48 protein-coding genes, 4 tRNA genes, 3 rRNA genes, 2 pseudogenes and 1 riboswitch (1 of these 58 only partly in view) are annotated in these 57,671 nt (G+C 43.8%); of the genes and pseudogenes, 29 read left to right on the forward strand and 28 right to left on the reverse strand.

What is annotated here, in order from left to right; translation table 11 throughout:
- From OCU56_RS12640 to OCU56_RS12650, 3 genes are all read left to right on the forward strand, one after another.
- A protein-coding gene (locus tag OCU56_RS12640; RefSeq protein WP_261873513.1) for a LysE family translocator crosses the window boundary here: on the forward strand, positions 1-464 show its 3' portion. 184 nt of this gene lie to the left of the window's left edge; only the last 464 of its 648 coding nucleotides appear in the window; its start codon lies beyond the left edge, outside the window; it ends in the stop codon at positions 462-464.
- 92 nt (positions 465-556) lie between these two features.
- Entirely contained in the window at positions 557-2,320 is a 1,764-nt protein-coding gene (ggt, locus tag OCU56_RS12645) for a gamma-glutamyltransferase (RefSeq protein ID WP_261873514.1), read from the forward strand.
- A 701-nt stretch (positions 2,321-3,021) separates the two neighbouring features.
- Positions 3,022-3,648, forward strand: coding sequence for a MarC family protein (locus OCU56_RS12650; protein ID WP_261873515.1), 627 nt, complete (start codon positions 3,022-3,024; stop codon positions 3,646-3,648).
- Positions 3,649-3,692: 44 nt separating this feature from the next.
- On the opposite strand, the gene uvrD is transcribed toward OCU56_RS12650, so the two are convergent.
- Positions 3,693-5,864 (reverse strand): DNA helicase II, encoded by a 2,172-nt coding sequence (gene uvrD, locus OCU56_RS12655; RefSeq protein ID WP_261873516.1) that lies wholly within the window; start codon positions 5,862-5,864, stop codon positions 3,693-3,695.
- Positions 5,865-6,143: 279 nt separating this feature from the next.
- Here uvrD and OCU56_RS12660 point away from each other — a divergent pair, with 279 nt between their 5' ends.
- From OCU56_RS12660 to OCU56_RS12675, 4 genes are all read left to right on the forward strand, one after another.
- Entirely contained in the window at positions 6,144-6,404 is a 261-nt protein-coding gene (locus OCU56_RS12660) for a BufA1 family periplasmic bufferin-type metallophore (RefSeq protein WP_261873517.1), read from the forward strand.
- Positions 6,405-6,482: 78 nt separating this feature from the next.
- On the forward strand, positions 6,483-7,337 hold the full coding sequence (gene bufB / locus OCU56_RS12665) for an MNIO family bufferin maturase (RefSeq protein ID WP_261873518.1): 855 nt from the start codon (positions 6,483-6,485) through the stop codon (positions 7,335-7,337).
- Entirely contained in the window at positions 7,337-8,089 is a 753-nt protein-coding gene (locus OCU56_RS12670) for an HvfC/BufC N-terminal domain-containing protein (RefSeq protein WP_261873519.1), read from the forward strand. Before bufB ends, OCU56_RS12670 begins: the two co-directional genes overlap by 1 nt.
- A 36-nt stretch (positions 8,090-8,125) precedes the next feature.
- Entirely contained in the window at positions 8,126-8,578 is a 453-nt protein-coding gene (locus OCU56_RS12675) for a DoxX family protein (protein ID WP_261873520.1), read from the forward strand.
- A gap of 30 nt (positions 8,579-8,608) precedes the next feature.
- Here OCU56_RS12675 and tsrA read toward each other — a convergent pair whose 3' ends face one another.
- The gene (gene tsrA / locus OCU56_RS12680) at positions 8,609-8,890 is read right to left on the reverse strand and encodes an H-NS-like global regulator TsrA (protein ID WP_261873521.1); all 282 of its coding nucleotides are present in this window, start codon (positions 8,888-8,890) and stop codon (positions 8,609-8,611) included.
- Between the two features lie 226 nt (positions 8,891-9,116).
- Between tsrA and OCU56_RS12685 the strand changes: the two genes are divergently transcribed.
- Positions 9,117-10,898 carry an aminopeptidase P family protein gene (locus OCU56_RS12685; RefSeq protein WP_261873522.1) on the forward strand — a complete coding sequence of 594 codons (1,782 nt, stop codon included), beginning with the start codon at positions 9,117-9,119 and terminating at the stop codon, positions 10,896-10,898.
- Between the two features lie 74 nt (positions 10,899-10,972).
- Here the strand turns inward: OCU56_RS12685 and thiH are convergent, their stop codons facing one another.
- From thiH to OCU56_RS12755, 14 genes are all read right to left on the reverse strand, one after another.
- Positions 10,973-12,085 carry a 2-iminoacetate synthase ThiH gene (gene thiH / locus OCU56_RS12690; protein WP_261873523.1) on the reverse strand — a complete coding sequence of 371 codons (1,113 nt, stop codon included), beginning with the start codon at positions 12,083-12,085 and terminating at the stop codon, positions 10,973-10,975.
- On the reverse strand, positions 12,082-12,864 hold the full coding sequence (locus OCU56_RS12695; protein WP_261873524.1) for a thiazole synthase: 783 nt from the start codon (positions 12,862-12,864) through the stop codon (positions 12,082-12,084). Before OCU56_RS12695 ends, thiH begins: the two co-directional genes overlap by 4 nt.
- 2 nt (positions 12,865-12,866) lie before the next feature.
- The gene (gene thiS, locus OCU56_RS12700; protein ID WP_261873525.1) at positions 12,867-13,076 is read right to left on the reverse strand and encodes a sulfur carrier protein ThiS; all 210 of its coding nucleotides are present in this window, start codon (positions 13,074-13,076) and stop codon (positions 12,867-12,869) included.
- A complete protein-coding gene (locus OCU56_RS12705; RefSeq protein ID WP_261873526.1) occupies positions 13,073-13,831 on the reverse strand; it encodes a HesA/MoeB/ThiF family protein in 759 nt (252 codons plus the stop codon). The genes thiS and OCU56_RS12705 overlap by 4 nt, the downstream gene beginning before the upstream one ends.
- Positions 13,818-14,987, reverse strand: a complete 1,170-nt coding sequence (thiE, locus tag OCU56_RS12710) for a thiamine phosphate synthase (RefSeq protein WP_261873527.1) — start codon at positions 14,985-14,987, stop codon at positions 13,818-13,820. The genes OCU56_RS12705 and thiE overlap by 14 nt, the downstream gene beginning before the upstream one ends.
- A gap of 81 nt (positions 14,988-15,068) precedes the next feature.
- Positions 15,069-15,182, reverse strand: a riboswitch (TPP riboswitch).
- A gap of 40 nt (positions 15,183-15,222) precedes the next feature.
- Positions 15,223-15,606 (reverse strand): fluoride efflux transporter CrcB, encoded by a 384-nt coding sequence (gene crcB, locus OCU56_RS12715; protein WP_261873528.1) that lies wholly within the window; start codon positions 15,604-15,606, stop codon positions 15,223-15,225.
- A gap of 622 nt (positions 15,607-16,228) precedes the next feature.
- A protein-coding gene (locus OCU56_RS12720) for an IS630 family transposase (RefSeq protein ID WP_261873529.1) occupies positions 16,229-17,264 on the reverse strand; the annotation gives its coding sequence in 2 pieces (ribosomal slippage) (positions 16,229-16,804 and positions 16,806-17,264; 1,035 coding nt in all).
- A 545-nt stretch (positions 17,265-17,809) separates the two neighbouring features.
- Positions 17,810-17,900: transfer RNA gene (locus tag OCU56_RS12725), tRNA-Ser, on the reverse strand.
- 81 nt (positions 17,901-17,981) lie between these two features.
- Positions 17,982-18,097, reverse strand: a 5S ribosomal RNA gene (rrf, locus tag OCU56_RS12730).
- A gap of 230 nt (positions 18,098-18,327) precedes the next feature.
- A 23S ribosomal RNA gene (locus tag OCU56_RS12735) occupies positions 18,328-21,217 on the reverse strand.
- 373 nt (positions 21,218-21,590) lie between these two features.
- A tRNA-Val gene (locus OCU56_RS12740) sits at positions 21,591-21,666 on the reverse strand.
- Between the two features lie 44 nt (positions 21,667-21,710).
- A tRNA-Lys gene (locus OCU56_RS12745) sits at positions 21,711-21,786 on the reverse strand.
- 2 nt (positions 21,787-21,788) lie between these two features.
- Positions 21,789-21,864: transfer RNA gene (locus OCU56_RS12750), tRNA-Glu, on the reverse strand.
- 126 nt (positions 21,865-21,990) lie between these two features.
- Positions 21,991-23,545 (reverse strand): 16S ribosomal RNA (locus OCU56_RS12755).
- The 16S, 23S and 5S rRNA genes sit together here with 4 tRNA genes alongside, the layout of an rRNA operon.
- A 586-nt stretch (positions 23,546-24,131) precedes the next feature.
- On the opposite strand from OCU56_RS12755, the gene OCU56_RS12760 reads away from it, so the two are divergent.
- Positions 24,132-24,680: a gamma carbonic anhydrase family protein gene (locus OCU56_RS12760; protein ID WP_261873530.1), complete on the forward strand. Its 549-nt coding sequence runs from the start codon at positions 24,132-24,134 to the stop codon at positions 24,678-24,680.
- On the opposite strand, the gene OCU56_RS12765 is transcribed toward OCU56_RS12760, so the two are convergent.
- From OCU56_RS12765 to OCU56_RS12780, 4 genes are all read right to left on the reverse strand, one after another.
- Entirely contained in the window at positions 24,673-24,936 is a 264-nt protein-coding gene (locus tag OCU56_RS12765) for a DUF1488 family protein (RefSeq protein WP_261873531.1), read from the reverse strand. The genes OCU56_RS12760 and OCU56_RS12765 overlap by 8 nt on opposite strands.
- On the reverse strand, positions 24,936-25,769 hold the full coding sequence (gene aroE / locus OCU56_RS12770) for a shikimate dehydrogenase (protein WP_261873532.1): 834 nt from the start codon (positions 25,767-25,769) through the stop codon (positions 24,936-24,938). Before aroE ends, OCU56_RS12765 begins: the two co-directional genes overlap by 1 nt.
- 63 nt (positions 25,770-25,832) lie before the next feature.
- On the reverse strand, positions 25,833-26,738 hold the full coding sequence (hemF, locus tag OCU56_RS12775; RefSeq protein ID WP_261873533.1) for an oxygen-dependent coproporphyrinogen oxidase: 906 nt from the start codon (positions 26,736-26,738) through the stop codon (positions 25,833-25,835).
- 3 nt (positions 26,739-26,741) lie between these two features.
- Entirely contained in the window at positions 26,742-27,299 is a 558-nt protein-coding gene (locus OCU56_RS12780) for an L-threonylcarbamoyladenylate synthase (protein WP_261874821.1), read from the reverse strand.
- Positions 27,300-27,483: 184 nt separating this feature from the next.
- Between OCU56_RS12780 and purE the strand changes: the two genes are divergently transcribed.
- Both purE and OCU56_RS12790 read left to right on the forward strand, forming a co-directional pair.
- On the forward strand, positions 27,484-27,969 hold the full coding sequence (gene purE, locus OCU56_RS12785; protein WP_261873534.1) for a 5-(carboxyamino)imidazole ribonucleotide mutase: 486 nt from the start codon (positions 27,484-27,486) through the stop codon (positions 27,967-27,969).
- Between the two features lie 4 nt (positions 27,970-27,973).
- The gene (locus OCU56_RS12790; protein ID WP_261873535.1) at positions 27,974-29,086 is read left to right on the forward strand and encodes a 5-(carboxyamino)imidazole ribonucleotide synthase; all 1,113 of its coding nucleotides are present in this window, start codon (positions 27,974-27,976) and stop codon (positions 29,084-29,086) included.
- A gap of 41 nt (positions 29,087-29,127) precedes the next feature.
- On the opposite strand, the gene OCU56_RS12795 is transcribed toward OCU56_RS12790, so the two are convergent.
- From OCU56_RS12795 to dprA, 3 genes are read right to left on the reverse strand one after another with little or no spacing between them, the layout of a single operon-like run.
- Complete coding sequence (locus OCU56_RS12795; RefSeq protein ID WP_261873536.1) at positions 29,128-29,679, reverse strand: DNA topoisomerase family protein; 552 nt, start codon at positions 29,677-29,679, stop codon at positions 29,128-29,130.
- Positions 29,680-29,687: 8 nt separating this feature from the next.
- Positions 29,688-30,161 (reverse strand): DUF494 family protein, encoded by a 474-nt coding sequence (locus OCU56_RS12800; RefSeq protein WP_261873537.1) that lies wholly within the window; start codon positions 30,159-30,161, stop codon positions 29,688-29,690.
- A gap of 2 nt (positions 30,162-30,163) precedes the next feature.
- A complete protein-coding gene (gene dprA, locus OCU56_RS12805) occupies positions 30,164-31,291 on the reverse strand; it encodes a DNA-processing protein DprA (protein WP_261873538.1) in 1,128 nt (375 codons plus the stop codon).
- Positions 31,292-31,400: 109 nt separating this feature from the next.
- Here dprA and def point away from each other — a divergent pair, with 109 nt between their 5' ends.
- The 5 genes from def to OCU56_RS12830 are packed head-to-tail and all read left to right on the forward strand — an operon-like array spanning position 31,401 to position 37,082.
- Positions 31,401-31,913 (forward strand): peptide deformylase, encoded by a 513-nt coding sequence (gene def, locus OCU56_RS12810; RefSeq protein ID WP_261873539.1) that lies wholly within the window; start codon positions 31,401-31,403, stop codon positions 31,911-31,913.
- 14 nt (positions 31,914-31,927) lie between these two features.
- Positions 31,928-32,875, forward strand: a complete 948-nt coding sequence (fmt, locus tag OCU56_RS12815; RefSeq protein ID WP_261873540.1) for a methionyl-tRNA formyltransferase — start codon at positions 31,928-31,930, stop codon at positions 32,873-32,875.
- A gap of 55 nt (positions 32,876-32,930) precedes the next feature.
- Positions 32,931-34,211: a 16S rRNA (cytosine(967)-C(5))-methyltransferase RsmB gene (gene rsmB, locus OCU56_RS12820; protein WP_261873541.1), complete on the forward strand. Its 1,281-nt coding sequence runs from the start codon at positions 32,931-32,933 to the stop codon at positions 34,209-34,211.
- Positions 34,212-34,248: 37 nt separating this feature from the next.
- Positions 34,249-35,625, forward strand: coding sequence for a Trk system potassium transporter TrkA (trkA, locus tag OCU56_RS12825; RefSeq protein WP_261873542.1), 1,377 nt, complete (start codon positions 34,249-34,251; stop codon positions 35,623-35,625).
- Between the two features lie 11 nt (positions 35,626-35,636).
- Positions 35,637-37,082 (forward strand): TrkH family potassium uptake protein, encoded by a 1,446-nt coding sequence (locus OCU56_RS12830; protein ID WP_261873543.1) that lies wholly within the window; start codon positions 35,637-35,639, stop codon positions 37,080-37,082.
- Here OCU56_RS12830 and OCU56_RS12835 read toward each other — a convergent pair.
- Positions 37,079-37,885, reverse strand: coding sequence for a sporulation protein (locus OCU56_RS12835; protein ID WP_261873544.1), 807 nt, complete (start codon positions 37,883-37,885; stop codon positions 37,079-37,081). The genes OCU56_RS12830 and OCU56_RS12835 overlap by 4 nt on opposite strands.
- A gap of 489 nt (positions 37,886-38,374) precedes the next feature.
- On the opposite strand from OCU56_RS12835, the gene OCU56_RS12840 reads away from it, so the two are divergent.
- From OCU56_RS12840 to OCU56_RS12855, 4 genes are all read left to right on the forward strand, one after another.
- Positions 38,375-38,641: a YihD family protein gene (locus tag OCU56_RS12840; RefSeq protein WP_261873545.1), complete on the forward strand. Its 267-nt coding sequence runs from the start codon at positions 38,375-38,377 to the stop codon at positions 38,639-38,641.
- A gap of 291 nt (positions 38,642-38,932) precedes the next feature.
- Entirely contained in the window at positions 38,933-40,351 is a 1,419-nt protein-coding gene (ccoG, locus tag OCU56_RS12845) for a cytochrome c oxidase accessory protein CcoG (protein WP_261873546.1), read from the forward strand.
- 69 nt (positions 40,352-40,420) lie between these two features.
- Positions 40,421-41,407: a serine/threonine protein kinase gene (locus tag OCU56_RS12850; protein WP_261873547.1), complete on the forward strand. Its 987-nt coding sequence runs from the start codon at positions 40,421-40,423 to the stop codon at positions 41,405-41,407.
- A gap of 33 nt (positions 41,408-41,440) precedes the next feature.
- Positions 41,441-42,043 (forward strand): thiol:disulfide interchange protein DsbA/DsbL, encoded by a 603-nt coding sequence (locus OCU56_RS12855; protein WP_261873548.1) that lies wholly within the window; start codon positions 41,441-41,443, stop codon positions 42,041-42,043.
- 70 nt (positions 42,044-42,113) lie between these two features.
- Here OCU56_RS12855 and OCU56_RS12860 read toward each other — a convergent pair.
- Positions 42,114-43,448, reverse strand: a pseudogene (locus OCU56_RS12860) (YifB family Mg chelatase-like AAA ATPase); the annotation flags it as partial.
- A 42-nt stretch (positions 43,449-43,490) separates the two neighbouring features.
- On the opposite strand from OCU56_RS12860, the gene OCU56_RS12865 reads away from it, so the two are divergent.
- The 3 genes from OCU56_RS12865 to OCU56_RS12875 all read left to right on the forward strand — a co-directional run bounded on the left by OCU56_RS12865 (position 43,491) and on the right by OCU56_RS12875 (position 48,579).
- Positions 43,491-45,338, forward strand: a complete 1,848-nt coding sequence (locus tag OCU56_RS12865) for a recombinase family protein (protein WP_261873549.1) — start codon at positions 43,491-43,493, stop codon at positions 45,336-45,338.
- A 260-nt stretch (positions 45,339-45,598) separates the two neighbouring features.
- Positions 45,599-46,537: a BT4734/BF3469 family protein gene (locus OCU56_RS12870; RefSeq protein ID WP_261873550.1), complete on the forward strand. Its 939-nt coding sequence runs from the start codon at positions 45,599-45,601 to the stop codon at positions 46,535-46,537.
- Positions 46,534-48,579 carry a DEAD/DEAH box helicase gene (locus tag OCU56_RS12875; protein WP_261873551.1) on the forward strand — a complete coding sequence of 682 codons (2,046 nt, stop codon included), beginning with the start codon at positions 46,534-46,536 and terminating at the stop codon, positions 48,577-48,579. The genes OCU56_RS12870 and OCU56_RS12875 overlap by 4 nt, the downstream gene beginning before the upstream one ends.
- Before the next feature lie 234 nt (positions 48,580-48,813).
- On the opposite strand, the gene OCU56_RS12880 is transcribed toward OCU56_RS12875, so the two are convergent.
- Both OCU56_RS12880 and OCU56_RS17525 read right to left on the reverse strand, forming a co-directional pair.
- Positions 48,814-49,104 carry a hypothetical protein gene (locus tag OCU56_RS12880; RefSeq protein ID WP_261873552.1) on the reverse strand — a complete coding sequence of 97 codons (291 nt, stop codon included), beginning with the start codon at positions 49,102-49,104 and terminating at the stop codon, positions 48,814-48,816.
- Entirely contained in the window at positions 49,040-49,264 is a 225-nt protein-coding gene (locus tag OCU56_RS17525) for a helix-turn-helix domain-containing protein (protein ID WP_390904840.1), read from the reverse strand. Before OCU56_RS17525 ends, OCU56_RS12880 begins: the two co-directional genes overlap by 65 nt.
- A gap of 806 nt (positions 49,265-50,070) precedes the next feature.
- Between OCU56_RS17525 and OCU56_RS12885 the strand changes: the two genes are divergently transcribed.
- On the forward strand, positions 50,071-50,628 hold the full coding sequence (locus tag OCU56_RS12885; RefSeq protein ID WP_261873553.1) for a recombinase family protein: 558 nt from the start codon (positions 50,071-50,073) through the stop codon (positions 50,626-50,628).
- Positions 50,629-50,730: 102 nt separating this feature from the next.
- On the opposite strand, the pseudogene OCU56_RS12890 reads toward OCU56_RS12885, so the two are convergent.
- A pseudogene (locus OCU56_RS12890) lies at positions 50,731-50,946 on the reverse strand (magnesium chelatase domain-containing protein); the annotation flags it as partial.
- A gap of 398 nt (positions 50,947-51,344) precedes the next feature.
- Here OCU56_RS12890 and ilvG point away from each other — a divergent pair.
- The 5 genes from ilvG to ilvA are packed head-to-tail and all read left to right on the forward strand — an operon-like array spanning position 51,345 to position 57,630.
- The gene (gene ilvG / locus OCU56_RS12895) at positions 51,345-52,991 is read left to right on the forward strand and encodes an acetolactate synthase 2 catalytic subunit (RefSeq protein WP_261873554.1); all 1,647 of its coding nucleotides are present in this window, start codon (positions 51,345-51,347) and stop codon (positions 52,989-52,991) included.
- Between the two features lie 10 nt (positions 52,992-53,001).
- Positions 53,002-53,286: an acetolactate synthase 2 small subunit gene (ilvM, locus tag OCU56_RS12900; protein WP_261873555.1), complete on the forward strand. Its 285-nt coding sequence runs from the start codon at positions 53,002-53,004 to the stop codon at positions 53,284-53,286.
- 11 nt (positions 53,287-53,297) lie between these two features.
- Positions 53,298-54,242, forward strand: a complete 945-nt coding sequence (gene ilvE / locus OCU56_RS12905; RefSeq protein WP_261873556.1) for a branched-chain-amino-acid transaminase — start codon at positions 53,298-53,300, stop codon at positions 54,240-54,242.
- A gap of 9 nt (positions 54,243-54,251) precedes the next feature.
- Positions 54,252-56,093 carry a dihydroxy-acid dehydratase gene (gene ilvD, locus OCU56_RS12910; RefSeq protein ID WP_261873557.1) on the forward strand — a complete coding sequence of 614 codons (1,842 nt, stop codon included), beginning with the start codon at positions 54,252-54,254 and terminating at the stop codon, positions 56,091-56,093.
- A 4-nt stretch (positions 56,094-56,097) separates the two neighbouring features.
- The gene (ilvA, locus tag OCU56_RS12915) at positions 56,098-57,630 is read left to right on the forward strand and encodes a threonine ammonia-lyase, biosynthetic (protein WP_261873558.1); all 1,533 of its coding nucleotides are present in this window, start codon (positions 56,098-56,100) and stop codon (positions 57,628-57,630) included.
- Positions 57,631-57,671: the final 41 nt, after the last annotated feature.

Consider the following 57,671-nt stretch of genomic DNA (forward strand, 5'->3'; position numbering starts at 1 on the left):
TCAGTTACTTAGTGCACTCTCATCCTGGGCTGTTTTTTGTATTGCAGTTAATGGGAGGAAGCTATTTACTTTACTTAGGCATCAGTGGTTTTAAAGGGATCATTCAGCACATCCGCTTTCCCTCTGCTAACCAAAAGTCAGGGGCAGATTTTACTATTAGCAGTAAAAAACACGCCTTTACTCGTGGTCTCACCACCAATTTGCTAAACCCTAAAGCCTTAGTATTTTTTATCAGTTTAATGTCTACGCTGGTGCCGGCAAGTATGTCCCTACAAGGTAAGTTAACCGCTTTGTTTATTCTATGGAGCTTGGCCTTATTTTGGTTTTGCTCACTCGCTTGGGCTTTATCTACTCAGAGAGTACAACGCGCCCTAACTCGCCTATCCATTTATATCGATGGGGTCTGTTGTCTATTATTTTCCATCATCGGCTTTACTATCGTTTACCAAGCCATAAGCCACTGACTGCTCTCATAACCACAAATCCATCAGTTATTTGAAAATATGAAATTAAGTGCCACGCTTTCAATACCTTATTGAATTCGTGTGGCGCTATTATGTTCTGTCGAACCCTTTGTCTATTTTCCCTTATATGCTCTACACCTTTTAGCGCTTTCGCCAACCAAGTGAGCGATCAACTCGCTCCCGAATCCGCTACTGGGTGGCAACATAAACCGGCCGTTGAGAGCCAGCAATGGATGGTAACAACCGCCAACCCTATAGCCAGTCGCTATGCCGCTCGAGTATTGGCCGATGGTGGAAATGCTATTGATGCCATGGTGGTTACACAGTTAGTACTCGGTTTAGTTGAACCTCAATCATCAGGTATTGGCGGTGGATCTTTCCTTATTTACTGGGACAACAAGAATAAGCAAGTACTTACTTTTGACGCGAGAGAAACCGCACCTTTTGCGGTAAAACCTGAACACTTTATTGGTTCAGATGGCAAACCTCTCGCCTTCTATGATGCTGTCGTTAGCGGACTTTCTGTGGGGACGCCGGGGACCGTCAAACTACTTTGGGAAACACACAAAAAGAAAGGCTCCATTAAGTGGCCACTATTGCTGGAACCCGTAATCACACTAGCAGAACAAGGATTTGAAATTAGCCCTAGACTGGCGAGCTTAATAGAAAAAGATAAGCAACATCTGGCGATGAATCGCAATGCCAAAGCCTATTTTTTACAGCCCGATGGCAGCGCCAAAAAAACAGGACAAATTCTACGTAACCCTGAATACGCTAATACATTAAAGCTTTTGGCTACCTATGGTAAAAATGCTTTCTATAAGGGCGATATTGCTAACGATATCGTTACCGCCGTTCACGCCCACCCTAGTCATCCAGGAGTCCTCTCTGCTGAGGATTTGCAGCGCTATCACGTTATCGAACGTCAGCCTATATGTGTTGATTACCTGCAATACCAAGTATGTGGAATGGGACCACCTAGCTCAGGAGGGATCGCCGTTGCTCAAATATTAAAACTATCAGAGCACTTCCCCCTACAAAAATGGGGAGCAAACGACACAAAAAGCTATAAAGTGATCGCGGATGCGACACAACTCGCCTTTGCTGATAGAGCCAAATACCTAGCCGATAGTGATTTTATTTCGGTACCTTCACTAGGGTTAGTCAACTCAAGCTACTTAAAACAACGTTCAACACTAATTACCGTAGACCAACCTTTGTCACAAGCTACGGCTGGACTGCCACCTTGGGAGGTGGCAACCCATTATGCCAATGATCAATCTTTGGAGTTGCCATCAACCACCCATTTCAACATTGTCGACTCTTCAGGAAACGTCGTCAGCCTCACCAGCAGTATAGAAAATGTATTTGGCTCTCGAATCATGGTTAGAGGGTTTTTATTAAATAATCAAATGACCGATTTTTCATTCAAACACCACCAAGATGGCCATATTATTGCCAACCACATTGCGCCGGGAAAACGACCGCGATCCTCCATGTCACCGACACTGGTATTCAAACAAGGTGTGCCCTACTTAGCCATTGGCTCCCCTGGTGGTAGTTACATTATTGGTTATGTTGCTCAAGCACTCATCGCCCACTTAAATTGGCAAATGCCCTTATCCGCCGTCATTAACATGCCTCATATATCTAATCGCTTCGGTACTGTTGAATTCGAGCAACACACTGCAGCGGAAGCACACCAGGCACAATTTAAAGCGTGGGGCTATAAAACCCACTCAAAAGCCCTCAACTCAGGGCTACATATCATCCAAATCGGTGAAACTCTCACCGGTGTTGCCGACCCTAGACGAGAAGGGCTCGCAATTGGAGAACGTCAACAAATAAGACAATAACGACATTCGCCACATTTTTGTAAGAGATCTCTCACAAGAGTGTGAGCGATCAAAGCAAAATATCACTAAAAAATACGTACATTTTCTCTAAGTTATTGTTTTTTAAGCATTTAAGTTATATGGTATTTATCTAATGGGTATTTTTATTCTTTTACCCCATTGAGCATTTTTGAGAAATGCATAATATAAAAAGGGTCGGAAGGAAACTGACACGGAAAAGGAAACCACCAAGGATTAGGTGTTCTTCAGGATGAAGATTCGGTTACTCAGGATGAATAATCGGCATGGATAGCAAAATGGACATTGAATGGACGCTTTAGTAACTAGGATGGTTACTACTAAGGAAAGACAATGGACACCTCTGGATGAGGCAAGGACTTAACATCAGGATGATGTAAGGGACACCGCTCAGGGAATAAGTGAAGTGCGCTAACGAGGATTGTTAGCAGACCAGGATAAGGTCATATGGACACCGCTAGGATGGCGAGAAAAGGAATACGCTGAAGGATAACAGCACACTATCAAGGATTTGATGCATGGAGCACACTTAGTAGCCGGATTGCTGCGAGTAAGACTATAACCCCGAAGAGCGCAAGCTCTCGGGGTTTTTCTTTGTAACAAAGTTAATATTTAAATGCTACGCCTCTCCTGACTGATATACTTGCAATGCATCGCATTTCATATACTTAGGAGACAACTTCTTGCTTAGCATCTTAGTCACTCAGTTCGTCGTTTTATGGGCGGTGATAGACCCTATTGGCTCTGTACCTGTCTACCTTTCACAAACTTGCCATTTAACCAAACAACAGCGCAGGTTGGTTGCACTCAAAGCGGTCGCCATTGCCACTGGGGTGCTTTTGTTCTTCCTGTTGGTGGGACAACTATTACTAGAAGCCATGCAGATCCCTCTCCCCGCGTTTCAAGCAGCGGGAGGTCTTGTTCTATTGTTGTTTGCTTTAACGATGATTTTTGGTGAAAGCAAACCGGATCAAGAAAGCAAAATCTCTAAAGAGATTGATCGTTCACAACTGGCCGATCTCGCTGTATACCCATTAGCCATCCCTTCTATTGCATCACCAGGAGCGATGATGGCGATAGTCATGCTCACGGACAATCATAGGCATTCGCTGATAGATCAATCTATTACCGCTGCGGTGATGCTTGCTGTACTGCTGATTACGTTACTGTTATTACTTGGCGCCACTCACATTCAAAAATGGATTGGCAATGTAGGAGCCGCTATCATCAGCCGAGTAATGGGGTTGATATTGGCAGCGGTTGCCGTTAATAACCTATTACTCGGTATCAAAGATTTCTACATCCTATGAAAAAAGCCCCAACCGGTAAGTTGGGGCTAAATAGACTGGATAGATTAGAGGGTTTCAAGCTTGGCATATTGGGTAATAAGCCACTTTATGCCTTCACCATTAAAGGCTACTTGGACTCGGCTTTGAGCCCCGCTGCCTTCAAAATTAATGATGGTGCCCTCGCCAAATTTTGGATGCTTCACTCTTTGACCTAAACTAAAGCCCGTTTCATTAAAGCTTTCCTGTTTTACCGTTTGGCTAAATCGGCCAGTATTGGTTGGGCGACTCACTTGCGCCTTCATACGAACTTCTTGAGTGCAAGCTTCAGGTAACTCCTTGATAAAACGCGAAGGTTTATGGAACTTATCCTGCCCATATAAACGACGCATCTCTGCGTAAGTGAGATAGAGCTTTTGCATCGCCCGTGTCATTCCCACATAACAAAGCCTACGTTCTTCTTCTAATCGGCCCGCTTCCTCTGAGGACATTTGACTAGGGAACATGCCCTCTTCTACGCCCACCATAAACACCAAAGGAAACTCCAGCCCCTTGGCGCTATGCAAGGTCATTAACTGAACCGCATCATCAAACTCATCCGCTTGACCGTCACCAGCCTCTAAAGCAGCATGAGTTAAAAACGCGGTAAGATCGCTCATCTCATCCGCTTCTTCTGGCTTATCAAATTGACGTGTTGCTGTAACTAATTCTTCCAAGTTTTCTATACGAGCTTGAGCTTTTTCGCCCTTTTCTTGCTGGTACATGCTAAACAAACCGGATGCCTTAATAATGTGATCGGTTTGTTTGTGCAACTCCATGCTAGCGGTGTCATCTTCTAGGGCATTAACCAACTCAACAAAACGCCCTAATGCTCCCGCCGCTCGCCCCGCAAACACTTTTTCATCTAACAGTTGCGTACTTGCCTGCCACAATGTTGCCCCACGATCTCTAGCCGCAAAACGAATGGTCTCAAGGGTTTTTTCACCTAAACCACGAGTGGGTGTATTAACGATTCGTTCGAATGCCGCATCATCATTTCTATTGGACATTAAACGTAAATAGCCAAGGGCATCTTTAATTTCCTGACGCTCGAAGAATCGCATACCACCGTAAATACGATATGGCATGCCGGCTTGAATTAATGCTTCTTCCATAACACGAGACTGAGCGTTATTTCGGTACAAGATTGCAGAGTCTTTTAACGCTCCACCCGTTTCTTGCCACTCTTTGATTTTGTTAACCGCAAAGCGGGCTTCGTCCAATTCATTGTACGCAGAGTAAACAGAGATCAACTCTCCATCACTACCATCAGTCCAAAGCTCTTTACCCATTCGCTCAACATTATTGGCAATTAAATGGTTCGCAGCTGTCAAAATGTTTTTTGTCGAACGGTAATTTTGTTCTAAACGCACCGTCGAGGCCTGTTTAAATTCATTGAGGAAACGTTGAATATTCTCAATTTTTGCACCGCGCCATCCATAAATGGATTGATCATCATCACCGACAATCATGACGTTACACTCTGAACTAGCCATCATTCTTAACCAAGCGTATTGAATGTTGTTGGTATCTTGAAACTCATCCACCAAAATATGCTTAAAACGCGCTTGATAGTGCTCACGGATATGTTTTTTATCACGAAGCAACTCATGACAACGTAGCAAAATTTCAGCAAAATCCACTAACCCTGCGCGGTCACATGCCTCTTGATAGACAGAATAAATGCGTAACCATGTTTTAGTGACGGGATCATGATAGCTATCAATATGAGATGGTCTTAGCCCCTCGTCTTTCTTACCATTAATCCACCATGCGGCCTGTTTTGCTGGCCACTGCTTTTCATCTAAATTTTGCGCCTTAATAAGACGACGCAATAAACGTTGCTGATCTTCTGAATCTAAAATCTGAAAGTCTTCAGGCAGGCGAGCATCTAAGTAATGAGCACGTAAAATACGATGGCAAATACCGTGGAATGTTCCGTTCCACATCCCCGAAGCTGTGCCTTGCATCAACTCTTCAATTCGACCACGCATTTCTGCTGCGGCCTTATTAGTGAAGGTTACGGACATAACAGAAAATGGCGATGCTTGCTCTACAGACATGAGCCAAGCAATACGATGAACCAACACCCGTGTTTTACCACTCCCCGCTCCCGCAAGGATCAATAGGTTACCAAGTGGCGCGGCTACCGCTTCCCGCTGTTTATCGTTCAGCCCATCGAGTAATAATGATGCGTCCATCGTACCTTTCCAATACATTACTGTTTATTTATACATTAACTACCAGTATACAGCGTTAGCGAGACAATCTCTAACCTCAGTCACAAGCAATTTTATTGTTCAATATTCAAATTATTAACGCTTATTTTTCAATGCCATAGAATTAATATGCGCTTTTTCTGGAATTTTATTGAAAGATTTTAGCAGGTCATCGCCTCTTATTTATCAAGCAAGCGCAACAATTAATTAACATTTACCCCGCTTGCCCACACAACTTAGGATCATATCGAGGATGAAATTATGAAAAAGTCTAATCTTGCAGTTACAGCGGCAGTTACTGGTTTATTGGCTCTGGGTGGCACTATGCTTACAGCAACTCATGCAGTGGCGGCAGATAAAGAGAAATGCTATGGCGTCGCCAAAGCGGGTAAAAATGACTGCGCAACTAAAACCAGTTCTTGTGCCGGCACTTCTAAAGAAGATCATCAAAAGGATGCCTTTGTTGTGGTCCCTAAAGGTCTTTGTGACAAATTAGCCGGTGGTAGCACCTCTTCTTCATAAGCTAGTACCGATTACGTCATCGTGGAGGGAGCCACGCCCTCCACCCTTTTCCCTCACATCGCTCTAAGGTTAATGCTCATGCACAATAAACGCATCCATAGCAGTATTGGTGTGGGTTTACGACACCCTCACTTAGATTTTTTTGCGCAAAACCCTGGACGTATTTGTTGGTTAGAGGTGCACAGTGAAAATTATTTTGCACCTAACTCTCCCGCACGCCAGCAGCTGAGAGTCATAAGGCAACAACATACGGTTTCCTGTCATGGCGTTGGACTTTCTCTGGGTTCGGTGAATAAAATTAACCCGCAACACCTGACTGCTTTGGTTAACTTAGTGCAGGAAATAGAGCCTAGCTTAGTTTCCGATCATTTAAGTTGGAGTGAAAACGGCGGGATTCATTTTAATGATTTACTGCCTCTGCCATATACCGAGGAAGCGTTAGATGTGTTTGTTGGCAATGTACAGCAAGTGCAAGATGCCCTGAAGCGCCCTTTATTAATCGAAAATCCAAGTAGCTACCTGCGCTTTAACCACTCAACTATTAGCGAATGGGAGTTCTTAAACGAGGTTCAGCGCCGTACCGAGTGTCAACTTTTACTCGACCTAAATAATATTTACGTCTCTTCGCTTAATCATGGTTTTGATGCCCTTGATTATATCAATGCGATTAATCAGCAAGCCGTGAAAGAAATTCATTTAGCTGGGTTTAGTGTTAAGGAAATTGATAAGGCAAAAATCTGGATTGATACACACAGTACGGCGGTGTGTGATGAGGTTTGGGAGTTATATCGAACTTGGTGTTTACACAATCCCAATACCGCTACTCTCATCGAGTGGGACATGGCGATCCCTGAGCCTGAAACTTTACTGCATGAGGCAGAAAAAGCCTCCGTCATTGCATCATCTACAGCTAACACAATAAAGGTTGCGTAATGATTTCACTGGCAGATCTACAACACAACTTTGCTCGAGCTCTTACCTATCAGGGAGATGTCCGCTTGTGTCATATTCACAGCGACCATTTTAGCGATCAACAACGAATGCAGATATATAGAAACAATGTCATCCATAGCTTTACCGATGTACTGCAAGCGATGTACCCCAATACACGACAGTTAGTAGGCGATGAGTGCTTTACGCAAATGGCGCGTCAGCATGTTCTAACTTCACCCTCTACCAATGGCAACGTATCTGTTTATGGACAAGGTTTTGACCGCACTATTCGCTTGTTTCCAAAAGTGATGGCAACGGCACCTTACCTTCCTGAAGTAGCAAAATATGAAGCTATGTGTGACCACTTACAAAATAACGTTCACAACCTAATTAACCTGCACTATCAACCGCTCTCTGAACTCAACACGCTAACAGAAGTTCAGCAACAAAACATACGCTTGGTAACTCAAATAGGCGCACATAGCTTTGCATCTCAGTTCGCGATTTTTGACCTCATTAGTGCAATCGCACAGCGGTCATTTGACGAGTTACACATTCATCAGGCTCAGCAGGGTTATATCAATGTCACCGAAGATCAGCACACTCACTACCACACATTAGATAACGCTAGCTTTCAACTTTTAACAGCGATTGAGGCTCAGTGTCCTCTTTCGAAAATTGCACAGCATTTACTACCCAATATTCCCATACTCGTAGAACGCGCACTTATTGCTGGCTTTACTACCCAATAAGTCACCATTCATCTAGCAATATCTTAAGGAGTGGATATGAATAAGGTTATACAGTCTCAGTATCAAGGATATGTCGATCGAGTTTCGCAATTACAGCAAGTCATCATTCCCGCACTTTTGCTTCTTTGCCGCCTCTGGGTTGCTTGGGTATTTTTTAATTCTGGCTTACTTAAAATAGGAACTTGGGACAGCACTTTGTTTCTTTTCGAATACGAATACCAAGTCCCTTTATTGCCTTGGCAAGTCGCAGCCTATGTAGGTACTGCAACAGAACTTATCGTGCCAGTGTTTATTGCTTTAGGACTATTAACTAGGCCATTTGCAGCCATTCTATTCCTATTCAATATGATGGCGGTAATCTCTTATCCTGCTCTTTGGGATGGTGGGTTTTATGATCATCAGCTGTGGGGGCTAATGATTCTCATCAATCTAATTTGGGGAGCAGGATTGATCTCAGTGGATTACATCATGCATAAAAAGCTTATATAGCGACACTATAGTAAGCTCCTATAATGGAGCTTACTTATTTAGAAACGCTTTTAGCTCTTCTACAGAGATACCCTCTTCAATTAACTCTTTTGCCAGCAAATCAACCTGCTCACCTTTTCTTGATTCGATCACTCTTTGAAACTGGTACACGATATCTTTAAGAGTGTGCAGTGGTAACTGTTTTGCTGCACTTTGAATTCTTTCTTCACTTTGGTTGCCAAGTTCAACAAGTAATTTACCGTACATTACTTTTTCTGGAGACTCTTCAAGTTGTTCTAATCGTCGAGCCAATTCGTAAGTCGTTAATGCCATTATTATTTCACTTAAATATAAGAATTTATCACATTTTGGAGAAACCAAAATTCACGGTAGGACTAAATATTGCCAGTCCATAGAATATACTCTTTTTACCTAAACTAGAACTATTTTCAATTGCTTATCTTATATACATTTCAGAACGATAAAATTGCACACCATCCGTAAAAAGGGTAGCTTAATCGCCATCAGCATAATACAAATAATAAAATAAGGAGATATTATGCCCTCTCAGATTAATAAGCGAGTTACCGACTTTCGTAACTGGCTAGAAGCAAAACAACTAGACGCCTTTATTGTACCTCACGAAGATGAATTCCTTGGCGAGTATATCCCCGAACATAACGAACGCCTGTGCTGGCTTACCGCTTTTACTGGCTCGGCTGGCGCAGCGGTAATTTCAACAAAAGACGCCGCTATTTTTATTGATGGCCGTTATACTGTGCAAGTTACCAAACAAACACCATCAGAAATTTACTCTTACCAACATCTCATCCAAAATCCACCTATCTCATGGATTCAAGATAATTTGGCCAAAGGCAGCAAAGTGGGTATCGACCCAAAAATGCACTCTGGACGTTGGTTAAATGCGGCGAAGGAAAAATTAGCTGACGATTATGAGCTAGTTTATGTGGACAATAATCCTGTAGACGAGCTTTGGACTGGTCGACCTGCTGTTGCGTTATCAAGCCTGCGCCTAATGGACAAGCAATGGGTAGGCGTTGCAAGCCAACAAAAACGTACACAAATCGCATCACTACTTAAACAACAAAAAGCCAGTAGCGCAGTACTGACTGCCCTAGACTCCATTTGCTGGCTGTTAAATGTCCGTGGTAGCGACATTTCTCGACTACCCGTCGCCCTCTCTCATGCCATTATTCACGACAATAGTGATGTTGAGTTCTTTATTGATGCAGACCGTGTTCCTGCTGCTTTCAACGAGCATGTAGGTTCTGGTGTTACCGTTTACTCTCCAGAGCAACTCAAAGATCGCTTAAGCAAACTGACTAACAAAAAAGTCATTTTGGATCCAGCCACTAGCAATGCATGGTTTGGCTTAACCCTAAACCAAGTAGGCGCAGAAGTTTTGCCTATCGCCGATCCTTGTCTACTACCTAAAGCGGTTAAAAATGATGTTGAAGCTTTAGGCATGAAGAACTGCCATATTCGTGATGGCGTCGCTATGGTGAAATTCTTATCTTGGTTTGATGAGCAAAATTCACAAGGCCAGTTTTTAAATGAAGCTCAACTCTCCGATAAGTTAGAAAGTTTCCGACGTGAAGATACCTCCCTTGCGGATCTCAGCTTCGATACTATCTCTGCCGCTGCGCATAATGCGGCTATGTGTCATTACAATCACAACAACGAACCTACACCGGGTACCGTTTCTATCAACTCTATGTACTTAGTCGATTCCGGCGGCCAATATCCAGATGGCACAACGGACATCACTCGTACTATCGCCATTGGTCACCCCACTGAGGAAATGAAAAAGCAATTTACTCTTGTGCTAAAAGGACACATCGGCCTAGCTCAAGCTCGCTTCCCTAAAGGTACCTGTGGTAATCAGCTTGATATTCTTGCCCGTCAGCATTTATGGAGTAATGGTTTCGATTACGATCATGGCACAGGTCATGGCGTAGGCCATTTTTTAAGTGTCCATGAAGGACCTCAATACATTGCCAAGTCTTATTGCAGCACAGCATTAGAAGCGGGCATGGTTATCTCAAACGAGCCGGGTTACTACCGAACCGACGAGTTTGGTATTCGCATCGAAAACCTAGAGATTGTGGTGGAAATTGAAACTGAAGGTGATTTTTCGGTTCTTGGATTTGAGTCTCTAACTCGTTGTCCAATTGATAAGCGTAATATTGAATTATCGCTATTATCTAATCAAGAAATTGAATGGCTTAATACCTATCATCAAAAAGTATGGGACGATCTTGCCCCATTGGTGGATGGCGAAACTAAGCAATGGTTACAACAAGCCACAAGCGCAATTTAAACTATAACTGTGTACCCATCTAGTAAAAAGGCCCTCAACATTTGTTGAGGGCCTTTTACGTTTCACGTGAAACACTAACCTGAGTATATGGAAGTCCAATCGCGCCATACCGGTTCTAACCCACGCTGACGAATTGCCGCTTCTACCTCTAAAGCGGAACGCTCATCGGAGATTTCAAACTGTTCAAGTTCTTCTACTTCATTTGCGTAACCACCTGGTTGGGTCTTAGAGGCAGCGGATACGGTAGTGATCCCCAAAGGTAAAATGTTATCTCGGAATGAGGCTGATTCTCTAGTGGATAATGAAATATCCACATGTTGATTGAATAAGCGATACGCGCAAATTAATTGCACCATTTGTTTATCATTAAGCACTGACTTAGGCTGAACCCCACCCTCACAAGGTCTAAGCCTTGGTAAAGAAATACTATAGCGAGACTTCCAATACGTTCTCTCTAAGTAATCCAAATGGGTCGCCACAAAGAAGCTATCCACACGCCAATTATCCAAACCAATAAGCGCGCCAATGCCAATCTTATCTACCCCAGCTCTCGCTAAACGATCGGGGGTATCAAGGCGATAATAGAAGTCTTTTTTCGATCCTTTTAAATGATGCTCAGCGTATGTGGATGGGTTATAAGTCTCTTGATAAACCATGACCGCATCCATGCCTAAGGTTTTCAGTTCCACGTATTGCTGCTCTTCTAAAGGCTGAACTTCCATCGCTAAATAATTAAACTGCTTCTTAATTTGTGGCAGAACTTGTCGAAAATAGTCCATACCCACTTTTCTTTGATGCTCCCCCGTTACCAGCAGTACGCTATCAAACTTCATGGCTTTGAGTGCATTAATCTCTAAATCAATTTCATCAGCATTTAATATCTTGCGCTTAATACGATTGTTCATGGAAAAACCACAATAAGTGCAGTCATTAGCACACAGGTTAGAGAGATACAAAGGTACATATAATCCAACAGTGGCACCAAATCGTTGTCTAGTTTTCTGATAAGACAGTTGCGCCATCGTTTCTAAATAGGCTTCAGCGGCCGGAGAAATTAAAGCTTTAAAGTCTTCAAGATCTAAATGGGTTTTACCTAATGCTCGCTCTACGTCCATGGCCGTCTTAGACATAATAGATAAGTAACTATCACTCCAATCAGTAGATTTGAATACATCGACAAAACTCATAACTTAGCCTCATAGTTTGAGTCTAAAAATGCGGTCATTGGGCTAGAAGCTATCGCCTTAGTTTGCTGTGCACCTAGGCCAGATTTGTAAGCCATTCTGCCCGCCTCTACCGCCAATTTAAACGCACGACCAACTGCAATAGGATCCCCTGCTGTGGCCATAGCGGTATTGACCAATACAGCATCAGCACCCATTTCCATAGCTAAAGCCGCATGGGAAGGCGCCCCAATACCCGCATCCACAATGACAGGTACATTTGCTTGCTCAATAATAATCTGCAAAAAATCTAACGACACTAAACCTTTATTAGTACCAATAGGAGCACCTAACGGCATGACGGCAGCACAACCTACTTCCTCTAAACGCTTACACAAAACGGGATCGGCATGACAATATGGAAGCACAATAAATCCATCTTTCACCAGTTGTTCGGCGGCCTTTAACGTCTCGATAGGATCGGGCATTAAATATTTCGGATCCGGGTGTATCTCAAGTTTCAGCCAATTTGTATTCAAGGCCTCCCTTGCTAAATGAGCGGCAAAAATTGCATCTTGCGCTGTTTTAGCTCCCGAAGTATTAGGTAACAAATTTACACCTAACTCATTTAAAGAGCTTAAGATATCGTCTTGCTTATCAAATACATCCACGCGCTTAAGCGCCATAGTCACCAATTCAGACTCTGACGCTGCAATCGACGAGGCCATCAGTTGGTTATTGGCATACTTACCCGTCCCCGTGAACAATCTTGAATTAAATGTTTTATCTGCAATTTTCAACATAATTAGCCTCCTGCTATAGCGCGAAATACAGAAAGGGTGTCACCTTTTTGCATTTGAATAGTGTTCCACTTTGATTTTGCAATCACTTTATTATTTAGTGCAATGGCACATCCCTGTGAGGGTAAACCCTGACTTTCTAATACATCGACTATGGAGCTACTGGCTTTCACCATGGCCTGTTTGTCGTTAATGATTACTGATATATCCGTCATGATTTACTTCCCTTTTTGCAAATATTGCACGCATCATCTTTGGCAATATCAAACTTATGTTGTGTTAATGTGCGCCCATCAAAAACCATTAATTGACCCGCTTGAATCATTTCTGGTTTCACCAATGCCTGTATGGCATACATGGATTGGAGGCTAGCGATCATATTGACATTCGGCCCCATTACTCCAGATTCACTGCATTTACCCCCTTCACTGTCCTCTGTAAAAGGGTATAAGCAATGGTAGCAAGGACCATTATCTTGGTAGTCGAAATACACCAATTGCCCATCCCAGCCAATTGCTGCTCCAGACACTAGTGGGGTTTTCTTTGCTAGACAGGCTTTATTGATCTGCTGGCGAGTGGCAAAGTTATCAGTACAGTCAACCACTAAGTCGGCCATGCTTGCCTCAAGCATTAAGCTATCGAATTTCATTCGGCGATTAACACTGCGCACACTCACCATAGAATTTAACTGGCGAACGTGTTTAGCTAGAGCTTCACTTTTGGGCTGCCCAAGATCGCTCTCTCGATAACTAAGCTGACGATGTAGGTTACTTTCCTCTAATACGTCATCATCGCACAGCACCAGTTTGCCCACCCCAGCACCGGCAAGTTGCATGGCCACAGCACAACCCAGGCCACCACAACCAATGATTAATACACTGGATTCTATTAAGGACTTTTGCCCCACCTCTGCAATTTCTGGCAGCATTATTTGTCGCTGATAACGAATAAACTCTTTATCGGTTAACATCAATAGCCTCATGCTTTTCGGCATTGAACAAGTTTTGAAACTGCTGCACTACCTCGGCCTTATTTGTGGCTAACGTCACCGCCCTAACCACTGCAACGCTCGTTACTCCAGTTTTTATTACCTGTGGAGCACGAGACATATCTATCCCACCAATGGCCACGCTAGGTAATGTAAACCCTCGCTGCTTGCCTATGGATGCAATTAACTTTTGATACAAGTTAAGCTTGATAAGACCCTGAGGAGAAGACGGCATATCTTTAGTAGTGGTGGGGAATATATGCCCAAGAGCTAAATAAGATGGCTTGTATTGCAGAGCATTAATGATCTCGAAATAGCCATGAGTTGATATACCTAAGCCAATATCACTACTCAATAAACTGCTATCTTCAATTGCGGCAAGATCTTCTTGACCAAGGTGAATGCATGATGCTTGATGTTCAATAGCCAGTTGCCAATAGTCATTAATAACTATATCCACCGCATATTGACGACCAAGCTCTATGGCACGTTTTACATCCTCTGCCACTTCAGAAGGAGATTTATCTTTTACCCTCAATTGCAGAATTTTAACCCCGCTAGTGATCAACTCTTCAACCAACTCAACCGTATCAACTACAGGGTATAAGCCAAAACACTGCGATGGTTTTCGTTCTATAACTTGAACTTGCTTATTGGATAATCGCGGAAAATAATTGATTTGGCTCGGCCACGTTTCACATGAAACATGTAAAGCACTTCGGGATAACAGCGCCGAGTCTTCAATAGTGAAGCCCAAAGAGATAGATGTAAGTAGCCAAGCCATATACGATTCATCCGACTGATTGTAATCAGAAGCCCTGTAATGCCACTCAAAAATGCGGCCATCAGAAAGCTGAACTACGTCCTTACCTTGTGATGATGAGAGGGTTATAGAGGCAAACAGGGCATTATCGTTATTGCTAATATCTATTTGAATATGACTGTGACCGTCTTGCTTTATTGAAAAGTAAAACCGCTGTTGCTGCATAGCCACTGAGAATTTGTCACTTTCGACAACCTCAGGAGTCACACCCGAAAAGCCTGCGAACTGCGCTTTTTCTCTAACACTTTTCATCGCACATGGAAAAGCTTGAATGGCAGTTGGGAATTGAATAAAACTATTGTGTGGGGATTCCATCGCCCTATCCTTCTGTAAAAAACACAGCTTGCCGGATAGATTGATGGTAGCGGTACTGAAAAAGACGATTCACTACCAAATAGGATTGACCACCTTGTTTCCTTCGCAGGTATTATCCTGTATCAGGTTCCACGGATTCCGTATTCACGGTCTCAGCATCTTGTGATAAACACTTCAGCACTCCGACAAGCAGGCCTATTATATAGAAACTACAAAAAGAACAAAGTAAACAAGCTTAATTTTTGAATACTAAATGAAAACCTATCATTGCAGCAGAAATACTGAAAATAACGTTGAGCATAATATTCAAGCCTGCTTTCCAATAATCACCTTGTTGGAACATCAGAACATTATCCATAGAGAAGGTAGAAAACGTCGTTAGGGCACCTAAAAAACCTAAGCCAATAATTTGGCGCCATGGGTCAACCGCAATAGCCTCATTTTCAAACAAAGCGATCAGTGTTCCCATAATGAATGAACCAGCAATATTGACGGTTAAAGTACCATATGGAAATCCCCTACCTAAAAGAATTATGCAAAGCTCTGATATTAAATAACGTGAGCAGGCACCAAAAGCGCCACCTATTGCAATAAAACCCAACGTTGCTAGCTGTCCCATTCCTATCTATCTCCTCAGAAAGTAGTTCACATTTAAAAAGTTACACCTGTCACTTATTGGTGATTATATGTGATGTTGATCAATAGCATAGCAAACATATGCATCCGATATAGTGCAAAAGTTTAGATTGCAGAAAATAGCAACAGTTTGCGGATAGGTAGAAAAATAGTGCATGGATGATAATTTGCGTAACCATCTTGTTGGCTAGAGTGCGGATTTACTTCGGCGATAACGTCGATAAAACTGGCGTTGACAATTGGGTTTGAAGTGCTGACTTTAGTAACTAAATCTCGACTACAGCCTACCCTACTAGCGATAGAATCTGCACATCAGAATTACCAAAAAGCCCGTCATATTAACGGAACCCACTGACTAGTGATCACTGTTCTTTAAAACTGAAAGCTATATTGATCAAAGAACCTAGTGCGCCCCTCTTTTGCCCCCTACAGCAAGACTATTAAGCTTGATATTTCATACCAAGCGCAATCATGGATATTCCGACACTTACTGGATTAATTACAGATGTAGACACTTTTTAAAGTGCATATTTCGGAGCATTCCGATCAGTCATTTCCCCGCTGATCGCAATCACCGAAATACGCATTTATACCATTCTGCTTAATTAGTTGGTCAGATTAATCCACTGTCTTGTGCACATGTTTGTAACTCGTTCTGGTAGGGCTAAGAAGTCATTCCATGCCTTACTTACGCAATCTACGATGTCATTGAAACCAGTAAATGTTTTATTCGCCAAGTGATGCTGCCTCATCCAACTCCACACTTGCTCTATAGGGTTCAACTCTGGTGCATATGGTGGAATTTTGAGAATCGAAACATTCTCTAAATTGTCTGCTAACTCTTCCGTGTGCCACCCTGCACCATCCATAACCACTAACGCGTGCCTGCCAGATAACGTTGCTTTCGAGACTTGCTCTAGATGCAATTGCATGACTTCTTTATTGGCACACGGAACAACGAGAGCTTCACCAATCCCTCGACTAGGGCATACGGAACCAAATAGGTAACTGTATTCAAATTGTTTTTGCTGGATGGCTTCTGGCCTTGTTCCTTTCGTCGCCCATAATTTGGTCGTTGTGTTCTGTTGACCAAATCGAGCTTCGTCTTGAAACCAAACATCGACAGTATTCAAAGCAACATGGCCGGGGATCTTAAAGATCGTTTCGATTTGGAATTTTTTTAAAATCTTCTTGGGTTTGCTTGGATTGCTTAGGATGCTTTGAGCGTGAGGTTATCCATGAAAAGCCGAGCTTTTTCAGTAGTACATAGACGGAATCAAGGTGATACGTTTTGCCAAAATGATCTTCGATATAACTACGGACATCCATGCCAGTCAGGCGACCACCTGATGGTTTGACGGAATTTTCATTAATAAATATGGATAACTGCTGCTTTTGCGCAGATGAAAGATAAGAACGTCGACCTGTTCTAGGTTTATCTTTTAGACCTTCAAATCCTTGCTCAAGAAAAGTGGCGACCCACTTATTAACACTTGTTCGGCTCACTTTAAGAAACTTGGCAGTTTGTGTTCGTGAGTGACCATCTTGTATGTGAGAAAGTGCAAGTAAACGCATCTTCATTTGATTCGACTTTTGTTTACGGGCAAGTGATTTAAAGTCAGTATTTCTTAAGTCATTCATATCGGTTAAGTGAGCTATATTCGAATGATATAATTAGATCATATTTTTAGGCAGAATGGTATTAAAGCTAGGATACGAAAAAGGATTGAGGCATCGACTCTTTAACTGTTTGTATTTACCTTACTCAGGCGCAACGTCATAGCAAGGAGCAGTAGTGAGATATGTGCTATATCGACTTTTTGTTTAAAGTCGCTGAGATCATCTTCTAGGCGCTATCAAACGTGTCTTTGGTACATGTTGCCATCATTTTTACCGCAGAGTAAATCACTGATCAGTCTAGCTTGTTAAAACACTTGATAGCCGCATTGAAGTTCACGATTGTAGAATAAAATATTCGCCTTATTATCGTGTATTTTTCTTATGCTCCGCTTTGTGAGCAAACTAAAGAAAAAACTAAGCGAATGAAATATTTTGGGGTACCGATTCAAGTGTACAACAGCGAATTGAGATATTTATAAAGATACAATTGACTCACCTCATTGGATTTGAAGTGATTTATTAGTTTATAAACAAAAAAAGCCCCTGATAAATCAGGGGCTTAAATGTGGCGGAGAGATAGGGATTTGAACCCTAGAACCGCTATTAACGGTTGCCGGTTTTCAAGACCGGTGCTTTCGACCACTCAGCCATCTCTCCACAAATTGTTACTAGTTAAGGTCTTACGATTGCCTTATCCAGTTTTTGTCTTTAGATATAAAATCTAAAAACTTAATTAAAGCCTGGCGATGTCCTACTCTCACATGGGGAAGCCCCACACTACCATCGGCGCTATTGTGTTTCACTTCTGAGTTCGGCATGGAATCAGGTGGGTCCACAACGCTATGGTCGCCAAGCAAATCTGTTATATCCGCTTGCTCTAATGCATAATTTCGGCGTTACCTTGCTCGTTTGTTCAGTCATTTACATCAGTAAATTCCTTCTCAAGCCTCACAAGCTGCCTTGAACTTAAGCATTAGCGCTACGCTAAGCAGATATTTAAAATTCGGAAAACTGTTATTTAAAAGTTCGTATACACATTCAATCTGTTCTTTCTTTGAGTCCATCAAAACCCCTTGGGTGTTGTATGGTTAAGCCTCACGGGCAATTAGTACAGGTTAGCTCAATGCCTCGCAGCACTTACACACCCTGCCTATCAACGTTCTAGTCTCGAACAACCCTTTAGGACACTTAAAGTGCCAGGGAAGACTCATCTCAGGGCTCGCTTCGCGCTTAGATGCTTTCAGCGCTTATCGATTCCGAACTTAGCTACCGGGCAATGCCATTGGCATGACAACCCGAACACCAGAGGTTCGTCCACTCCGGTCCTCTCGTACTAGGAGCAGCCCCCTTCAATCTTCCAACGCCCACGGCAGATAGGGACCGAACTGTCTCACGACGTTCTAAACCCAGCTCGCGTACCACTTTAAATGGCGAACAGCCATACCCTTGGGACCGACTTCAGCCCCAGGATGTGATGAGCCGACATCGAGGTGCCAAACACCGCCGTCGATATGAACTCTTGGGCGGTATCAGCCTGTTATCCCCGGAGTACCTTTTATCCGTTGAGCGATGGCCCTTCCATTCAGAACCACCGGATCACTATGACCTGCTTTCGCACCTGCTCGAATTGTCATTCTCGCAGTCAAGCGGGCTTATGCCATTGCACTAACCACACGATGTCCAACCGTGTTTAGCCCACCTTCGTGCTCCTCCGTTACTCTTTGGGAGGAGACCGCCCCAGTCAAACTACCCACCAGGCACTGTCCTCAACCCCGATTAGGGGTCTAAGTTAGAACATCAACACTACAAGGGTGGTATTTCAAGATTGCCTCCACCCCATCTAGCGACGAGGTTTCAAAGGCTCCCACCTATCCTACACATGTAGGGTCAATGTTCAGTGCCAAGCTGTAGTAAAGGTTCACGGGGTCTTTCCGTCTAGCCGCGGGTACACTGCATCTTCACAGCGATTTCAATTTCACTGAGTCTCGGGTGGAGACAGCGTGGCCATCATTACGCCATTCGTGCAGGTCGGAACTTACCCGACAAGGAATTTCGCTACCTTAGGACCGTTATAGTTACGGCCGCCGTTTACCGGGGCTTCGATCAAGAGCTTCGACCTAAGTCTAACCCCATCAATTAACCTTCCGGCACCGGGCAGGCGTCACACCGTATACGTCATCTTACGATTTTGCACAGTGCTGTGTTTTTAATAAACAGTTGCAGCCACCTGGTATCTGCGACTCCTAGTAGCTCCATCCGCAAGGGACTTCACCGCCAAGAGCGTACCTTCTCCCGAAGTTACGGTACCATTTTGCCTAGTTCCTTCACCCGAGTTCTCTCAAGCGCCTTGGTATTCTCTACCCGACCACCTGTGTCGGTTTGGAGTACGATTCCTTATAATCTGAAGCTTAGAGGCTTTTCCTGGAAGTATGGCATCAATGACTTCATCGCACGTAGCGACTCGACATCGTATCTCAGCGTTAACAGTGGTCCGGATTTACCTAAACCACCCGCCTACTTACTTGAACCTGGACAACCATCGCCAGGCCCACCTAGCCTTCTCCGTCCCCCCATCGCAATTATAAGAAGTACGGGAATATTAACCCGTTTCCCATCGACTACGCCTTTCGGCCTCGCCTTAGGGGTCGACTTACCCTGCCCCGATTAACGTTGGACAGGAACCCTTGGTCTTCCGGCGAGGGAGTTTTTCACTCCCTTTATCGTTACTCATGTCAGCATTCGCACTTCTGATACGTCCAGCAGCCCTTACAGACCACCTTCAACCGCTTACAGAACGCTCCCCTACCCCGCATACAAAGTATGCAGCCGCAGCTTCGGTGTATAGCTTAGCCCCGTTACATCTTCCGCGCAGGCCGACTCGACCAGTGAGCTATTACGCTTTCTTTAAATGATGGCTGCTTCTAAGCCAACATCCTGGCTGTCTAAGCCTTCCCACATCGTTTCCCACTTAGCTATACTTTGGGACCTTAGCTGGCGGTCTGGGTTGTTTCCCTCTCCACGACGGACGTTAGCACCCGCCGTGTGTCTCCCGGATAGTACTCAATGGTATTCGGAGTTTGCAAAGGGTTGGTAAGTCGGGATGACCCCCTAGCCTTAACAGTGCTCTACCCCCATTGGTATTCGTCCGAGGCGCTACCTAAATAGCTTTCGGGGAGAACCAGCTATCTCCAGGTTTGATTGGCCTTTCACCCCTAGCCACAAGTCATCCGCTAATTTTTCAACATTAGTCGGTTCGGTCCTCCAGTTGATGTTACTCAACCTTCAACCTGCCCATGGCTAGATCACCTGGTTTCGGGTCTAATCCTAGCAACTCGACGCCCAGTTAAGACTCGGTTTCCCTACGGCTCCCCTATTCGGTTAACCTTGCTACTAAAATTAAGTCGCTGACCCATTATACAAAAGGTACGCAGTCACGCTTCGAGGCGCTCCTACTGCTTGTACGTACACGGTTTCAGGTTCTATTTCACTCCCCTCACAGGGGTTCTTTTCGCCTTTCCCTCACGGTACTGGTTCACTATCGGTCAGTCAGTAGTATTTAGCCTTGGAGGATGGTCCCCCCATGTTCAAACAGGATATCACGTGTCCCGCCTTACTCGATTTCACTTAAAACAATGTGTCGGCTACGGGGCTATCACCCTTTATTGCGAGACTTTCCAGACTCTTCACCTGCATCATTAAAAGCTTAAGGGCTAATCCAATTTCGCTCGCCGCTACTTTCGGAATCTCGGTTGATTTCTCTTCCTCCGGGTACTTAGATGTTTCAGTTCCCCGGGTTTGCCTCATTAACCTATGTATTCAGTTAATGATACCTGCTTATGCAGGTGGGTTTCCCCATTCAGAAATCCCAGACTCAAATGGTTATTACTACCTAATCTGGGCTTATCGCAAGTTATTACGTCTTTCATCGCCTCTGACTGCCAAGGCATCCACCGTGTACGCTTAGTCACTTAACCATACAACCCCAAAGGGTCTTGCTATCGCAATACGCTTGCTACGGCGTAGTATGACGTTTCCAAGGTGCGTTATCTCTTTATTATGAGCGAGATAACATTCGATTTTGCCGGACTCAAATTACACACCTACTTAAAGTAGATGTCCTTTTTTGTTCTACTTTTTTAAAAAAAGTGGAAATAAAAAGGCAAGAACACTTGAATGTGTGTTGGTACCTAACAATAAATTGTTAGGATTTGAGAACTTTTAAATTTGAATATTGTTAATCAAACAATATTCGTCAGCTTTCCAAATTGTTAAAGAGCGAGATTCAAACAAATGAACCATTTTTAAACACACTTTCCTCTCTATTTCCTAAAGAAGTGTACTTAAAGATGGTGGGCGATACTGGGCTCGAACCAGTGACCCCCTCCTTGTAAGGGAGGTGCTCTCCCAACTGAGCTAATCGCCCACATTGTTTTGCTGTTATTCACAGCTTCCTCTGTGGGGAGGAAATGGTGGGTCGTGCAGGATTCGAACCTGCGACCAATTGATTAAAAGTCAACTGCTCTACCAGCTGAGCTAACGACCCAATGGTATCCCGTAGGGGAGTCGAACCCCTGTTACCGCCGTGAAAGGGCGGTGTCCTAGGCCTCTAGACGAACGGGACACTAGATTTACTTTCACTTTAAAAGTGAAAACAAACTGTTGAAATGTCTTGGGAGACATTTCTAAATCTCTCTACTTTCTAAACCATATCAATCTGTGTGGACACTCATCGTGAGTAATCATCGTATAAGGAGGTGATCCAGCCCCAGGTTCCCCTAGGGCTACCTTGTTACGACTTCACCCCAGTCATGAACCACAAAGTGGTGAGCGTCCTCCCCGAAAGGTTAAACTACCCACTTCTTTTGCAGCCCACTCCCATGGTGTGACGGGCGGTGTGTACAAGGCCCGGGAACGTATTCACCGTGACATTCTGATTCACGATTACTAGCGATTCCGACTTCATGGAGTCGAGTTGCAGACTCCAATCCGGACTACGACGCACTTTTTGGGATTCGCTCACCATCGCTGGTTGGCCGCCCTCTGTATGCGCCATTGTAGCACGTGTGTAGCCCTACTCGTAAGGGCCATGATGACTTGACGTCGTCCCCACCTTCCTCCGGTTTATCACCGGCAGTCTCCCTGGAGTTCCCACCATTACGTGCTGGCAAACAAGGATAAGGGTTGCGCTCGTTGCGGGACTTAACCCAACATTTCACAACACGAGCTGACGACAGCCATGCAGCACCTGTCTCAGAGTTCCCGAAGGCACCAATTCATCTCTGAAAAGTTCTCTGGATGTCAAGAGTAGGTAAGGTTCTTCGCGTTGCATCGAATTAAACCACATGCTCCACCGCTTGTGCGGGCCCCCGTCAATTCATTTGAGTTTTAATCTTGCGACCGTACTCCCCAGGCGGTCTACTTAACGCGTTAGCTCCGAAAGCCACGGCTCAAGGCCACAACCTCCAAGTAGACATCGTTTACGGCGTGGACTACCAGGGTATCTAATCCTGTTTGCTCCCCACGCTTTCGCATCTGAGTGTCAGTATCTGTCCAGGGGGCCGCCTTCGCCACTGGTATTCCTTCAGATCTCTACGCATTTCACCGCTACACCTGAAATTCTACCCCCCTCTACAGTACTCTAGCCTGCCAGTTTCAAATGCGGTTCCGAGGTTGAGCCCCGGGCTTTCACATCTGACTTAACAAACCACCTGCATGCGCTTTACGCCCAGTAATTCCGATTAACGCTCGCACCCTCCGTATTACCGCGGCTGCTGGCACGGAGTTAGCCGGTGCTTCTTCTGTCGCTAACGTCAAACACATAAGCTATTAACTTATATGCCTTCCTCACGACTGAAAGTACTTTACAACCCGAAGGCCTTCTTCATACACGCGGCATGGCTGCATCAGGCTTGCGCCCATTGTGCAATATTCCCCACTGCTGCCTCCCGTAGGAGTCTGGACCGTGTCTCAGTTCCAGTGTGGCTGATCATCCTCTCAGACCAGCTAGGGATCGTCGCCTTGGTGAGCCATTACCTCACCAACTAGCTAATCCCACCTGGGCATATCCTGAAGCGAGAGGCCCGAAGGTCCCCCTCTTTGGTCCGTAGACGTCATGCGGTATTAGCTATCGTTTCCAATAGTTATCCCCCACATCAGGGCAATTTCCCAGGCATTACTCACCCGTCCGCCGCTCGACGCCCAACAAATCACCCGAAGGGTCAATGTTGTCGTTTCCGCTCGACTTGCATGTGTTAGGCCTGCCGCCAGCGTTCAATCTGAGCCATGATCAAACTCTTCAATTAAAGTTTTTGTGTTCCGAAGAACGGCTCAATGAATACTGACTTCAAAACTGTTCCTTACTCGAAAGTAAGAAGTAATTTTAAAGCTATTATCGTTCCAACAGAACGATAATGAATTGACTGTGCTCTTATTGGTTTTCACTTTTAAAAAAGTAAAATAAAACAGCTCAAGGCTGATTTCCAATTTGATTTTGGTCACTCAGTTCATTGATAAATCTTTTCGATTATCATCAACGAGTGCCCACACAGATTGATAGGTTTAAATTGTTAAAGAGCGTACTTTCGAGGCTTACCTCTCAAGTGGACGGCTATTCTAGCGCTTTGAACTTCAGTGTCAAACACTTTTTTGAATTTATTTTCGAAGAGAAGTTAAACTCAAATTGTCCAGCTACTTAGCCTACTGGAACACTGCGAAGCGTTGTCGCTGTTGCCGTGTCAGTGGGGCGCATTATAGAGATACCAGTCACATTGGCAAGCGTTTTTTTATAAGATATTGCTGTTTTCTTATTGTATGTTCATCAATTAGGCAGAAGAGGCTTTTTTTGCTAGTTTGATAACATTATTCATACAGTTTTAATGGAGTTTTACCATGAGTTCTTTACGTAATTTTAAAGGAATATCCCCCACTATAGGCGCTGGGGTCTATATTGACGATTCCGCGGTTATCGTGGGAGATGTACAAATAGGTAAAGATTCGAGCATATGGCCACAAGTTGCTGCTCGAGGCGACGTTAATCATATTCATATTGGCACTCGCACTAATATCCAAGATGGCTCAGTTCTGCATGTGACGCACAAAAATCCTGCCAACCCTAATGGCTACCCTCTTATTATTGGCGATGAGGTTACTGTCGGCCATTTAGTTATGCTGCATGGCTGTATCATTAAAGATAGAGTACTGGTTGGTATGAACAGCACGATCTTAGACGGTGCTGTTATAGAAAGTGATGTGTTTATTGGTGCTGGGAGCTTAGTACCGCCCAACAAAGTACTGCAGAGCGGTTATCTATATGTAGGACGCCCAGTGAAGCAGGTAAGAGCTCTTACTGAGGATGAAATGGCTTTCTTAGCTAAGTCTGCCGATAACTATGTTCAGAATAAAAATGATTATCTAAACGAGGTACATAACCTTAATTAATTTCAATTTGCCCGAGCTGATTGAACGCTTCGGCTTCAATTAGCTCTTCTGCTGTATCTTCTAAGTCAAAACGGTAGTCCGAGAAAACCTTCAAAGCAGTCTCTGCATCTTCTATGTGTACTTGTGCAAGATTCTCTAAATATTGCACAGCGACTAAGCACTCAATCAAACACCCCGATTGCTGCCCAGTAAAGATGACCACTTTATTAATCCCATCCCAACGTTGCTGATCAGTAAAAATAATAGATTGATTCATTATGAACCCTCTAGGTTTTTGCGCAATTCTCGAAGAATTTGTTTTGAGCCAGGGCGAAGGCCTCGCCATAGCATGAAACTTTCGGCTGCCTGTCCCACCAGCATACCTAAACCGTCGTAAGCTTTTGCTACGCCATTCTCTCGCGCCCACTGATTAAATACTGTCACTCCGGCACCATATACCATGTCGTAACTTATAGTACGCGTGGAAAAAATACTCGCCGATATTTTCGGTAACTGTTTAGTGAGTCCCGCAGAGGTCGAGTTAATTACAATATCAAAGCTCTCTGATACTTCATCAATGGCAACGGCATTAATCGAGCCATACGCCTTGAACTGCTCAGCTAGAGCTTGTGCTTTACTAAAAGTTCTATTGGCAATGACCAACTGTTGCGGTTTTTGATCAAGTAATGGTTTCAGTACACCTCGAACCGCACCACCAGCACCAATGATGAGTATGCGTGCATCTTTCAATGGCACTTGATATTGCAATAAGTCTTGTACTAGCCCTTCACCATCGGTGTTATCACCAATAAGCAAACCATCATCCAACTTTTTAAGTGTGTTTACCGCACCGGCCAGTGTGGCCCGCTCGGTGAGTTTGTCGGCCAATTCATAAGCGTCATGTTTAAAGGGGGCGGTAACATTACAGCCTTTACCACCTTGGGCAAAAAAGGTTTTCGCCGCTGCGGTAAATTCTCCTACTTCTGCATGCTGCGTAGAATAAGTGATGCTTTGATTAGTTTGCCTTGCAAACAAGGTGTGAATAAAAGGCGATTTACTTTGACTGATTGGGTTGCCAAACACCACATACTTATCCGTTAACTGTTTCATCTTTCTACCTGACTAAAAACTCTCTTTTAACAACCTATCACCGAAAAGGGATAAGAAAAAGGCTTACCACTCTCTTGGTATTAAGAACTCTTCATAAAGCTTCTCTTCATGAGAATTCGGTTGCACTTGATAGTTGTATTCCCATCTTGCCAAGGGTGGCATAGACATTAAAATGGATTCTGTGCGTCCATTGCTTTGCAAGCCAAACAGGGTGCCACGGTCATACACAAGATTAAACTCAACATAACGACCACGTCGATATAACTGAAACTGGCGTTGCTGATCGTTAAATGGGGTGTTTTTACGTTTATTAATAATCGGGATATACGCCTGAGTAAACCCTTCCCCTACTGCACGTATATAAGCAAAGCTCTTTGCAAAGCCCCATTGATTAAGATCATCAAAAAACAGGCCACCGACACCGCGAGTTTCATTGCGGTGTGGTAAAAAGAAATAATCATCGCACCATTTTTTGTGCTCGGCATACACGCTATCGCCAAAGGGGGCACACAAAGCCTTAGCTGTGTCATGCCAATGCTGGCAGTCATCATTAAAAGGATAAAATGGCGTGAGGTCGAAACCACCCCCAAACCACCAGATAGGGTCACAGCCCTCTTTCTCGGCAATAAAGAAGCGAACGTTGGCATGCGAGGTAGGGACATAAGGGTTATTTGGATGAATAACCAAAGACACTCCCATAGCCTCAAACTTGCGACCCGCTAACTCAGGGCGGTGTGCGGTCGCAGAGCCTGGCATTTTGTCACCAAAAACGTGCGAGAAATTGACGCCACCCTGTTCAATAACAGCACCACCTTTTACTACACGGGTTCGGCCACCGCCCCCCTGCTCTCTAACCCAAGCATCTTCAACGAAGGTAGCTTCGCCATCGACGGCTTCCAGTTCAGCACAGATATCGTCCTGCAATTGTAATAAAAAACGTTTTACCGCCCCTTTATCGACTAATGCCATTACTTACCCTTGTCTTAGTACTTGAAGTGATTTTACATCTTTTATTTGCGAAGGCTTAGTTCTGCCACCTACGCTACCATGAACAATAAACACATCTTCGCTACCCAATTGGTTTTCCACCTCATTGGCATCCAAGCACGGTGGTAGGCCAGATAAATTGGCGCTGGTTGAAGTAATAGGCTTAGAGAACTGAATACAAATTTGCTGAACCAGAGGGTGGTCAGTCACTCTAACGGCAACACTATCAAATGCACCATGCACCAATTGATGCACTTTTTCACTCACCGGCATCACCCAAGTTACAGGGCCAGGCCAACTTTCAAAAACTCTATCCAGTTGCTCTTGAGAAAGATCACTCACGTCAACATAGGGCAATAGTTGCTCAAAGTTAGCCGCAATCAAAATTAGCCCCTTATCGGGATCTCGTTGCTTTAGTGTCATTAGCGCCTGTAATGCTTGTTCGTTATCAGGGTCACACCCGACACCGAACACCGCCTCGGTAGGGTACGCAATGACCCTTCCTTGCTTTAGCGCGTTAATCGCTTGATCGATTTGCATTATATGTTGAACATCCTTTTAACCATTCTCTTCTCACCTAGTTTACAAATTCTATTCCTAGCTGGTAAGCATTTCCTGAAAAACAACAAAACAAACCGACGCAAACGTTTTCCTATTCAAAAAATAACCGTATAATGCGCGCAAAATTAGTATCTAAAGCTCAACTAGTTAAATTAGGAGTCGTAACATGCAAGTCGGTATTATCATGGGTTCTAAGTCAGATTGGCCAACGATGAAGTTAGCCGCTGAGATGCTCGACCAATTCGGTATTAGCTACGAAACTAAAGTAGTTTCTGCTCACCGTACTCCACAACTACTAGCAGATTACGCGTCTAGTGCAAAAGAACGTGGCATTAAAGTAATTATCGCCGGCGCCGGCGGTGCCGCTCACCTTCCAGGTATGTGTGCTGCATTTACTAGCCTACCTGTGCTTGGGGTTCCCGTTCAATCTCGTGCGCTAAAGGGTATGGACTCATTGCTGTCTATCGTGCAAATGCCAAAAGGCATTGCTGTTGCCACTCTCGCTATTGGTGAAGCAGGGGCAGCTAACTCTGGTATCCTAGCTGCACAAATCATCGGTACTCATGTTCCTGAAGTTATGGAAAAAGTTGAAGCTTTCCGTAAACAACAAACAGAGACCGTACTGGCAAATCCGAACCCAGCAGAGGATTAATATCGTGCAAGTTTTAGTTTTAGGTGCAGGGCAACTGGCCCGAATGATGGCTCTAGCAGCCGCTCCACTTAACATCAAAACTCTAGCTTTTGATGTGAACAGTGAATCGATTGTTGAACCTATCACTCAAACACAATTAGGTAGTGGTTTACAAGCGGCTATTGAACAGGCCGATGTCATCACCGCCGAGTTTGAACATGTTCCTCATCCTGTTCTAGATGCATGCCAAGCCAGCGGTAAATTATTACCTAGCGCACAAGCCATTAAAACAGGTGGCGACCGCCGCATAGAAAAAGCGCTTCTGGATGAAGCGGGCGTAGCAAATGCAAAATACTCACTCATTCGCACTCGCCAAGAGTTTGATGCGGCTATTGAGTATGTTGGTATTCCTATGGTGCTAAAAAGCACATTAGGTGGCTACGATGGCAAAGGCCAATGGCGACTAAAAGACGGTCAACAAGCGGATGCTATTTGGGCAGAAATGGAGCCATGCATTGCTGCTTCTGCAACTCAAGCCATTATAGCTGAAGAGTTTGTTGCTTTTGATCGTGAAGTCTCACTAGTGGGTGCGCGCAACCAACAAGGTGAAATTGCCGTTTATCCTTTAGCTGAAAATGTTCATACCAATGGCGTATTAAGTTTATCTACTGCAATTGATGAACCCGAACTGCAAGCCCAAGCGAAGCAAATGTTCACTGCAGTAGCAGAATGTTTAGACTATGTAGGCGTGCTCGCTTTAGAGTTTTTCGATGTGCAAGGGCAATTGATGGTCAATGAAATCGCCCCTCGCGTGCATAACTCTGGACATTGGACACAACAAGGTGCAGAAACCTGTCAGTTTGAAAACCATATGCGTGCTGTATGTGGGCTTCCTCTTGGTAGCACAAACGCACTGCGTCCAACCGCTATGATCAATATTCTGGGAGAAGATACTCTTGCAGAAGAATTACTCAGCATGGATCAGGCGCATATTCATTGGTACGGTAAAGAGAAACGCCCAGGACGTAAGATGGGACATATTAATGTTTGTGGTAATAACCCAGCCGACTTACAACAACAGCTGAAAACCATTGCCCAATGGTTAGAGGCCAGCGCTTTCCCTGCTTTGCATCAATAAGTATTAGATAAAAACATAAAAGGAGGCATTCGCCTCCTTTTTTATTGTTTTGCTTGGCACTTCCTGCTGGCGCACAGCAAGCTATGCTTTTCAGCTGTTTTCTTTTCCATCAGCAAACCAAATCCGCATTCTTTGCATGTGCCTTGCTTAGGCTCGTTATTAATTGAGAATTGACACTTCGGATACTGGTCGCAGGCATAAAACGACTTACCAAAACGCGATTTTCTCTCAATTAAATGCCCTTTATGGCATTCGGGACACTCAAACGATTCCACACTATGATCTTCAGGCTCATCTAAACTACCAATATAGTGGCACTCTGGATAACCCGAACAACCAATAAACATACCGTAACGACCTTGCCTAAGCACAAGCTCATCACCACAGTCGGGGCAAGGAACACCTAACGGCTTAATAATTTGGCCGGATGCTGGGTGTAACGGTTTAATGTAGTCACACTGCGGATAATGGGAACAACCTAAAAAAGCCCCATGTTTACCGTGACGCATTTGCAACGGGTGACCGCAGTTAGGACACGTCTGCTCAAGCGACTGCCCCTCTGAAGAAAAAAGCTGTTTGTTAATTTTATTCATCGCAACACTTAATGCAAAATGCCGTGATCGGTAGAATAAAGTAATTCTTCCATTGTGGTGTAGGCGCTTTCGTTACCCGGTACATTGAACAGCACCATTAGAATGATCCATTTCAGGTCATCTAATTGTAGGTCTAACGTTTCTAGCCCCATCACTCTATCAATGACCATCTCTCTGAGCTCAGCATTTAATACACCGATCTGCTCCAAGAACAAGATAAACCCTCTACAACGGGTATCAATTCTCTGTTGCTCACGAGAAGAATAAATACGGATAGAAGTTGCAGAACTAGTGGCAATGTTTTGGCTCGCGTCTTCATTTTGTAACGCGGCCAAGTCTTCTAGCCAATTTAATGCTTTGTAAATTTCGTTCTGGTGGAAGCCGGCCCGAAGAAGCTCTTGCTCCAATTCATCTTGATTGACGTTCAACTCGCTCTCGCTATGAATATACGTCTCAAATAGATACATAAGAATATCCATCATAGTCAGCTCCCCCTCAATCTAATATAACCACCAACCACTGAAGCTGCTAATCCCTTTAGCTCCAGTTCTAATAACTGCATCATAACCTGATTTACTGGTAAATGGGTCCTTTCTGACAAAAAATCAACGGCTAATGGCCTCTCTCCAAGCAGATCGATTAACTGTAGATTCTCACTCACCTCTTCATCTACTTCTTGGGCATCCTTTGCAACTTGCAAGTGACCTGTTGGGATCTCTTGTTGCATTGTAGAAGACCAGTTAATAAGGCCATTAATTTCCTGCATGATATCTTGCCCATTGCGTACCAGCACCGCCCCATCACGAATCAGCCCATTACACCCCGCCGCATTGGGGTTTAATATGGAACCAGGCACCACATACACATCTCGACCCTGTTCCAGTGCAAAGCGAGCGGTAATTAGCGAACCACTCCTCTCTGCCGCCTCAATGACCAGCACAGCAACGGACAAACCACTAATAATTCTATTTCGTCTTGGAAAGTTATACGCTTTAGGAGGGTAAAAGGGAGGAAACTCAGAAACTAGAGCCCCCTGTTTTTTTATGCGCTGTGCTAATGGTTGGTGTTGTTTCGGGTATAAATAATCAAAACCACTGCCTAGCACCGCCACGGTTTGTCCTTTACTTTCTAAGCAAGCTTGATGCGCGTGCCCATCAATCCCTAGGGCAAGCCCACTGGTTATTGTCATCCCCATCCCTGTTAATTCTGTGGAAAACTGGCGCGTAATATGCAAACCGTCTTGAGTGCTATTCCTGCTCCCCACAATACCTATTTGACGGCTACTCAATACCGAAGGGTTCCCTTGCACAAAAAGCAGTGGTGGATAACAAGGGATCTCTTTTAATCGCGCAGGGTAGTGCTTAGCATCACTGGTCAGTAAATGATTGCCCTGCTTACTCCCCCACTCAAGACACTTGTCTACGTTAGGGTTCGTTGTGGCGGTTAAATGTTTCACTTGAAGATCGCTAAACTTAAGGGATAACAACTCTTTTCTTGGCAGTTCTATCAGGTCTTGCGGCGACATAAACTCAAGGATTTTTTGCAAGCGAACCCCACTTAACCTAGGGGTGGTAATCAAAATTAACCAAGGGGTTATATGCTGTTCTTTCATTGAGTGTCTCACCGATTTAGATTGGTGCTGTTATTTGAAGACCAAAATGACTAAAATTGTCACAAGTAGCTGAGATTCTTTCGGCGCAGTTCAACTTTTTTGAGTGATTATGTCTTTATTACAAGTATTAACCTTTCCTGATGATCGCCTTCGTACCGTCGCTAAGCCGGTAGAAGAATTTACGCCTGAACTACAAACTCACATCGATGACATGATTGAAACCATGTACGTAGAAGAGGGCATCGGCCTGGCCTCTACCCAAGTGAATGTTCATAAGCGTATCGTAGTGATCGATCTCTCTGAAAATCGCGATGACCCTTTGGTATTAATTAACCCTGAAATCACCGAAAAACGCGGTGAAGATGGCATCGAAGAAGGTTGCTTATCTGTTCCTGGAGCGCGCGCTTTAGTTTCTCGCGCTGCAGAAGTCACAGTGAAAGCCTTAAACCGCGATGGCGAAGAGTTTACCTTTGAAGCGGACGACCTATTAGCTATCTGTGTACAACACGAGTTAGACCATTTAGCCGGAAAGTTGTTTGTTGACTACCTTTCTCCGCTGAAGCGTAAACGCATCAAAGATAAATTAGAGAAGATCAAACGCTACAACGAGAAAAACCAATAACTCAGGAGTTTGCTTTGAGCAACGCATTAAAAATTGTTTTTGCAGGTACTCCAGATTTCGCCGCCGACCATTTGGCGGCGTTGTTATCTTCGGAGCATGAGGTTATCGCGGTTTATTCAACACCAGATAAGCCTGCTGGCCGTGGCAAAAAGCTAACCGCAAGTCCCGTGAAAAACTTGGCTGTTGAGCACAACATCCCTGTTTTTCAGCCAGAAAACTTCAAATCAGATGAAGCAAAACAACAGTTAGTTGATCTAAATGCTGACATCATGGTGGTGGTCGCTTATGGACTCTTACTCCCAAAAGCTGTGCTCGATACACCGCGCTTAGGTTGTATTAATGTGCATGGTTCCATTCTTCCTCGCTGGAGAGGCGCAGCCCCTATTCAGCGCTCAATCTGGGCGGGTGACGCGGAGACTGGGGTTACCATAATGCAAATGGATGTAGGTTTAGATACTGGCGATATGCTGCATATCGCAACCCTTCCAATACAAGCAGAAGATACCAGCGCGGCGCTATACCACAAGTTAGCCAAACTCGGACCTGTCGCTCTGGTTGATTGCCTTGCCACTATCGCCAATGGTACTGCTGTAGCCATCAAGCAAGATGATGATCTTTCTAACTATGCGAAAAAACTCAGTAAAGAAGAAGCGCGGTTAGATTGGAGTAAAGATGCCCAGGCATTAGAGCGCGAAATACGTGCTTTCAACCCTTGGCCAATGAGCTATTTTTCGGTTGCTGATAAGAATATTAAAGTATGGAAGGCTCACGTTAACCCTGAGCCTTGCACCCAAGCTGCGGGAACTATCGTAAGCGCTGATAAATCCGGCATTCAAATTGCGACAGGAAATGGCAGCTTAGTACTGGAAAACATTCAAGTTCCAGGGAAAAAAGCCATGTCCGTTGGTGACGTACTCAATTCTCGAGCAGATTGGTTCCCTATTGGAACTCAATTAGCATAAATCAACACCACTAAGGCTTGAGTCACTCAAGCCTTACTTTTGTTAGGAAATACCTATGAATGTACGCGCTGCTGCGGCAAACGTGCTGTTTCAAGTTGTAGACAAAGGATATTCACTATCTAGCGCTCTGCCTAATGCTCAATCTCAATTAAAACCTCGTGATCACGCTCTCCTACAAGAGATCTGCTATGGCTGTCTTCGCTACTTGCCAAGACTAGAAACCATAGTTAATGAACTAATGGAAAAGCCCCTGAAAGGAAAACAGCGCGTTTTCCACCATTTATTATTAGTTGGTATTTACCAATTAAGCTTTATGCGCACCGCAGATCATGCTGCTGTGGCGGAAACAGTGGAAGCCTGTAAATCCTTAAAAGGGCCTAAATTAAAAGGCTTAATCAATGCGGTGTTGCGTAATTACCAGCGCAACCAGTCGCAACTTGATGAAGCCTCTATTAAGCACGATGCAGGCAAGTACGGACACCCAAGCTGGCTACTTAAACTACTGCGTGAGTCTTACCCTAATGATTGGCAGTCCATTGTTGAGGCCAATAACACTAAAGCGCCAATGTGGCTAAGAGTAAACAGCAAGCACCACACTCGTGACGAGTATCTAAGCCTATTGCAAGCAGAAGATATTGATGCCGACATACACCCACAAGCACCTCACGCTCTGTGTCTACACCGCCCGTGTGATGTGAATAAACTGCCCGGCTTCGCTGAGGGTTGGGTTTCTGTTCAAGATGCAGCCGCTCAATTGTCTTTAGAGTATCTAAAACCTAAAGATGGCGAGCTAATCCTAGATTGCTGTGCAGCGCCCGGCGGTAAAACGGCTCATATTCTAGAAAACACCACAGGCAGTGAAGTTGTCGCCATTGATGCAGACCCGCAACGCTTAGAACGTGTCTACCAAAACTTAGATCGCCTTGGTCTTGACGCTCAAGTTATTTGCGCCGATGCCCGCGATCCAGAAGAGTGGTGGAGTGGTGAGCAATTTGACCGAATTTTGCTTGATGCCCCTTGCTCTGCCATTGGCGTTATTCGTCGTCACCCTGATATCAAATGGTTACGACGCGCTAACGATTTGCCAGCCCTATCGCAATTGCAAAGTGAAATTTTAGACGCGATGTGGCAGCAATTGAAGAAAGGCGGAACCTTAGTTTACGCCACATGTTCTATCTCTCCGGTTGAAAATAGAGAGCAAGTACAGGCATTCTTAGCCCGCACAGACGATGCTGAACTCATCGATAGCGATCCAAGTAACCCTGGCAGACAAATATTGCCCGGTGAACACAATATGGACGGTTTCTATTATGCGGTTCTGCAAAAACAGAGCTAAATTAAATAAAGCTCTGCTGTAGATAGGAAAATAATCGATGAAAATCATAATCTTGGGTGCCGGACAAGTCGGTGGCACCCTTGCTGAAAACCTAGTAGGCGAAAACAACGATATCACCATAGTGGATACCGATAGCCGTCGCCTGCGCGAGTTACAAGATAAATATGACCTTCGAGTGGTAAATGGCGCGGCCAGTCACCCTGATATTTTAAGAGAAGCAGGGGCGCAAGATGCCGACATGCTGGTAGCGGTAACCAACGCCGATGAAACCAACATGGCCGCATGCCAAGTGGCATTTACCTTATTCAACACCCCCAATCGAATTGCACGAATCCGCTCTCCTGAGTATTTAAAAGAAAAAGATTCGTTATTTAAATCAGGGGCGATTCCTGTTGATCACCTTATTGCACCAGAAGAATTAGTAACTAGCTACATTGAGCGTCTAATCCAATACCCTGGCGCACTGCAAGTGGTGAGTTTTTCTGAAGAAAAAGTCAGCCTCGTTGCTGTAAAAGCGTTTTATGGTGGTCCTCTAGTCGGGAATGCGATTTCAGCACTGCGTGAGCACATGCCACACATTGATACTCGCGTTGCGGCTATCTTCCGTCAAGGACGCGCCATTAGACCCCAAGGCACTACCGTTATTGAAGCCGATGACGAAGTGTTCTTTGTAGCGGCCAGTAATGATATTCGCTCAGTAATGAGTGAACTACAGCGTCTTGAAAAACAATACCGCAAAATCATGATTGTAGGTGGCGGTAATATCGGCGCGGGTCTGGCAAAACGTTTAGAACGTAATTACTCCGTCAAGCTCATCGAACGCAACCTACAACGGGCCGAAACACTCTCAGAGGAACTTGAAAACACCATAGTCCTGTGCGGTGATGCGGCCGATAAAGAATTGCTGTACGAAGAAAACATTGAAGAAATGGACGTGTTCATTGCATTAACCAATGAAGACGAAACCAACATAATGTCGGCCATGCTGGCAAAAAGCCTCAATGCACGCAAAGTAATGGTGTTAATCCAGCGCGGTGCGTATGTAGACCTAGTACAAGGTGGAGACATCGATGTTGCTATCTCTCCACAGCAAGCCACTATTTCTGCCCTATTAACACACGTTCGTAGAGCCGATATTGTGAATGTCTCCTCCTTGCGTCGTGGCGCAGCTGAAGCCATTGAAGCCATTGCTCACGGTGATGAAAACACCTCAAAAGTTGTCGGCCGAGCAGTGGGAGATCTCAAGCTGCCACCGGGGACAACTATTGGGGCGATTGTGCGCGGAGAAGAAGTTCTTATTGCTCATGATAGAACAGTGATAGAACAAGACGATCATGTCGTGATGTTTTTGGTAGATAAGAAATACGTGCCTGATGTTGAAACGTTATTTCAACCAAGCCCATTTTTCTTGTAGGTTTATTTAATATGGTCAATGTACGTCCGATACTGTTTGTTCTAGGGTTAGTCTTATCCAAACTTGCCCTATTCATGTATCCACCCACTATCCTGGCAATATTCAACCCTGGCAGTGGTTTTGTAGAGTTTGCTAAAGCGGTAGCGATAACCCATATCGTCTCCTTTATTTGCTTATCTCTAGGACGTTCAAAGCAATTTAAGCTCAATGTTAGGGATGTGTTCCTCGTCACCACTCTAGTATGGGTGGTCAGTACCGTATTTGGTGCACTTCCTTTTGTCTTTATTAATCACATCAGCTTCACCGATGCCTATTTTGAAACAATGTCCGGCATTACCACTACAGGATCTACGGTACTGAGTGGCCTAGACAACATGTCGCCAAGTATATTGTTATGGCGCTCTCTGTTGCAGTGGTTAGGAGGGATTGGCTTCATCGTGATGGGCGTGGCCATTTTGCCAATGCTGAATGTCGGCGGAATGCGTTTATTCCAAACAGAATCTTCTGATTGGTCCGATAAAAGCTCTCCAAGAATCAAAAGCGTCGCCAAAAATATCGTGGTGGTCTATCTTGGTTTAACCTTTGCCTGTTTTGTGAGCTACCTAGCTACAGGTATGACTCCGTTTGAAGCCGTCAATCACGCCTTTACTACCATATCTACCGGCGGATATTCCACCTCTGACGGTTCGATGAATCACTTCTCTCATCAAACACAATGGTTCTCTACCCTATTTATGTTTTTAGGTGGCTTACCTTTTCTTCTTTTTGTGGCAGCGTACCGTAAAGAATCCCTTTCGGCACTGACCAAAGATGCGCAAGTAATTGGCTTTTTTAAGCTGTTCATGGTGGCCAGTTTAACCATAGCCGCATGGTTGGTTTATCACGATAACTACCAAGCAGCCGATGCTTTGCGTGTGTCGATGTTTAATGTGGTATCGGTTCTAACTACAACAGGATTTGGTCTAGATGACTTTACTGCATGGGGCACATTAACCACAGTGTTATTTGCCTTCCTGCTTATGATGGGTGCCTGTTCAGGCTCTACTGCAGGCGGCATTAAGGTATTCCGTTTTCAGATAGCCTTAACCTTGCTTAAAATACAAATGATGAAGCTGATCCACCCATCGGGTGTGTTTGTCCAACGCTACAATAACCGCCGCGTAAATGACGATATTATCCGCTCCATTGTGGCGTTCACTTTAACCTTTTTTGCCACCATACTCATCGTCGCCGCTGGCCTATCCGCACTCGATTTAGGTGCCATTACCAGCCTCTCAGCATCCATTACTGCTGTAGCCAATGTAGGGCCAGGCATGGGACCTATCATAGGTCCTACGGGTAACTTTGCTCCCCTTCCTGATACGGCTAAATGGCTACTCAGCTTTGGGATGCTGCTAGGACGCTTAGAGATACTAACCGTCTTTGTGCTGTTTTTACCGGCATTTTGGAAACGCTAGCCTTGTTTGGCAGCAAATAAATCCGCAAGATATTGCACCACTTTATTTGCTGCCTGTTCACTAGTGAGTTCACAAGATAACGGTAGATAGCAGTTCAACTCAGAAGAGCCCAACAGGTTAGACAATAAACCACTGAGTCCTTTTTTCTGCCTATCAATCTCAAACCAAAGTTGCAGCTGCTTATCATCACGATAGGCAATAATCTCCACCTCTCGCCAAGTACCATGAAAAAGCCCCGAAGTAGGGACAAACTCAAACTTCTGCACAAAGGGCATCGCAAACCCCTTAGCCGCTTCACACTCAACTTGTCGAATGCGCAAACCCAACTCTTCCAGTTCGGTAAAAATATGATCCATCACAGGATCAGGGCGCACCGTCAACATATCCTTATCGGTAGGATCAACAGCCAGATCAATATCCAATGCCGTTTCTAGCCAAACCTCCGATTCGCCAATAGTCAGTGGTGTGTTAAAAGGCACATCAAGCTCAATATCAAAGGTTCGTTCTTCCCCTGAGCCTATGTTAAATGAATAAGGCAACTGCCACTTATCCAACACATAATTCTGTGGCACTTTACGCCTTAAAGGCCCTTCGCTGTGTGGTTGACGCTCTTCTCTTTCACTAATGTAACGACAACATAATTTAAGGTCGATATGATCAATATGTTGCTCAGTAGCGCCACCATATACATGTATCACAACGCTCACTTTATCCCCGGGGACTAAAGTTTCTTGTTGTAACACGGCATCTACCGTTGCCGAGCCTATACCTAAACTTGCCAATGTTTTCTTAAAAAAAGACATATTCAACCTCACGCATAATTTACTTCTGATTATACTGACGCAAAACGGCGCTATAACCAATGTCCTTTTTTTATTTTTTAACCAAGGTATCAGCTTAATGTAAAAACATGCTTGAATAACATTGAGTGATTCTTGTTCAATTTACCCGCTTATCTGCTACTATACACATAGGTGCTCGGTGAGCATCGGTAACACGGCAAAGGATGTGCCTGACTATATTTGGTGAAGCATGCATCCAACAACCGTCAGGGTTTCTCGACCTAGCAGTCGAGCGGTACAACGTAGAAAATTTTTTGCACCCGTACCATCTAAAAAGCAAAAATCAGCAGAAGACACTCATTGTTAGTCCCACTTCACGAAGTGGCATTTATAATTAGAGCCTTAATTGCTGTTTAAAAGCGCATTTGAATTTCAGATGCGCTTTTTCTTATCTTTTTTATAGTCTTTTTGTTAAGTTAGTCACAACCCCCAAGTTCTACGGAGAAGACTATGAAGTGCCACCGTTTAAACGAATTAATCGAACTGCTGCAACCAGAGTGGCAGAAAGAGCCTGATCTTAACTTAATTGAGTTCCTTGTTAAGCTTGCCCAAGAAGCAGGTTATGAAGGCAAATTAGAAGACCTAACGGATGACGTGCTGATTTATCACCTAAAAATGCGTAACAGTGATAAAACAGAAGAGATTCCAGGGCTAGCAAAAGACAAAGAAGATGATTTCAAAACCGCACTACTTCGCGCTCGCGGAATTATCGACTAAATAAATTAGAGGTCAACAAACCTTATTGTTGACCTCTCCCAACCCCCACCTAGTCACTCTACAACTGACAAATCCCATCGTAGCAAGCAACTGACCAGCCAAGCAGGTTTTAACCCCTGATAACTGCGCGGCAATTTTGATTGTAAAGTAACGGCTTCTCAACAATATTCGCCTTACCCTTAGGTGTTTTTCCGGCGCTATTTCTGATCACTTACTTACTGTGATTAGCATAACAAACCGCGTTCATATACTCCGCTATACTGCGCCCAAGGTTTAGGTCGGAAGTATTCAATGAGCAAGGATCGCATCGACGTTAAAGACGTCACCCCCAAACAATTTAACCCTAAAGCCCATAAAAGCCAGGGAGACAGGTTTAACCCAAGCAATCGCATTTATGTGAGAGCAAGTAAGGGTGTCTTTCAAAAACTGCGCCGTTACGGTGCTTGGTTTTTATTGCTGCTTTTTGCGGTTATCCCATGGATACCCTATGGTGAGCGCCAAGCTATTTTGCTGGATATTGGTCAACAGCAATTCAACTTCTTCGGCACAACTCTATACCCGCAAGATCTCACCCTATTAGCCCTGCTGTTTATGATTGCCGCCTTTGGGCTCTTTTTTATCACCACCTTTTTAGGCAGAGTGTGGTGTGGGTATTTGTGTCCGCAAACAGTGTGGACCTTTATGTATATCTGGTTTGAAGAAAAACTAGAAGGGGCCGCCAACAAACGTAAAAAGCAAGATTCTCAACCGCTCACCGCTTCAATTATGGCGCGCAAAACTGCCAAGCATGCCGCTTGGTTTGGCATCGCCTTGCTAACTGGGCTCACTTTTGTCGCTTACTTTGTGCCAAGCAATGAACTTTGGTATGACTTCTTCACTTTACACGCCTCATTTTGGAGTTACTTTTGGGTGTTATTCTTTGCGGTGTGTACTTATGCCAATGCAGGATGGATGCGTTCCATTGTCTGTATTCACATGTGTCCTTATGCTCGCTTTCAATCGGCCATGTTTGATAAAGATACCTTTATTGTCGGATACGATAAAAAGCGCGGTGAGAACCGAGGCCCACGTACACGTAAGGCCGATCCTAACGATCTCGGCCTTGGTGACTGTATCGATTGCAACCTATGCGTACAGGTTTGTCCAACAGGCATTGATATCCGAGATGGTCTGCAATACGAATGCATCAACTGTGGCGCTTGCATTGATGCTTGCGATGCCACCATGCAACGAATGAATTACGCTAAGGGGCTAATTAGCTATACCACCGAACACAAGTTAGAAGGCACACACACCAAGATAATGAGGCCTAAGTTGATGGGTTATGGCGTGGTAATGATCCTCATGCTTGGCTTCTTCTTTATACAGGTTGCGTCTGTAGATCCGGCGGGGTTAACGGTTATTCGCGACCGCGCACAATTATCTCGCACCAACAGTACAGGCCAAATTGAAAATACTTACACCCTAAAAGTCATCAATAAAACCCAACAGTTCCAACGTTACGATCTGAATGTCTCGGGGCTCAGTGATGTGACTTGGTATGGTCGTCAAAGCATTGATGTAGCACCTGGCGAAGTGTTTAATTTACCTATCAGTCTCGGGATGAATCCACAGCAGTTAACCTCTCCTGTTACCACCATTTTGTTTAAGTTAGATGATCAACAAGGCTTTACTATCGAAATTGAAAGTCGCTTTATCAAACAGCTTTAACAAGAATTAATATATTCAGAGGGTTATACTGCGTGATAACCCTCTTTTTTCGCCACTGGCAATTCAACTATGAACGCTTTATTCAACTTTGACTCACTTACCCCAGATTTTATGTGGTACGCATTAGCCAGTATCGGCGTACGCGCAGAGTCTGGTTTTTTGGCTCTTAACAGCTACGAAAACCGAGTCTACCAATTCGTCGATGAAGAAAAACAACGTTATGTGGTGAAATTCTATCGACCACAACGTTGGAACGAACACCAAATACAAGAGGAACATGATTTCACGCTAGCCTTATTGGATCATGAAATTCCCATTGCCCCACCAGTTATTATCAATGGTAAGACACTACATCAACATGAAGGGTATTTATTTACCCTATTTGAAAGTGTCGGCGGTAGGCAGTTTGAAGTGGATAACTATGACCAACTAGAAATGGTTGGACGATTTTTAGGGCGTATTCATAAAGTCAGTGAAGGGCTACCTGCGTTTCAACACAGACCAACAATGGGGCTTGAAGAGTATCTTTATCAATCTCAAGAGATCCTCAAACAAAGTCAGTTTATTCCGTCGTATATTCAAAGTGCATTTTTCCAAGATATGCAGTCTTTGATTAATGCTATTGAGCAACAGTGGCAAACCGATTACACACCAATCCGCTTACACGGTGATTGTCACCCCGGCAATATATTGTGGCGTGATGGCCCTATGTTTGTGGACTTAGATGACGCCAGAAATGGACCCGCTGTACAAGATTTATGGATGCTATTGAACGGAGATCGCCAAGAAAAACTGATGCAATTGGATATCGTATTGGAAGGTTATCAAGAATTTTGCGATTTTGATGTCAATCAATTGAAACTGATCGAGCCTTTGCGCGGTCTACGTTTAATACACTATATGTCTTGGCTCGCAAAAAGATGGCAAGATCCCGCTTTCCCAGTGGCATTTCCATGGTTTAATGATGCAAAATACTGGGAAGGTCAGGTTTTAGCATTAAAGGAACAACTGTCTGCGCTTCAGGAGCCAGCATTGTCTCTAACCCCTAACTGGTAAAAACCAGAACAAATTTATTGAAGGAGTACTCAAATGAAAAAGTTGATTGCCTTAGTGGCAACCATATTTCTAAGCTTGTCGGTTCACGCAGCTCAGTTTAAAGAAGGTCAAAACTATAAGGTGCTTGATCTCCCTGCGACATCAATACCAACTGTAAATGAGTTTTTCTCATTTTACTGCCCACACTGTCATGAATTTGAGCCTATTATCAACAGCATAAAAAGCGCTCTGCCTGCCAATGCTAAATTTATGAAGTCACATGTTTCTTTCATGGGAGGCAAAATGGGTCCTTCAATGAGCAAAGCATACGCCACTATGGTTGCTTTGGAAGTGGAAGATCAAATGATTCCCGTCATGTTTAAACAAATTCATGATCTAAAAGCGCCACCTCGCAACGAACAACAGATTCGCCAACTCTTTGTCGACCATGGTATTGAGGGTAAAAAATTCGATGCCGCTTTCAATGGATTTGCAGTGGATTCAATGGCTCGTCGCTTTGATAAGCAATTTCAAGAGCACGGACTAACGGGTGTACCGTCTTTGGTCGTAAACAATAAATACTTAGTCGACATGGGATCGGTTAAAACCAACAAACAGCTAAGCCAGTTAGTGAATTACCTACTCACTCTTAAATAAACCTTAAAGGGGAGCGCGGCTCCCCTTTTTGTTTGCCATCACCCCACTCCAAATAAACCTGATAATCTGTTTAAATTGCCACTTGCTGATGAAGCGCTAACAACAGGCGGTCCATAGAGCGATAACCTAATGCCTCACTTAAATGCGACCTTTGTATTTGCTCCGATTGCCCCAAATCAGCAATGGTACGCGCCACTCTAATGATTCGGTGATACGCCCGAATCGACAAACCTAAGCGGTTAATCGCAAACTCTAAAAACTCTGCATCGTCTTGGCTTAGTGAGCAATAACGCGCAATCTCTTGATTGGATAACAGTGCGTTCACTTTTCCCGAACGCTGTAGCATAATTTTTCTCGCCCCCAAAACTCGCTTACGGTAGACCTGTGTACTTTCCCCTCTATCGCCACCCGCACTTAATGACCCCAACGGCAGTAACGGAATTTCAACTGACATATCAAAGCGGTCTAAAAATGGACCAGAGATGCGACTCAGGTATTTCAAAATAGATTGAGGGGACTGATGACACTGACTGCCTTGATACTGCCCAGACGGACTGGGGTTCAAAGCGGCAATTAACTGAAACTGAGCAGGAAAACACGTTTTACCCGATGCCCTTGATATGGCGACCTTACCCGCCTCTAAAGGCTCACGCAGTGCATCGAGCACGCGACGCTCAAACTCTGGGAGCTCATCTAAAAAAAGGATGCCATTGTGCGCCAAGGAGATCTCTCCCGGCTTAGGAAACGAGCCGCCTCCCACCAATGCCACCATAGAACTCGAATGATGCGGAGCACGAAAAGGGCGCTTGCGCCAAGTGGTACTATCTAAATCCTGTTCAACCAACGAGGCCACCGCCGCCACTTCTAACGCCTGTTGCTTGCTCATTGGCGGAATAAGATCTGGCAACCGTGCCGCCAGCATGGTTTTACCTGTACCGGGCGGGCCAAGAAACAGCAAATTGTGTTGTCCGGCGGCTGCAATTTCTAAGGCGCGCTTTCCCTGTTGCTGGCCAATAATATCTTGCATGTCGTGATTGGGATTAAACTCAATCTCAGCGCGCACTTCAGCCCCTGCCCCTTGTAGTTGTAACTGTTGTTGCGAGGCCAAAAAAGCCGCCACGTCTAATAAGCGTTCTGCTGATAGATTGCTACTTTCATCGACTAAACGTACCTGTGGCGCATTTTGAGTTGGCGTTAGTAAAATCCGCTGTGCTTGCTGACTGGCCATAGCCGCAGAAATCACCCCTCGTACAGGGCGCAACTCTCCAGATAAAGCCAATTCACCGAGCAATTCCGTCTGTTCAAGTTTGTCCATAGGTATCTGTTCACTGGCCACTAAAATGCCAATAGCAATAGGCAAGTCAAAACGGCCGCCCTCTTTTGGCAGATCTGCAGGGACGACATTGCTTTACTTACAATATAGAATACAGGTAACTAAGGGGTTTTAATGATTTACGCATATTGCAGGGTATCAAGTGGTAAACAGCTCGAAGGTTTGAGTATGAGTTTACAGGATGATGAAAAGCTACTAAGTGAATTGGCACACAGGTACAACACTACAGTATCGAAACGAATATATCGTGATAGTGGTAAATCTGCATACAAAGGTGATCATCTAAAGGGTGAATTGGGTGTAATGCTTAATGATATCGACACGGGAGTAATAAAGAGTGGCGACATCATTGTCATGCGTCATTTAGATAGACTATCAAGACTAGATTTCGAGCAGAGTATGGCGTTATTCAATGGGATATTGAGCAATGGTATAGACATCTATACGACGATGGACAGCAGGTTGTATAGCAGTAGATTGGGTAATACAGAAAAGGCTATGTACAACGCATTGGCGGGATTTGCCTTTTCAACTGCTAATGAAGAATCACTCCGTAAAGGCTACTACGTTAACAAGAATGCTTTGGCGCAAATAGATAGATTCCAACGTGGCGAACGCAGTAGTAGTGGGCATTCAATCAATATTGGGGTTGGTCATCATCCATTTTGGCATTCTACAGACGGCAGTAAAAATAGTGCAGTTAAATTTAATGAGCACTATGAAACAGCAAAACAATTGGTTCAATATGCTTTGCAAGGTAATGGTATTGCACGTTGCGTAGATTTCTTACATGAACATGGGTTGGCGTACACAAAGCAAGGGGTGAGTAACATACTATCATCACATTCTTTGTACGGTGTATTGCATATCAACATAGCAGGTACACAGCATGTATTGAATGACTATTACATGCCAGTATGTACACGTGATGAGTTTAATCGACTTCAATTCAACAAAAAATCAAGAACAGTATCGAATGGCAATCGTAAAGAGTATTCGTTATTGAGTGGCAGGCAGATGTTGAAGTGTGAGTGTGGTCAGTCGATGAATGTGCATCACAGTAAAAATGGTTCACGGTATTACACTTGTTCGACCCAGAAACACGGGTTGATTAATAGCTATGTACTAGATCATTTGGTATTGGATGCACTAAAGCACAAAGTATTCACTAAGAAAGATGATTCAAAATTAATTGCTTTACAGTATGAAATTGAATGTACACAAAAACAGTACGAGGCAAAGCAACAAACGGCTATTGAGTTCAGTGATTTTCTAGATGCTAATGCGATGGCAACGTTAAAGAATGAGTTGAGTGTATTGAAGAATAAAATCATCGAACTAAATGAGTCGATAGATTCGTTAGCGATAACAGATGAATTGCCACGTGATTTCGTATCAATGATTGGTGAATACGAATCATGGCAAAGTAAAGTGATTGAAATCATAAACGGTGATTCAGATGTGAAATACGAATATGGCAATCACATTAAGAGATTGGTACGTACTATCACATTTAGTAAAGATGGTTTGGTCAAAATCGAGTACAAAGATGATTCACTAGATTATTACTATTTCCCAATCAATTCCCGAAAGCAAACAGGTGAGTTTTATGCAATTAAATTGGTTGTAACTAATGATATCGATATATTGAATGATGATTTACTAAAAGGGTTGGTATTCACACTAGATGACATTAAGAACAAGAAATACGTTCGGCATATTGATCAATGCAAGACAGGGTTGAAGCTATACAGCAAGCGCACAGAGAGCGCGAGTGACAGGTTTGCTAATGACATCATTGACTATCTTAAAGTACATGGCGAGTTGCTATACAAACGTAGTGAGGTACTAAAGTGCGGGATATCAATATCACGTTGGGACAAAAATAAGCACACCGGTTTGACCAAATACGGCATTGTTGTTCATGAAGGTAAACCGATTAGATTAACACTAAAGGGATAGTAAGGAATAACCGATGGGTTTCATGATATCCATCGGTATAAACGATTGAAATAATCTTGATTTTTAGTCATTTCTCATTGTTGAAATTATAAATAAATGCATGAGGCTAGATTTAGCGGTCGAAAAGCTTACTTGTCATTTGCCTGCCTCATTTCATTTCGACTATTTGAGCAATGACAATGGCTTCTATTCAATATTTCATTCCGATATTCAATTCAGCTCATGTATTGCTCCTAAAATCTATTTTATGGAGAATCAACATGCAACAAAACTACAAAATCACACTATACGAAAACCCATTCGACACTACCCCTATACGGGTGATCACACTACATGAGTTAGTTAATACACTAAAACACGACTTAGAGTTAAAACGTCGCATCGATGCATACAGAGAAGCTCCTGCATCAGTTCCAGGGTTTCGCATCAATCCGAAAAAGGATCTCAAATCTAATTTGCCCGCATTCTCAGTGGGTGAGTTCACACAACGGCGTAATGATTGCTTAGTCGGTGATGCGGGTGCAGTAATGATCTTCGACTACGACGGTATAAAAGACGTTGCTAACTCTCGTAAGTTATTACACACAGCATCTAATCTAATCGAATCTCTTACATTGGGCTTTGTATCTCCCAGTGGCGGGTTAAAACTAATATGCAAGACATCATTACGAACACGGTGTAATGACACATACAATGAGTGTTATGCATTGCTTAGAGAGCATATAGAAGAACAATTAGATATCGAGTTAGATTCATGCACATGTGATATTAGTAGAATGTGCTATTTGAGCTTTGATGACGAGTTGTACTTTAACAGCGCGGCAGATGAGTACGTATTCGATGACGAATTTATTACACGGTTGAAGTACAAGAGAATGGCACAGATACAGCTATATGCTAAAGCGTGGGAAAAACATGAGACAGAGGTGATTGATGCCAATAAACAACTACGGTTGATTGAGAAAGCAATAAAGCACTATCGTGAATACAACAGTGATGGCAACAGACACAAGATGCTCTATACGTTAGCTCAACATCTATTGAGTTATATGGTTACACGCAATCAGCTAATCACAATTATCAAATCGCTTAAGTTTACAGAGAAAGTATCTATTGAATCATTTGTTGATGATCAAATTAAGACTTTCAGAGCAACAGGTAAGCCATTTGACGGCATTTACGAGCAGGTGTTGATATGAAAACGATAAATCTAAAGTTGAATGACGGCGAGTATCTAGGTTCACTAAGTGATGACATATTTCACAAAACACGATTAGAACAGGCGGGTTGCCATTTAGTGAGTGCAGGTACGGGATATGGCAAATCAACTTTAATGCTTTCACGCGCTAATGACTCAAGTGATATCGTTATATTCAGCATGATTTCAATAAAAGAACAACAACAATCGATTGCAGAAGCTAACAATTGGCACGAGTGCAATATCATGCAATTAGAGCATTTCGTATCAACTCCGATTTCTAATATTAGGCAGATATTGGGTAAGAATGGAGTGTTACACATTGATGAGATACAGAATATCTATGAGGCAAGCTATCGCAGTGAAACGTTCATTAAGCTATTAGTGCTAATCAATGAGTTACGTACTACACACACGGTAATGTGCTATAGCGGTTCGTACATGCATCAATTTAACCCTATTGTGTTTGATAGTGAGATGATTTGTACATTCAAGAATAAGCGTGAGTTGAAATCGTATTCAGTAATACATCCCGATTCAGATATCGTTACGAGTGCTAACAGTGAAGATAAAGTACACGGTGTTGATATGGGTACTATGGTTGATTTGTTAACAGAAGATACATCAATCCCGAGTTTATTCTTTAACAACGATATTAAGTTCAATACACGTTTAGCAACTAAGATTCGAGAGAAAGGGGGGGCGTGTGTGACGGTGTGTAGCGATGATATTCGTAACAAGAAACACGACATTCACAAGCTATTAGATAGTGGTTTTATCAGTGATGTGGGTGCAGATGTAGTGATCGCGACTAAATGCATGAATGAAGGTGTAAACGTAATGGATGACGTACGTATCGTATCGACAGCATGTAGCCCGAGTGAGTTGGCTCAACAATTTGGACGTGCGAGAAACGAAGGTACACGGGTACTTTTATGTAGTAACGGGGGCAGACGAGTTTCAGTTGATTGGTGTTTAGAAAAGGCAAAAGAGTTGAATGATTGCTTTATATCAAATCGGAATGCTGGTGGAAGTACGTATGACATCGAAAAAATGCTAAATCCCTATATCAAATTCGGTGATATTAAAGATATCGAAGATAATGAATATCGGCGGTGTGTAATTGCTAATGCAGTGTATAGAAGTAGATACAAAAATACCTCCAATGCATTAGATGTTACTCGTAGCATGGAGGTATTCGGGTACAAACTAGAAGAGGCGTTCGAGTTTGATATTATAAAATCATTGAAGTTTAATTTTATCACAAAGCAAGAGCGTATTAAACTTATTCAACTATTCGATACGTTGTATTTAGATGAGTACAAATCCGAGTTGAAACAGAAATACGACATTTGCGATTTAGTGATCGAACGTGAGATATCGAGAATTAGACACATTGAATCTCTTATAATCAATTTACAGATTGGTAATAATACAGATGTAGCAAAGGTGTTCGAACGGTTAACTATTGATGATATTCAATTTCTATCTTCATTAACTACAGCACAGATAGACTATCTTAAGAGTGCTATCGATAACGACAAATGTACAGTTACACGAGAAGGGAAAACAAAGAGAGAATTGAGTTCTATGGCTTTATCGTTTTGGTCGATGGCTCAATTTAAGGGTGCAGAATTCTGGTGGGATAAACGTACAGATAGCGACAAGCTACAATTGATGAGTGAACGTAATTTCATCGAAGCTAATGGCGGTTGCGTTGAAAGATTACAAGAATTGAATGATTTGCTTTCAAGTGATTACGTGTTAAGTAGAAGCCAGTTTCGAGTTTATTGTTATCTCTTTGGGTGGGAGTTCGATTCAAAGAATTGCAATGGGTATTACAGAGGTAATGCAGATGCTTTCGTATGGGATGTAGGTGGTTTGAGCGCATCAGAACAGGTGAAGCTATCGAGACATAAGAAGGTTATTACGACTATCACAGGTATGGGTAATTTCTGCGAAGTTAACAGGGTTACTACACGTGATTTAGTAGCTATGAAGAAACGAGAGATAGTTGGCTTATTAGAACAGGTTAATTGGTAAATTACACTCTCATGCTAAAAATGTTAAGGGTGAACGTATTCATGGTTTATTTTACTATAGACATATGAGAACAAATACGTTCACTCTTAACACTTTTAAAGAAGCATTGGCATGGGATTGTAATTTCACAAGCACTTTATAGGCATTTGGAGTGGGAAGTGTAATTTCAAGAAGCATTTAGCATGGGAGTGTATGCGTGATCATGTTGATAAATATAGTTGAATCAATAAGCAACTATAAGAGTACACGTATGACATTTGAGCAATATTTATCGCAACAACGGATTCTAAAGAACGTTAACGAGCGAAGACCGCCAGCAAAAGAACCCATGACAGATGAACAGATACACAGTGTGTTAATGGAACGGTTTGGTTGCAGTAGGTTGCAGGCAGACATAATCATGAAGAAAGAATCATAAAAAAAGCCCGCATCATTAATTTGATTGCGGGCTTTTTTGTAGTTATCGAGAATCGTCAAATTCAGCAATGTATCGGTATAACGTGGGGTGGCTAATACCCCATTCATAGCATATCTCATCTATGTTCATGTTGCTATTGTGGTATTGATGTATCATCTTATCAATGCTGTTACGTGGCAACTTCTTTCGATTACGGCGTTTAGGTTTCTCTTCAATCATTATAAAATCAACTATTTTTAGTACATGAACATATTTATACATGTACATGTACTAACGCTTTGCATCCCATTCAATCATTCAATCATTTTGAAAAAAGATAACGGTAAATATAACGGTATCGCCCCATGAAGACCCATTTCATAAAAACATTTCAATAAACCCCGTTCGAAACGGGCTATTACCCCTATTGAAGACCGTTATTAAAAATTCTAGAAACAGATCCCGTTGTTTTAACGGGGTATTACCCCTATTGAAGACCCTTTTTCATAAAAGTTTTCGAATATCGTGTTAAATAACACAAAATAGCCATATCAGCATGATTATCTAATCGTATGACGTTTAACGACGTTGTAAGTTTAGTCTAAACGTTTAACGACGTTGTACGCTTAATCAATAGTAAAAAACGAACACGGGTTCGATTGCTTTAATTGGGTAAAATCACACGTCTAAACGTTGTAAGTTTAGTCTAAACGTTGAATACCTATGAATGATTACAAGCACAACGATTAACGACTATGCAATAGTTTTCATTAGTTTGTATGCTATGAGGATTTAGCAGATAGGTTAATGATTACATACAAACCCGTTGAACTTAGTTCCCAACGACCCATTTCATAAAATTCTTCCAGAATATCCCGTTATAACGGGGTTTAACGTGAACTAACGTAGTTATAACGTGAAAGGTAACGTGAGCTAACGTGAGAGCTAAATCAGTATTAAAGCAGTATTATAAGAGCACCCCTTTATAAGACTACTTGATTTTACACGATAATCAGTATTACATAGAGTATTGACTGACTTATATAATACTAGTATTATTGAGATCTAGGTTAAACAATACTAATGAGAATCACATGAAAATCATCTATGCCCGAGTAAGTACCCAAGAACAGAATATTGAGCAACAAGTTAAAGAGTTAGAATCACGACACGGTAAAGCAGATACAGTATTTGTTGATAAAGCATCGGGTAAAGATACTAATAGAGAACAACTTCAATATATGCTTTCTAGTCTTCGAAGTGGCGATGTTGTCATAGCGTACGATGTTTCACGTATTGGCAGGGATGTTAGTGATGTGCTTTCTATTGCTAAACAAATTGATGAAGCAGGCGCATCATTGGTGATTTCACAATTAGGTGGTGTAGATGTATGTAGCCCAAGTGGCAAAATCGTACTAGCAACATTAGGTGCAGTTGCAGAAATGGAAAGAAAGAACATGCTAGAAAAACAAGCTATTGGAATTGCACGTGCGAAAGAAGAAGGCAAGTATAAAGGTAAGCAGATTTCTGATGCGTCGTGGTCTGAGTTTAATAAAGTGAATGAGCTAATTGAACTTGGGATGTCTCAGTCTAAAGCTATTGCTACGGTTGGCATGAACAAGAGTAAGTTCTATAGACTCAAAAAATGCTAGTTGTTGAAAGCCAGTCCACCAGCATGTAGCCCATTTTCATTTGAGATGGGCTTTTTTGTGTGTATTGAAAATACATCATTCGAGTTGTAACTAATGATATGTTGCGGGTGCTAAATTGACCGTGATTTTACGGCTCGGAAATGAGAACTTAGAATTCATTATTGCGCTTCTAACGCGATCTTTTGACTCCTTTACACTCGTCTCCGCCAGCCCAACCAAATGGAATCCCGGCATGCCCGGACCTATATGAACCTCAACAGTAACCGGAGGTGCGGAGACGCCGATGCTTGCTCGGCTATGTACAATTGCCAGCCCCATACTTCACCAAAAATTAAGATACCTATATAGGGTTTAGACCACTCACCTAACAAGGGGCAGTGAAAAAAGAATGACTTTTCCCTTGTCATTACGCAATAATATGTGTTACCACTAGTAGCATACACACTGTACAACTATATTAACTTGGAAATGATGCAGCCTACTCTTCGATTACAATCTCTGGTCAGCCTGATTATCGTGGTGATTATTCACACCGCGCGAGGGCGAGTAAGCGCAAATTAATACAACAAGATTTATAAGCCCTCGCACTGAAAAGTTCGGGGGCTTTTTAGTTTCTAGGTGTAAAAAAATCAATTAGGAAGAATGGAGCACAAGATGTGCAGTACAACCAATAACGCAAATAAACAGCAGCTTTCCTCAGCAAAAGGAGACCGACAATGACCGGTGCACAATTAGTCGTAGCAGCACTTCAAAAGCAAGGGATCAAAACGATTTTTGGTTACCCTGGCGGAGCAATAATGCCCATCTATGATGCATTATACGATGGTGGTGTAGAGCACATTTTGTGTCGCCACGAACAAGGTGCAGCAATGGCAGCCATTGGCATGTCACGCTCAACTCAAGATGTCGCTGTGTGCATGGCCACCTCTGGACCAGGAGCAACAAACCTAGTGACAGGTCTTGCCGACGCCTTCTTAGATTCAGTACCGGTTGTCGCTATTACCGGTCAGGTTGCTAGTTCACACATTGGTACTGACGCATTCCAAGAAATGGATGTGATTGGTATGTCGCTTTCTTGTACAAAGCACAGTTATTTGGTTACGGACATTCATGATCTCGCCCCCACTCTCGCAGACGCCTTTGAAGTTGCGAAATCTGGACGCCCCGGCCCTGTTCTTGTAGATATTGCGAAAGATGTTCAACTTGCACAAGCTCCAGACACTGAGTTTCCTGCATTTCAACAGCCTATGATGCCAGTGCCTCAACCTGAGGATTATCGTTTAGCTCAAGCACTACTGCGCGAAAGTCGTCGCCCAGTACTTTATGTGGGTGGTGGTGTACAACTGGCCAAAGCAACCGACACGGTGCGACAGTTTCTAAGCGACAACCCTATGCCATCAGTAAGCACACTGAAAGGCCTTGGCACCATAGAGCGTCATGATCCACATTACTTAGGTATGCTCGGAATGCACGGCACTAAAGCCGCTAACCTTGTAGTACAAGAGTCCGATTTACTGATCGTTGTGGGCGCTCGCTTTGATGACCGAGTGACAGGCAAGCTAGATACGTTTGCACCTAATGCAAAAGTGATCCACCTAGATATAGATAAAGCAGAATTCAACAAACTGCGTCACGCACACTCTGTGCTACGCGGTGATATCAATGAAATACTGCCACAATTGCACCTAGAAAATGACATCACCCCTTGGGTGAAACATTGCGATAGCCTACGCAACGGATTTAAATGGCGCTATGATCACCCTGGGGAGTTAATCTATGCTCCACTATTACTAAAACAACTATCCGACATGATGCCCGATAGTTCCGTGGTCTCAACAGATGTAGGGCAACACCAAATGTGGTCAGCCCAGCACATACAACCACGCAACCCACAAAACTTTATCTCGTCTGCTGGTTTAGGCACTATGGGCTTTGGCCTACCTGCGGCAATGGGTGCGGCCGTGGCAAGACCTGACGATCAATCCATTCTTATCTCTGGTGATGGTTCATTTATGATGAACGTGCAAGAGCTTGGTACGCTTAAGCGTCGTCAAATCCCAGTAAAAATGGTTCTGATCAACAACCAACGTTTGGGTATGGTTCGTCAGTGGCAATCTCTGTTCTTTGATGGTCGCCACAGTGAAACCATTCTTGATGATAACCCGGACTTCATTATGCTTGCTAAGGCATTTGATATCCCCGGCAAAACCATCACTAAGAAAGAAGAAGTGGAGCCTGCATTACAAGAAATGCTAGCCAGCAAAACAGCTTATCTACTTCATGTTCTAATAGATGAAGAAGAAAATGTATGGCCATTGGTACCGCCGGGTGCGTCCAATGCAGATATGCTAGAGAACACCTAGGGAGGCAAGCATGGAAAGATACTTACTAGAAATTAAAGCGGATGATAAACCTGTTCTTATGGAACGAGTATTACGTGTTGTCCGTCACCGTGGTTTTATTGTTCGCCAGGTTGCTGGCACTCAAAACCATCACAGCAAGATCGCCAGTGTCGAGATCATTGTGGATAGTGAACGCCCAATCACATTTTTAACTAGCCAAATTGAAAAGCTTTGGGATGTGATTAGCGTAGATGTCACCAAAATCGATAACAACGAACTTCCAAACAACAATTTACAGCATAGCGTGAGCGCATAAGGAAAGCAGCAATGGCTACAAAAACAGCAGATTTTATATGGTTTAATGGTGAAATGGTTCCGTGGGCAGACGCCAACGTACACGTACTCACTCATGCCATGCACTACGGCACTTCAGTATTCGAAGGGGTTCGTTGTTACAACACCCCTAAAGGGCCTATTGTTTTTCGTCACCCAGAACACGCCAAACGTCTAAAAAATTCAGCAAAAATTTATCGTTTCCCAATTCCATATACTGTTGAAGAAATTATGGAAGCCACTCGCGAAACCATTCGCGTAAATAAACTAGAAAGCGCTTATATTCGCCCACTAGGTTTTGTAGGTAACGTAGGTTTAGGGGTTTGTCCTCCGGTTGATAGTGAGATGGAACTTATCATCGCCGCCTTCCCTTGGGGCTCTTACCTAGGTGAAGAAGCACTAGAAAATGGTGTAAACGCCATGATTTCTAGCTGGAACCGCGCCGCACCTAACACTATTCCTACAGCGGCAAAAGCGGGGGGTAACTACCTCTCTTCTTTATTAGTTGGTGGTGAAGCTCGTCGTCATGGATACGATGAAGGTATCGCTCTTAGTGTCGATGGCTACCTATCTGAAGGCGCAGGGGAAAACATCTTTGTGGTAAAAGATGGGGTCATTATTACTCCACCAGCAACAGCGGCAATTTTACCGGGCATTACTCGTGATTCAATCATGGTTCTAGCGCGCGATAAAGGCTATGAAATCGTTGAAGCAAATATCGCTCGCGAAGCCTTGTACCTTGCCGATGAAGTCTTTATGACAGGCACAGCAGCAGAGATTGTTCCGGTACGCTCTGTGGACCAAATTCAAGTGGGTGAAGGCAAGCGTGGGCCTGTGACTAAAGATTTACAAGAAACCTATTTTGGCCTGTTTAATGGCACCACTGAAGATAAATGGGGTTGGTTGGATTACGTCTACCCAGCTGACGCAGAGAAATAAGGAATAATTATGCCAATCTATCGTAGCGCAACCACAACTCACGGCCGTAACATGGCGGGTGCTCGTGCCTTATGGCGTGCAACCGGGGTCAAAGATGAAGATTTCGGTAAGCCAATTATTGCCGTTGTAAACTCATTTACTCAATTTGTACCTGGTCACGTTCACCTAAAAGACATGGGCCAACTGGTTGCTAAAGAAATTGAACAAGCAGGTGGTATTGCTAAAGAATTTAACACCATCGCCGTTGATGATGGCATTGCCATGGGTCACGGCGGTATGCTGTACTCACTGCCATCACGGGAGCTCATTGCCGATTCTGTAGAGTACATGGTCAACGCTCACTGCGCGGATGCTATGGTGTGTATCTCTAACTGTGACAAAATCACCCCAGGAATGCTCATGGCCTCTATGCGCCTTAACATTCCAGTGATCTTTGTCTCTGGTGGCCCTATGGAAGCGGGTAAAACCAAGCTTTCTGACCAAATCATCAAGCTCGACCTTGTTGATGCCATGATGCAAAGCGCCGATCCAACAGTATCGGATAAGCAAAGTGAACAAGTAGAGCGCAGTGCATGCCCTACCTGTGGTTCTTGTTCTGGCATGTTTACGGCCAACTCTATGAACTGCCTAACCGAAGCGCTAGGTCTTTCACAACCAGGTAACGGTTCAATGCTTGCCACTCACGCCGACCGTGAAGCGCTATTTATCAACGCAGGTAAACGCATTGTAGAACTCACCAAACGTTACTACGAGCAAGATGACCTCTCTGCCCTTCCCCGTAGTATTGCCACTAAACAAGCCTTTGAAAATGCCATCGCTCTAGATATTGCTATGGGTGGCTCGACCAACACCGTATTACACCTTATCGCAGCCGCTCAAGAAGGTGACGTAGACTTCACCATGCAAGATATCGATGCTATGTCTCGTCGTGTGCCTAATCTGTGTAAAGTGGCACCTTCGACACCTAAGTATCACATGGAAGATGTACACCGTGCTGGTGGTGTTATGGCCATTCTAGGTGAGCTAAACCGCGCTGGTTTATTAAACAACCAAGCACGCACCGTACTGGGCCTATCCATGGATGAGCAACTTGCTCATTACGATGTAATGCAAACCGAATCTGAAGAAGTGAAAGAGTTCTTCCGTGCCGGCCCTGCTGGCATTCGTACGACTAAAGCTTTCTCTCAAGATTGCCGCTGGGAATCTCTGGATGATGATCGCAAAGACGGTTGTATTCGCAGCAAAGAAAACGCCTATAGCCAAGATGGTGGCCTCGCGGTACTGAAAGGGAATATTGCCCTTGATGGCTGTATTGTAAAAACGGCCGGTGTTGATGAAAGCATCCTTAAATTTACTGGCCCTGCGGTCGTATTTGAAAGCCAAGAAGATGCGGTAGACGGTATCCTTGGTGGCAAAGTGAAATCAGGGGACGTCGTTGTCATTCGCTATGAAGGCCCTAAAGGTGGTCCGGGCATGCAAGAAATGCTGTACCCAACCACTTACCTAAAATCTATGGGGCTTGGCAAAGAGTGTGCGCTATTAACCGATGGTCGCTTCTCTGGTGGTACAGCGGGTCTGTCTATTGGTCACGCTTCTCCAGAAGCGGCGGCGGGTGGCATTATCGGCTTAGTCAATTCTGGGGATCTCATTGCTATTGATATTCCTAACCGTACTATCGAGCTGCAAGTGTCTGAAACTGAGTTGGCAGAACGCCGCACAGCACAAGACAAGTTAGGCTGGAAACCGGTGGTTCGACAACGTGCCGTTTCGTTTGCTCTTAAGGCTTACGCAAGCATGGCTACGAGTGCCGACAAAGGCGCAGTAAGAGACAAATCTAAGTTTGAGGAGTAAGGCGATGAGTCTTACTACCCCACTGTCTGGCGCAGATTACCTGCGCCAAGTTTTGCGAGCTCCAATCTATGAGGTGGCAACCCTAACGCCGTTGCAAGATATGCCTCGTCTATCGGAGCGTTTCGACAACCATATTCAGATCAAACGAGAAGATCGTCAGCCAGTACACTCGTTTAAGTTACGTGGCGCCTACAACATGGTGGCCAACTTAACAGAACAACAAAAACAAGCGGGTGTTATTGCGGCCTCCGCAGGAAACCATGCACAAGGCATGGCGTACTCTGGCACCAAGTTAAACATTAGCACGACCATTGTCATGCCCAAAACCACCCCAGACATTAAGGTGGATGCGGTTAAGGCATTTGGCGGAAAAGTACTGCTACACGGCAACAACTTTGATGAAGCAAAAGCCGAAGCTGAGCGTCTTTCCCAATTGCATGGCTACACCTTTGTACCTCCCTTTGATCACCATCTAGTGATTGCAGGGCAAGGGACGATTGGTATGGAGTTGATCCAGCAAAATGGTAATCTCGACTACATCTTTGTGCCTGTGGGCGGCGGCGGTTTAGCGGCAGGTATTTCAGTGTTAGTAAAACAACTGATGCCCAACATCAAGGTCATTGCTGTAGAACCAGAAGACTCAGCCTGTTTAAAAGCGGCGCTGGATGCGGGTAAACCGGTGACTTTAGATCAAGTCAGCATGTTTGCTGATGGGGTGGCCGTTAAACAAATAGGTAGCGAAACCTTCCGTTTGTGTAACGAAAATATTGATGGGCACATTACGGTTTCTAGTGATGAGATTTGTGCGGCCGTTAAAGATATTTTTGAAGACACTCGTGCTATCGCAGAGCCTTCTGGGGCGCTGGCATTAGCAGGTTTAAAAAAATATGCAGAGACACATCAATTAAAAGATAAAAACCTTACTACGGTCTTGTCAGGGGCAAATACCAACTTTCACGGGTTGCGTTACGTCTCTGAGCGTTGTGAATTAGGTGAAAAGCGCGAAGGTTTACTCGCGGTTACCATTCCAGAGCGCCCAGGGGCTTTCTTTGATTTTTGCAATATCATTGGTGGACGCGCGGTAACTGAGTTTAACTACCGTTACAACGATGATGAGCAAGCCAATATCTTTGTTGGTGTACGCTTACATGAAGGTCAAGCCGAGCTAGATGGCATCATTGCCGATCTACAAACAGGCGGATACCCTGTGGTCGATCTTTCAGATGACGAAATGGCAAAACTGCATATTCGTTACATGGTCGGCGGTAAGCCGAAAAAACCAATCCAAGAACGCTTATACAGCTTTGAGTTTCCGGAATACCCGGGAGCCTTAGTTAAATTCCTAAGCACTCTTGGTACGCATTGGAATATCAGCTTATTCAACTACCGTAATCACGGCGCCGATTATGGTCGTGTACTGTGTGGTTTTGAGTTAACTGAAGACGATATCGAGCGCTTTTCTAGTCACTTACAAGAGCTAGGCTATGGCTACAAAGATGAATCGGATAACCCGTCTTATCGTTTCTTCTTGAGTTAATTAGCCGGTATTTATAGTAAAGGCAGCCTTATGGCTGCCTT

It is taken from the genome of Vibrio rarus (assembly GCF_024347075.1).
Lineage (GTDB): Bacteria > Pseudomonadota > Gammaproteobacteria > Enterobacterales > Vibrionaceae > Vibrio > Vibrio rarus.

Coding starts and splice junctions, on each gene's coding strand:
- ilvA (WP_261873558.1), top strand. CDS start 56,098: ATGAGTCTTACTACCCCACTGTCTGGCGCAGATTACCTGCGCCAAGTT.
- OCU56_RS12660 (WP_261873517.1), top strand. CDS start 6,144: ATGAAAAAGTCTAATCTTGCAGTTACAGCGGCAGTTACTGGTTTATTG.
- ilvD (WP_261873557.1), top strand. CDS start 54,252: ATGCCAATCTATCGTAGCGCAACCACAACTCACGGCCGTAACATGGCG.
- OCU56_RS12830 (WP_261873543.1), top strand. CDS start 35,637: ATGGTCAATGTACGTCCGATACTGTTTGTTCTAGGGTTAGTCTTATCC.
- OCU56_RS12835 (WP_261873544.1), bottom strand. CDS start 37,885: ATGTCTTTTTTTAAGAAAACATTGGCAAGTTTAGGTATAGGCTCGGCA.
- ggt (WP_261873514.1), top strand. CDS start 557: ATGTTCTGTCGAACCCTTTGTCTATTTTCCCTTATATGCTCTACACCT.
- OCU56_RS12670 (WP_261873519.1), top strand. CDS start 7,337: ATGATTTCACTGGCAGATCTACAACACAACTTTGCTCGAGCTCTTACC.
- ilvG (WP_261873554.1), top strand. CDS start 51,345: ATGACCGGTGCACAATTAGTCGTAGCAGCACTTCAAAAGCAAGGGATC.
- def (WP_261873539.1), top strand. CDS start 31,401: ATGTCTTTATTACAAGTATTAACCTTTCCTGATGATCGCCTTCGTACC.
- OCU56_RS12880 (WP_261873552.1), bottom strand. CDS start 49,104: ATGAATGGGGTATTAGCCACCCCACGTTATACCGATACATTGCTGAAT.
- aroE (WP_261873532.1), bottom strand. CDS start 25,769: ATGAAACAGTTAACGGATAAGTATGTGGTGTTTGGCAACCCAATCAGT.
- ilvM (WP_261873555.1), top strand. CDS start 53,002: ATGGAAAGATACTTACTAGAAATTAAAGCGGATGATAAACCTGTTCTT.
- OCU56_RS12760 (WP_261873530.1), top strand. CDS start 24,132: ATGAGTTCTTTACGTAATTTTAAAGGAATATCCCCCACTATAGGCGCT.
- OCU56_RS17525 (WP_390904840.1), bottom strand. CDS start 49,264: ATGTACATGTATAAATATGTTCATGTACTAAAAATAGTTGATTTTATA.
- OCU56_RS12865 (WP_261873549.1), top strand. CDS start 43,491: ATGATTTACGCATATTGCAGGGTATCAAGTGGTAAACAGCTCGAAGGT.
- OCU56_RS12685 (WP_261873522.1), top strand. CDS start 9,117: ATGCCCTCTCAGATTAATAAGCGAGTTACCGACTTTCGTAACTGGCTA.
- OCU56_RS12695 (WP_261873524.1), bottom strand. CDS start 12,864: ATGTTGAAAATTGCAGATAAAACATTTAATTCAAGATTGTTCACGGGG.
- OCU56_RS12705 (WP_261873526.1), bottom strand. CDS start 13,831: ATGTTAACCGATAAAGAGTTTATTCGTTATCAGCGACAAATAATGCTG.
- rsmB (WP_261873541.1), top strand. CDS start 32,931: ATGAATGTACGCGCTGCTGCGGCAAACGTGCTGTTTCAAGTTGTAGAC.
- purE (WP_261873534.1), top strand. CDS start 27,484: ATGCAAGTCGGTATTATCATGGGTTCTAAGTCAGATTGGCCAACGATG.
- thiE (WP_261873527.1), bottom strand. CDS start 14,987: ATGGAATCCCCACACAATAGTTTTATTCAATTCCCAACTGCCATTCAA.
- hemF (WP_261873533.1), bottom strand. CDS start 26,738: ATGGCATTAGTCGATAAAGGGGCGGTAAAACGTTTTTTATTACAATTG.
- trkA (WP_261873542.1), top strand. CDS start 34,249: ATGAAAATCATAATCTTGGGTGCCGGACAAGTCGGTGGCACCCTTGCT.
- ilvE (WP_261873556.1), top strand. CDS start 53,298: ATGGCTACAAAAACAGCAGATTTTATATGGTTTAATGGTGAAATGGTT.
- uvrD (WP_261873516.1), bottom strand. CDS start 5,864: ATGGACGCATCATTATTACTCGATGGGCTGAACGATAAACAGCGGGAA.
- thiS (WP_261873525.1), bottom strand. CDS start 13,076: ATGACGGATATATCAGTAATCATTAACGACAAACAGGCCATGGTGAAA.
- dprA (WP_261873538.1), bottom strand. CDS start 31,291: ATGAAAGAACAGCATATAACCCCTTGGTTAATTTTGATTACCACCCCT.
- OCU56_RS12800 (WP_261873537.1), bottom strand. CDS start 30,161: ATGATGGATATTCTTATGTATCTATTTGAGACGTATATTCATAGCGAG.
- OCU56_RS12795 (WP_261873536.1), bottom strand. CDS start 29,679: ATGAATAAAATTAACAAACAGCTTTTTTCTTCAGAGGGGCAGTCGCTT.
- OCU56_RS12840 (WP_261873545.1), top strand. CDS start 38,375: ATGAAGTGCCACCGTTTAAACGAATTAATCGAACTGCTGCAACCAGAG.
- OCU56_RS12875 (WP_261873551.1), top strand. CDS start 46,534: ATGAAAACGATAAATCTAAAGTTGAATGACGGCGAGTATCTAGGTTCA.
- OCU56_RS12850 (WP_261873547.1), top strand. CDS start 40,421: ATGAACGCTTTATTCAACTTTGACTCACTTACCCCAGATTTTATGTGG.
- OCU56_RS12885 (WP_261873553.1), top strand. CDS start 50,071: ATGAAAATCATCTATGCCCGAGTAAGTACCCAAGAACAGAATATTGAG.
- OCU56_RS12870 (WP_261873550.1), top strand. CDS start 45,599: ATGCAACAAAACTACAAAATCACACTATACGAAAACCCATTCGACACT.
- bufB (WP_261873518.1), top strand. CDS start 6,483: ATGCACAATAAACGCATCCATAGCAGTATTGGTGTGGGTTTACGACAC.
- tsrA (WP_261873521.1), bottom strand. CDS start 8,890: ATGGCATTAACGACTTACGAATTGGCTCGACGATTAGAACAACTTGAA.
- ccoG (WP_261873546.1), top strand. CDS start 38,933: ATGAGCAAGGATCGCATCGACGTTAAAGACGTCACCCCCAAACAATTT.
- OCU56_RS12765 (WP_261873531.1), bottom strand. CDS start 24,936: ATGAATCAATCTATTATTTTTACTGATCAGCAACGTTGGGATGGGATT.
- crcB (WP_261873528.1), bottom strand. CDS start 15,606: ATGGGACAGCTAGCAACGTTGGGTTTTATTGCAATAGGTGGCGCTTTT.
- OCU56_RS12855 (WP_261873548.1), top strand. CDS start 41,441: ATGAAAAAGTTGATTGCCTTAGTGGCAACCATATTTCTAAGCTTGTCG.
- OCU56_RS12675 (WP_261873520.1), top strand. CDS start 8,126: ATGAATAAGGTTATACAGTCTCAGTATCAAGGATATGTCGATCGAGTT.
- thiH (WP_261873523.1), bottom strand. CDS start 12,085: ATGAGTTTTGTCGATGTATTCAAATCTACTGATTGGAGTGATAGTTAC.